Below are 57,671 nucleotides of genomic sequence, written 5' to 3' on the forward strand. Positions count from 1 at the left end.
GGGGTTCGGAAAATCGACTTTTTCTTGTTCAGATTATCTAACCTTTTTGGATAATCCCCAACTTTTGCGCTTGATCCTATTTATCTTTAAAATAAAGATGTTGAGAAGAGGGAATTATACAAACTAAATTCCAGCAATACAAAAATCGTACAAATCATAAAATAAAAAAACCGTAAATACCTGTTTATAACTGGTTTTACGGTTATTAAAAGTGGTCCCACCTGTACCCCATATAATTTTATCGTATTTTATCAAAAAACACCCTATTTAATAGATTTAACGGGTGTTTTAAAGCTTTTTACAGCAAAGATAAATTAAGCAAAATAAGACGAAAACAAAAAAATTCGTCCCCCCATTCGTCCCCTATTGAAAATATGCTTAGATTTACATTATCTAAATTTAAGGAATGTCAAAAGCAAAATTTATACTAAAAGAACCAAATTCGAAAAGTGATACTTTGATTTATCTGCTATATAATTACCAATACAGCAGGTTTAAATATTCAACTAGTGAACAAATAAATCCTAAATTTTGGAATCCACTAACTCAACGAGTCAAAGAAACGAAACAATTTAAAGAATATCCCGAATTCAATACTAGACTTGATAAAATTGAAAACGGAATTAAAAATGTATTCAGAAGATTGCTCAATGATGGTATTCAACCAAATAACGCTATTTTAAAACAAGAACTTGAAAACGAATTAAGTGACTATATTTTAAAACCTAGAAAAAAATCATTTATGTCTTTTGTGGATAATTATATTACTGAAAGTAAATTAAACAAACGAGAAGGCACAATTAAGGTTTACAATACAACATATAAGTACCTAAAAGAATACTCTTCTAAATACAAAACAATTGATTTTGAGAATATCACTTTAGAATTTTACAATCATTATACTGCCTTTCTGTCGCAAGATCATAAACTTTCAGCCAATACCGTTGGAAAACATATTAAGACTATTAAATCATTTATGAACGAAGCAACCGAAAGAGGTATAAATGAGAATTTAGAGTTTCGAAAAAAGAAATTTAAAACCATTCGAGAAGAATCCGATACAGTTTATTTAAGCATTAAAGAGTTAGAGCAATTTGAAAAATTACAATTAGATGCAACCCCTCGATTAGATAAAGTAAGAGATTTGTTTTTGATTGGGTGTTATACTGGTTTAAGATTTTCCGATTTTACACAAATACAACCCGAAAATATAAACAACGACAATACAATGCTTTTTATCAGAACTCAAAAAACAAGTGAACGTGTTGCGATCCCATTGCATAAAACAGTAAGAACAATATTAAAAAAGTACAGTAACAAACTTCCTAAAGCATACACGAATCAAGTAACAAACCTTTATTTGAAAGAAGTCGCAAGTTTAGCCAACATAAAAGAACTAGTAGAAACTACCATAACTCGAGGTGGAAAAGTTGAAAAATCAGTATCACAAAAATTTAAATTAATTTCAACCCATACTGCCCGAAGAAGTTTTGCAACAAATTTATATATTGCAGATATTCCAGCAATTTCCATTATGAAAATAACAGGGCATAAGACTGAGCGCTCATTTATGGCTTACATAAGAATTAGTCAAGAAGAAAACGCTGATAAATTACTAACACATCCATTCTTTAACTAATGAGTATAATTACAAATTTAGAACTTCAAAACAAGTTCGATATAGCAACGGAATATAGTGAAAATCGAAATTTTTTAATAGAAAACGAGATTAGAGAGATTGACAATTATGTTAATAATATACCTATACAAATATCACCATTTAGTAAAGAAGCAAAACTTTTGACTATAAATAAATCTCTGAAAATTTACGATTTTGGCAACGCCTACATTGACAGAAAAATATTTAACGAATCATTTTATGGTTATTTAAACAATTACAAACAAATTACCATTGAACGTCTTTACAATGATAGTGATGAAATGTATAGACATAAACAAAATACTTCAGACCAAGCAATCGAAATTTTCAAATATTATGAATGGTTAAAAATACAGTTATCAACTCCACAAAAAGCAGAAAAAAAGAATTCGCTTAGTCACAAAGAAAAAATGCTAGCCTTATATTATTTAGGATTAGATATGAGAAAATTTAGTAACAACAAACAATCCGCAACTATCTTATCTAAAATTCTTGGATTGGACGAATCAAATACAAAAGATTACCTCACCTATTTTGATGGAAACAAAGGAAAAGTTAAAACAGAAGCTAACATCAACAAAATGCTAGATTTATTTGAAAATCAAGACTTTAAAGAAATTCAAAAGAAAATTAAAAAAGACCTTGAGAAATAATTAGTAAATTATAGGTTACCTCAGTGCATACCTCAGGCACTGCTTAGATTCATCTTTGCCATTATAAACTTAAATACAGTAAAATAATGGCAAATTTAACATTCAACACTTTCGAGTTATCAGACTTCGAAAACGCATTTAACAAAGCTTTTGAAAAAGCAATTAAACAATTTATAAATCCTCCCGTATCTCAAGACAAGGATTTAAAATCTAGAAAAGAAACCGCTAGGATTCTCAACATTTCATTACCTACACTTCATCTGTTTACCAAAGAAGGAATCATTCGAGCTTATCGAATTGGAAATCGAGTTCTATACAAACAAGAAGATATAGAAAACGCTTTGAACGTTATTGTTTCACCTAAACAAAAAGGACACAATAATGGAAACTAATAAAAATGATTACTCAGTTATTGTGTTTTTAGAAAATGAAACAAAGCCTAAAAAATGGAACTATGTTCATAAATTAAACGGCTTCTCTATGTTCCTAAATAATTCACACCCAACGTGGAAATATATGAATGTTTACGAACGTAGAACAAGTAAATTTCTTAAACAATTTCACAAAGGGAACTTTATCCCTCCATTTCTTTAGACCTTTTTTTTTAACCTTTAAAAATAAGCACCTTCAATAAAAACCTTTAATAAATAACCTTTTAATGGTTTTAATTAATGTGCAACGATTCAGATTATGATAGTCAAAAACACATACGGCACCAGCGTAGCTTTTTCGGTTCGAGAGTTCGGGATAATACCCAAAGATGAGTTTACAGGTTCTTCGCTTCAAAGAAAGAAGCAAGAACCTAAACCAAAAACAGAAAAGAAACCAAAGCCAATAGACAACATTAAAAAAATGCGGTCTTTATCTCGCAAGTCAAAACAAAAAATCAGAAAAAAATTAATCTGTTTTGCGAGATGCTACAAACGTTTAAGTTTTGTCACACTAACTTTTTTAAACAAAGTAACTGACGAACAAGCCGTAAATATTTTACGCAAGTTTGTAGATAACGTAAAAAAGAGAAGTGAAAACTTCCAATACATTTGGGTAGCCGAAAGGCAAACCAAAAATGATTTTTTCAAGGGGAACATTCATTTCCATATGATAACCAATAAATATTGGAAAATAGAAAAGTGGTGGAATTATTGGCTTGACCTACAAAAGAAAAACGGAATAGTACCGAGAGACGAGAACTACAAACCCTCCTCTGCTTTTGATGTAAGACAACTAAACTCCAATAACATTAGGTCGATAGCTTCCTATGTGACAAAATATGTTACTAAAAACAGTGATAAATTTGATTGTCAGGTTTGGAACTGCTCCAGACAAGTATCAGAGCTCTACACAGATTTTTATACCGATTCTAGTTTTGTAGATGAATTTAAAAAACTAGATGCTGTACTCAAAGAATTTGAAGTGAAAGACCATAGCAATCGACTTATCATAAACGTAAAAATGATAAACTTAAACAGACAAACATTACCACTCTACAAAAGACTCGACGAAAAAAATAAAGCAATAAAATAATACATATTACAATGGAAAAGAATAAAAAAAAACTATTAGAAAATTTTATTATAGAATTTTTACCTCCAACGGGAAACAAAAGGAAATATAGTGGAAACGAACTAGATTACATCACTAGAACATTAGACAAAGTATTTATTCAAAACTTTGGATTTAACTTATCAAAAGAAGAAATTGCTGATTGTTTTTCAAGACTAAACTATGAAATTTTTGATAAAATAGGAATACTCGATTACGAGAAAAAAAGAATTAAGCCCGCTTTTATCGATGAATCAAATACTTCACTTCCCATTCAATTTATATATTTTGAGATAAGCCCCAAAACTATGCGTCAATTAATGTTGACTACTTCACAGCTCTCTGAAATTACAAATTCAAAAAAAACTGATGATACTGAAAAGATGAAAATCAAACTTGAATTATTTAAAAATAAAATCACACATAACTAATAGTTTAGCCCCTAATAAGTTTTACAAAATTAAATCGTCAAACATTAACGCTCTATGAAAAATAAGGTTTGTTAAGAAAAACTTATTTTAAAATATTCTTTTAAATAATTCCTTACAAAGACACTTCTTCAATAATTTTCCTATTTTTACAAAACAGTTCTAAAAACTATCTAATCGATTAGGCACTTAGCTAATGCAGAAAACTAGAATGACCAAAATAAACCTTATCTAAATGGAAATATTATCAAAAACGAAAGAAGAGAGACTAATAAAATTATCCAAAGCTTTTTCTCCATCCTCTCCAATAAAAAAAACAGATTTCTTTTTTGGAAGAATAGAACAGCTATCTAATGTATGTGATGCTATTAACGAACAAGGTCAACATGCCATTTTATTTGGAGAGAGAGGTGTTGGAAAAACTTCTTTAGCAAATAAAATGACGGAATCATTTACAAATTTATTTCCAGTAATAGTGACTTGTAATAGAAAAGATACATTTAACAATATTTGGACACAAGCACTAGGGAAAGTGCAACATTCAAAAACTATAAAAGGTATCGGATTTAAACCAACAGACATTGAACAATTTGTCAACTTAGGCACCTATATAAATCCTAAATCTGAAAATTTCCAATCAGACATAATAAGTCTTCTAAATAATTACAAAAAGTACACATTTCTATTTATATTCGATGAATTTGATAATATTATCAATGACCGAACAAGAGAAGATTTTGCTGATTTAATAAAATCATTTTCCGACAACGTAACCAACTCAACAATCGTATTGGTAGGGATAGCCGATGACATTGAAACTTTAATCGGTAACCATCAAAGCCTAGAAAGATGTTTGAAGCAAGTAAAAATGCCAAGAATGTCTAAAAAAGAATGCGAAGAAATCATTGACAATGGATTAGCACTTCTAGACATAAAAATATCACCAAAAGTCAAAGAAAAAATCATAGAATTTGCATCAGGATTCCCCCATTATGTGCATTTACTATGTAAATACGGAGCACAGGAAATAATTGAAAATAACAAATATGAATTTTCACAAGGTTACCTGAACATCGCAATCAAAAAAGGAATAGACAACACGAATGAGCAATTAAAGGCATCATATAGAAAGGCAATTGTTGGAACTAAAAAATGGCAAGATATAATTTTTGCCTGCACACAATCACCTATTGACACCTACAACTGCATTAATAAAATGGATATAATCAAAAATTACAACATAATATCAAGCTCAAATGTTTCGGGAGGAACAATTTCTTACAATTTAAAACAATTTTGTAGTGCAGATAGAGGTAATGTTTTAACAAAAATAGGTAGTGGCATCAATACTAGATATAGATTTACAAACCCGATGATGCGTGCTTTTGTTAAACTCAAAATTAACTCAAATTAAAATATCTAAAAAAATTAACACTGTTTTTAAATTTCGTTTTATATATTTGCAACATTATGAAAGTTACAAAACTTACAATATCGACTCAAACTCCAAAAGGAGTAAGACTACAATGGAAGCCTTTGAATGAGGTAAAACCTGTAAAGCTGTCATCTTCTTTGACGATGGGTAAATTTGTTAGCGAAAAAGAACTAACCAACCGAAATAACAACTCAAATTCAAAATTTGTAATTTTACCTTGACTTTTGACTATCCTGGTTATAACTTAAATTTTATACAAAAAACAAAATGTAATGACCCCAGTGCTCATTTATTTTCTATTGTATATAAATTTCATTCTCCTGTAACTAAATATAATTATATAATTAACGCTGAATATCACGAAGAAGATATTTTTGCTATAAAATTCTATTGCGTTAAAGATAAAAGAAGCAAATACAAATACAATAAAATAGTTAATAAAGGCGATATAGGCAATATTATGATTACATGTGCAAAAGTAATCCCTTTGCTAATTAACGACTATCCAGCTGCTTCTTTTGGATTTTGCGGAGCGAGAACCGTAGATTTAAAATCTAGAAAAGCAGAAAACTATTCTAACAATCAAAGATTTAGAGTATATAAAAAAATTGTTTCGTTAAAATTCGGTATCAAAACATTTACCCATTATGAATATGACGAAATTAGCTCATATCTATTAGTAAACAATCTCACTAATGTAATTCTAAGCGAAAAAAAAATCAAAAATATGTTTCGTCAAACATATTATAATCTCCCTGATTTATAATCATTAGTAAACACAATAAGCTAGAATTTTTTCCCATTAGTCTCGCCTAAAAAGCACTAACTAACAATATTTGTTTGGCAAAATACAGATGAAAGAATATTTTGTAAACTTTATTCGCATAAAAAAAACTTTATTCGTCCCCTCATTCGTCCCCTGAAAATAAAAAAGCCTTATAAACGCAATGTTTATAAGGCTTTTTAAACTTAAAATGTGGTCCCACCTGGGCTCGAACCAGGGACCACCTGATTATGAGTCAGGTGCTCTAACCAGCTGAGCTATAGGACCGGTTAAGAGTTTGCAATATTACTACTATTTTTCGTTTACTCCAAATATTTTTACCTTAGATTTTCACTAAACAGCAATATTAAAATACTTGAAATCGAAAACAACTGATTATTAGATTTATAAATTTTTATTGACAAACAAAATTAATTTATTTCTTGACATAATTCTATCAAAACTCCATTTGTACTTTTAGGATGTAGAAAAGCAACTAATTTGTTATCCGCACCTTTTTTAGGAACTTCATTCAAAACAACGAAGCCTTCTTTCTTCAAACGCGCAATTTCTGATACAATATCTTCTACAGCAAATGCGATATGGTGAATCCCCTCCCCCTTTTTATCTATAAACTTAGCGATAGGACTATCAGGACTTGTGGCTGCTAAAAGTTCGATTTTATTAGGTCCGCTTTTAAAAAACGAAGTTGCTACCCCTTCACTTTCTACTTCTTCAGATTTATAAGCCGGCGCACCAAACAATTTTTCGAAAATTAAATTCGAAACGGCTAAGTCTTTAACGGCGATTCCGATATGTTCTATTTTTTCCATTTTCTTACTATTCTATATTTTGTTAAACTCAGTTATAATTCTAGTCTAAATACCCCCTTGTAATGGTATTGTTTAATTCATTTTAACCATTTTCTATTGCAATAAATGAATTACGCAACAGTATTAACTGTAAAACCGAAAGCTTAACTACAAATTATTTATAACTACACTCTTGTGCCGTACGTAAAATTAAACATTAAAAACTAAAAAGCCTCGAAAGAGCAACAAAAGTACACCTCATTGAACACCCATAATAATTTTATAAAAAACTTCTATTCCAGTAATTATAATTGTTATTTTGTAACCTCTAATACTAATTTGATATGTTGAAAAATAATTTAAGATATATTTCCATACTATTGCTTGTCCTTATAGTAAGTTGCGCAAAAAGAGGAACGATTACCGGTGGTCTAAAAGACACTATTGCGCCAACCTTAAAGGCAAGTTTTCCTAAAAATTATAGTACTAATTTTAAAGGTGATGAAATCAAATTAGTTTTTGACGAATACATCAAATTAAAAAACTTGAATAAGCAGTTAATTATTTCGCCTCCTATGAAACAGGAGCCATTAATTTTACCCACTTCTGCGAGTAGATATTTGACCATTAAAATCAAAGACACATTACAAGCTAACACAACTTACAGCTTCAATTTCGGTCAAAGTATTGCTGACAATAACGAGGGTAATGCATACAATCAATTTAAGTATATTTTTTCAACAGGGGATTATATCGACTCGCTGGCCATAGGTGGAAGAATAAAAGACGCCCACGACATCGAAGCAGAATCTTTTGTTTCTGTAATGCTTTATGAGGTAAATAAAAGCTATAACGACTCTATCGTTTTTAATGATTCGCCACGATACATCACGAATACTTTAGACAGTTTAAAAACATTTAGACTAGAGAATTTAAAAGCCGGAAAGTACTTATTAGTCGCTATGAAAGACCAAAATAGCAATAATAAATTTAATCCTAAAGAAGACAAAATAGGTTTCAGAAAAGAATTTATTACAATTCCGAATGACACTGTTTACGAAATAGAATTATTTAAAGAGACATTAGATTTCAAGTCGTTCAAACCAACTCAAGCTTCTGGAAACAGATTGTTTCTAGGGTATAATGGCGCGCAAAACCTAAAAGAAAAGCAACCTAAAATAGTAGTAAAAAGCAACTCACAAGTTCTTGAAACGATCATTACACAAATACCAAAGAAAGATTCGCTCCAAATTTGGTACAAACCTTTAAAAATAGATTCATTAGCGGTTAGCGTATCTAAAGACAAATATTTACAAGATTTTATCGTAAAAATTAAAGACCAAAAAAAGGACACTTTAAACATCTCTACTTCCATAAACGGAACATTGAACTTTAGAGATCGTTTTTCATTAGACGCATCTACTCCTTTAGTAAAGTTTGATGATTCAAAAATAAAATTAATAGTAAACGACAGTACTGAGCTTCCTTTTAAAAGAGAGTACGATGTTTTTAATCAAAAGTTATATTTAGACTTTGATAAAGAACCCAATAAAAAGTACAACTTTAAATTATTACCAGGAGCATTAACTGATTTTTATGAAAAATCCAATGACACTCTAAGTTATAAATTAGAGACAAAAGCAGCTGCCGACTATGGTAACCTGCGCATTCAATTGCAAAATGTAAAATACTTCCCTGTAATTGTAGAACTGACAGATGCAAAAGGTGATGTATTAGCATCAGAATACACCGATTTTAAAACTATTGTTGACTTCAACTTACTTAATCCAGCAGTTTATAATCTTCGTATTATTTATGATGAGAACAAAAACAAAATATATGATTCCGGTAACTTTTTAGAGAAAAGATATTCTGAAGAGGTTATTTATTTTTCTAAAGAAATTGACGTTCGCGCGAACTGGGATGTGGACCAAGCATTTGATGTTAGCCTACCCTACTCTCCTGAACCAAAGAAAAAAGAGAAAGGAAAATCTCAAGGTGGAAAACCCGAAAATAGACCTTAATTAATTTACCCTTTATTGATTTCAAAAGAATCTTTATCGTTCAAAAAATTCAATTTTTCACGAACTTCTGTCAAATACGATTTATTAAGAGTAGTGATAAAAACCCCTTCAGATTCTTCTGGAGGGAGCACACAATCTCCCAAGCAATCTAACACTTGTGAATGACCAATGTATCCATAACCGTTAGAGTCTCGACCTATTCTATTGACACCAATAGTATAACTCATATTCTCAATGGCACGTGCTGCAAGTAAAGTATCCCAAGCTTTAATTCTTGTTTTAGGCCAACTCGCCACATAAATCAACAAGTCATAATTCTCAACATTACGAGAGAAAACCGGAAATCGCAAGTCATAACATACAAACGGACAAATCTTCCAGCCTAAGTACTCTACAATCAATTTTTGAGTGCCTCTGGAGTAGACTTTATCTTCCCCTGCGAGTGTAAACAAATGCCTTTTGTCATAACACTGAACTTCTCCTGAAGGAAAAACAAATAACATGCGGTTATAAAAATTGAAGTTTTCTTCAATTACTACGCTTCCTGTTATTGCAGTGTTTTTGGTTTTCGCCAAAGCTTGCAACCACAACACCGTTTTGCCGTTCATCTTCTCAGCAACTTTAGCTGGCTGCATGGTAAAACCCGTTGTAAACATTTCGGGAAGTACAATTAGATTTATTTCCTCTGTAATCGTATTGATTTTTTCTTCGAAATACGTTCTGTTTGCTTCTGGGTTTTCCCAAACTAAGGCGGACTGAATTAAAGCTACTTTCATTTTATAAAATTACTAAAAAATGGAATACAGATGATGGTGTTTTAGTGTGAATATTATGCGTGAAATAAGAACGCGGATGACGCGGATTGAGCAGATTTAAAAATATTAGAAAATTACTCTGTGGATACGGATTTCAAATCCGCGCTATCTGGTCTTACACTATTACCAAAATTCCCACCATGATTTAACTTTATCAGGAATAATATTTAAAATATGATTATAACCCGCAATGTTTATTACAGGAATCTCAAAACACTCTTCTATTATAGATAATTTTTTTTCACTCCCTCCAAAATCAAAAAGAAACGTTTCATTATTACTATTCACAACATTTACGTTGTCATATTCTTCGTCATTTGACGATACATAAATTTTCACAAAACCTTTTGTCAGAAATAAAGAACCATCCGATTCATTTAAATAATAACCAAAAACTAATGGCAATTTATTATTTGGTGTTTTTATGTAACGGATAAAGTTAACCGCAAAGCAGAAATGATCAAAACTAGGAATATTTGAAAAGAGAACTAAAAACTTATTTCTTTCTTTTTCTTTGTACAATATTATGTCGTTTACAAAATCCTTACCTGAATATTGATTAGCAAAATCCATAATACCATTCATAAATACAGATTCCGATATATCCGATACGACAATAAAAGATTGTTTCATTTTAATGAGGCTTTAATTTGGTCATTGAATGACTTGTATAGAAGCGAAACAACTCCCTAAGGTATAAACCAAAATGTGGTAGTATAAACATAGGCTCGCTTCTCCTTTAACAACATTATCCATATCAAATATAATAAATTACCACAAGCAACTCCTGTAAATTCCTATCCGGCTGCTCGTTTCTCCCGTTGTCATCTCTGTTCCTTACTCTTTTTTCTTTCTTCTTTTCTCTTTTCTATTTTCTATTTTCTATTTTCTCTCTATTCTATACTATCACAACTCTTTCTTCGGGTGAGGGATAGCAGTGAAAATCCTTTTATGCAATGCAATGGAATAAAAGATTGCAACGCATAGCCCGACCGTAGGGCACCCCAAAAACAAAAAACGCATCCAAATAAATGAATGCGTTTTTTAAACTATTTAATTTTGCCTTTTAGCTACTAAGGTATTATCCTTTCATACTTGCTGACATATACTCTCTGTTCATACGAGCGATGTTCTCTAAAGAAATTCCTTTAGGACATTCTACTTCACATGCACCAGTGTTAGTACAGTTACCAAAACCTTCAGCATCCATTTGATGCACCATGTTTAATACACGATCTACCGCTTCAATTTTTCCTTGTGGTAACAAGGCATATTGAGAAACTTTGGCTGCTACAAATAACATAGCAGATGAGTTTTTACAAGAAGCCACACAAGCACCACAACCAATACAAGTAGCTGCATCAAAAGCATCATCAGCATCTTGCTTGTTAATTGGAATTGTATTGGCATCGATAGTGTTTCCTGAAGTATTTACTGAAATAAATCCTCCTGCATGTTGGATTCTATCAAAAGCACTTCTATCAACTACTAAATCTTTTACTACTGGAAAAGCAGCTGCACGAAAAGGCTCGATTGTAATAGTATCCCCATCCTTGAACATACGCATGTGCAATTGGCAAGTAGTTACTTTTCTATCTGGACCGTGTGCTTCACCATTAATATATAAAGAACACATTCCGCAAATTCCTTCGCGACAATCGTGGTCAAATGCTACTGGCTCTCCACCTTTATTCATCAAGTCTTGATTAAACACGTCTAGCATTTCAAGGAATGACATATCTGGCTCAATTCCGTCGATTTGATAATCGACCATTGCTCCTTTATCTTGGGCGTTTTTCTGACGCCATATTTTTAATGTAAGTTTCATCTTTTTAAGTTTGAAAGTCTTAAAGTCGCAAGTCAAAAGTCCAATTTTATTGTGACTCTTAACTTTAAACTTTCGACAAATTACTATTTATAACTACGAGTTACCAATTTAACATTATCGAAAATTAATTCCTCTTTATGCAATACAGCATCACTTGGCTTGCCTTTGTATTCCCATGCAGCTACGTAAGCAAAATTCTCGTCATCACGTTGTGCTTCACCATCAGCAGATTGATATTCCTCACGGAAGTGACCTCCACAAGATTCATTACGATGCAATGCATCTTTAGCGAACAATTCTCCCAATTCTAAGAAATCCGCAACACGAGTTGCTTTTTCTAATTCTTGGTTGAATCCTTTATCTGTTCCTGGAACCCTAACATCTTTATAAAACTCTTCGCGCAAAGCAGCAATTTCTGTGATAGCCTCATTAAGACCTTTAGCATTTCTGGCCATTCCAACTTTGTCCCACATAATTTTACCCAATCTTCTATGAAAGTGATCAACAGAATGTGTTCCGTTATTGTTCATGAATTTTTCGATCTGATCCTTTACTCCTTTTTCTGCAGCAGCAAATTCTGGTAAATCAGTAGAGATTGATCCCATTTTAATATCTGGTGACAAATAATCTCCGATAGTATAAGGCAATACAAAATATCCATCAGCCAATCCTTGCATTAAAGCAGAGGCACCTAAACGATTTGCACCATGATCCGAGAAGTTTGATTCCCCAATAGAGAAACATCCTGGAATAGTCGTTTGTAAGTTATAATCAACCCAAGTACCTCCCATTGTGTAATGTACCGCAGGATAAATCATCATAGGAGTAGCATATGGATTCTCATCTACAATTTTCTCATACATCTGAAATAAGTTACCATATTTATTAGCGACTACATCAGTACCTAATTTGATAATTAATTCCGCATCTTTTTCATCTAAACCTTTTATGTGTGCTTGTTCTTTTCCGTAACGTTGAATCGCCGCAGCAAAATCTAAATATACAGCTTCACCTGTTTTATTAACTCCAAAACCAGCATCACATCTTTCTTTAGACGCACGAGAAGCTACATCACGAGGAACAAGGTTTCCAAATGCCGGATATCTTCTTTCCAAATAATAATCGCGATCTGCTTCAACAATCTGCGTTGGTTTTAATTTTCCTTCACGAATCGCTTTCGCATCTTCTAATTTTGCAGGAACCCAAATACGTCCATCATTACGAAGAGACTCCGACATCAACGTTAATTTGGCCTGATGATCTCCAGATACTGGGATACAAGTTGGGTGAATCTGTGTGTAACAAGGATTAGCAAAAAAGGCTCCTTTTTTATGTATTTTCCAAGCTGCAGTAGCATTAGATCCCATTGCATTGGTAGACAAAAAGAAAACGTTTCCATATCCTCCAGAAGCTATTACAACCGCATGCGCTGAATGTCTTTCGATATCACCTGTGATTAAGTTACGGGCAATAATTCCTCTTGCTTTCCCATCTACTATTACTAAATCTAGCATTTCGTGACGGTTGTGCATTGTTATTTTACCACGTCCTATTTGGCGATTCATTGCTGAATAAGCACCTAGCAGCAATTGTTGTCCTGTTTGTCCTTTAGCATAAAAAGTACGCGATACTAAGGTTCCTCCAAAAGAACGGTTGTCAAGTAACCCGCCGTACTCACGCGCAAAAGGCACACCTTGAGCTACGCACTGGTCAATAATATTAGTAGAGACTTCAGCCAAACGATGAACGTTTGCTTCGCGAGAGCGGTAATCTCCACCTTTTACGGTGTCATAAAATAATCTAAAAACAGAATCTCCGTCTCCCTGATAGTTTTTTGCCGCATTGATTCCTCCTTGTGCTGCAATAGAGTGCGCACGACGAGGTGAATCTTGAAAACAAAATGCTTTTACGTTATATCCTAATTCTGCTAATGTTGCAGCAGCGGAACCTCCAGCTAATCCTGTCCCAACAACGATAATATCTAAATTACGCTTGTTAGCAGGGTTCACTAAATTAATATGATCTTTATAATCTGTCCATTTATCCGAAATTGGACCATTTGGAATTTTTGAATCTAATGCCATTATAATTGAATATTAATGTTGAATGAAATAATGAAATAATGCAATAAAAATGAATCCGAAAGGAACAACGAAAGCAAATGCTAATCCGAAATTTTTTAATCCTTTAGAATATTTATTATTGAAACCAACCGATTGGAAAGAAGAACTAAATCCGTGTTTCAAGTGTAAAGACAACAATACAAATGACAAGCAGTACAATGCAGTACGAACTGGACTTTCAAATTTCTCCGCTAATTCGTGGTAATATCTTGTAGCTTCCAAAGGATTTACTTCAACATATTTGTAGACCATTTCTGGCACCCAGAAGTCATAAAAGTGTAGACCTAAAAAAGCCAAGATAACTAATCCTGAATAAATCATGTTTCTAGATGCCCAAGAAGAATTTGCACCACCGTTGTTTTTTACATAAGCAATTGGTCTTGCGCTTCTATTTTTAATTTCTAAAACAAAACCCATAATAAAGTGAAAAACCACCCCGACGATTAAAATTGGTTGGATGACAAACTGAACTAAAGCGTTGTTACCCATAAAATGTGATAGTGAATTAAAAGTGTCAGGACTAAAAACCGAAGTCATATTAATAAAAAAATGCTGTGCTAAGAACAGCATTAAAAAAATTCCTGAAAGCGCCATAGCCACTTTTTTTGCTATCGACGACTTCAATAATGCAGATTGTGCCATAAGATTTAATAATTTGTTTTAAGAATAACACAAAAATAGAGCAAATTGGCCTCAACTACAACCTTTTCGTTCTTATTTATAATGATTTTAAAGTGTCTTTTTCCTATAGATTATACCTTGAAAACAAACCATTAAAGACTATGATACAACTAGTTAACAAAACTATTGTTTCTGTTAAATTATTTTGCAAATATCAGAATATAACAAAAATATAATTATTATACCTTTTAGTTAATTACTCACACTCTAATTTACCCAAAACCAAAACTTATTTGATCATCTATAATCGAAATAATAGCTACTAAAAACTGGATATAAACTACCTTCTCAAGACGCAATCAACTAAATTTAGCCATGTATTTTTGAACAATCAAATCTGTATTTTCATTCCGAGTTTTGAGCTCTAATTGAGTGGGAGCCGAAGCCCTTACTTCACAGTTTTTCACAGCACAGGTTTCACAAGTTACTCCGACGACTTGTTTTTTGATAGACTTATTGTCCATAAATTTGATTTTTTTCTTCATACTTGCCGTAATCAAAATACCCACCGATATACTTCTTAAACAGTCCTTTTTAAAAGGATCTTCCGTTGCAGATGAGAAAACAAAAAACTCATTTCCACTGTTTTCATAACGCGAAATTTGTGCGTCAAAATAGTGACTACTATTCTGTACTATTGCTTGTTCGATCGTTTTTACAGAAATCCACCTGCGACAATAATGCTCATTCATTTCATTAGCGTGCGGCTCCTGCTGATTAGTGATATGCAGCTCTTTTTTAATCTGATACGTATTTGCTCCTCTTTTATGAGACAATCGAAGGAAAAATATGTTTTTTAACTGGAAATCTTTTGGTAAAATATTAGTTAATCGCTGGTAAAATGATTCTGGAGACACATTAAATTTGCCCATCAACTCAATCATTTCCTGCGGCTTAGGATCTGTCTTAGCTAAGAACAAATTCAACTCATTTACCAATTGTTTTCTAGGTATCAACAAAGCTCCGGCAAAGTAGGACGCATAGAAATTATTAAGAACCTCGTCAAAATTCTTGAATTTAATCCAACTGAACGTAAACAACCTTTCTGTTATTTCTAAATAATTATAAGCAATCTCTTTAGCCAAAATAAACGCCTTTTGCTGTTCATCGATATCTAATGAAAGCAAAAACGTTTTACTTTTTGGAACATATATAGATCGTAAATCCCCCAATTCCTCTTGTTCTGAAAAGACAATTTCTTGAATCGTATAGCCATACTCTTCAGTCAATACTGCAGTCAGATCTTCTATAGCTATTTTATTATCTATATTTATTTGAAATGCTTTGGAGAAGTCCAACACTTTTTGTTCTAAATCCTCAAAATAATTATTATGCGCTTCTTGATAGGAACGCAAAGCGGCCAAGAAGAAACTTTCGCGCGTTAAATTATAGTGCTGTGCAATCTCAATAATCGTACTAATAAACGCATTTACTTTTGCTGGAGCATTTGCAATGATATCAATAAGGTCATTTTCTTGGATTCCGAAAATATCTAGCGGGATTTCTTTTAGAATCCCAGACTTCAATATTTCGCCGATGGGAGCCAGATTATTATCCAGTTTCAAAGAGACCATATTATCATACGAAACATCTAGTTTTTCTGATAAAAGAATAATCTTATCAGTCTTTGGGTATTTTTTACCTTTTTCAATTTCGTTCAAATACGACTTTGAAAGATCGGTGATTTTGGCCAAGCCAAATAACGACAAATTCTTATTCGTACGGGCTTGTTTGAGTTTCAACCCAAAAATTAACTTTATATATTCTTTTTCTACAACCATATTGAGATACTATTTATCTTCGCAAAGAAGCCATTAATTCAAAAAAAATTATCTAAAACCACATCACTATTACCTTAAGCGACTTTCATTTTTTTCAAAGATACGCTAAAAAACAAAAACGACTTAAAAAAGGCTTTTTCATCTTTCTCGAACGTTCGCTTGTTTTAAACAAAATAGTATCATGCCATTGTACTGTAAAAGGGCGATAAATACACTTAATCATTAATGTTTACCACAAACATCCTATTTTACCACCTGAACATAATCTATAACCCAAATTAAAGACGCTACAGAAGCAACAAAGTTCTAAATAAAATTATTCTTTATTAAACCCATAACACATTACTTTAAAAAGTATAATTTTTAGCCAATCTGTTTTTGTGTTGTTTTTTCCATAAAATTATTGAATTCATAACCAGAAACAATTTAATCTTAGTATTTTTGAGTAATTATAAAGATTAAATAGAAAGAACATGAAATACCATCAAATTGACCGTGACTTATTTATAAAAAACCGCTCCAAATTTATGGCTCAAATGAAGCCTAATAGCGTTGCCGTTTTTAACTCTAATGATATTTACCCAATAAGTGCTGACAGCACCATGCCATTTGCACAACACCGCGACATCTTTTATTTAAGCGGCGTGGATCAGGAAGAAAGCATCTTACTATTATTTCCAGACGCCCCTTACGAGCATCAAAGAGAAATGTTATTCTTAAAAGAAACTAACGACCATATCGCTGTTTGGGAAGGTGAAAAACTGACTAAAGAACGTGCAACAGCAGTTTCAGGAATAAAAACGGTGTATTGGCTACAAGAATTCGAAAAAATATTGTTCGAATTAATGACACATTCAGATACGATTTACATCAATACTAATGAGCATTACAGAGCAACTGTAGAAACAGAAACACGTGAAGCCCGTTTTGTAAAATGGTGGAAAGATAAATATCCCGCACATGCGGTTGCAAAAAGCAACCCGATTTTACAACGCATTCGTTCCGTAAAAGAAAGTGAAGAAATTGACTTGATTCAACAAGCTTGTAACATCACCGAAAAAGGATTCCGAAGAGTGCTGTCTTTCGTGAAACCAAATGTAATGGAATACGAAATCGAAGCTGAATTTATTCATGAATTCGTTCGCAATCGCTCCAAAGGTTTTGCTTACACGCCAATTATTGGTTCAGGTAACAATGCTAATGTATTGCATTACATTGAAAACAACCAACAATGTAAAGCCGGTGATTTAATCTTAATTGATGCTGGCGCAGAATACGCAAATTACTCCAGTGACATGACCCGAACCATTCCGGTTTCAGGAAAATACAACGACCGACAAAAAGCAGTTTACAACGCCGTTTTACGCGTTAAAAATGAAGCGACTAAAATGCTGCTTCCAGGAACTCTCTGGAAACAATACCATCTTGAAGTGGGTAAATTAATGACTTCTGAATTACTTGGCCTAGGACTTATTGACAAAGCCGATGTACAAAACGAAAACCCAGATTGGCCAGCTTACAAAAAATATTTCATGCATGGGACATCGCACCACATGGGACTAGACACACATGATTACGGAATCCTAACCGAACCAATGCAAGCCAATATGGTTTTCACAGTAGAGCCAGGGATTTATATCCCTGCCGAAGGTTTCGGAATCCGTCTTGAGGATGATGTCGTGATTCAAGAAACGGGAGAACCGTTTAACCTGATGCGTAACATTCCTATTGAAGTGGATGAAATTGAGAGTTTGATGAACAACTAAAATTCGTTTCAAGTTTCAAGTTTCAAGTTTAAAGCAAACAGTCTAGAGCAATCTAGGCTGTTTTTTTTATGCCAAAACTAGCTTAACTAAATCAACAATTAAACGATTAAACGATTCTTTGGGCACATCCCCGCTTCCGTAAACTCCAGCGCGGTCGGGCTATTCACTACAAGTCCTCGTCCCGAAAAATCGGGACTGTGGGCTTTCCGCTACTATCCCTTGCGCACATAGAACAACGTTAATTCTTCCAAAACAACATTCCCAAAACAATCCTAATTCTGTAACTTTATAATTCCATTTACGTCTTATAAAAAGAGTTGCATTGATAGTAGTATTGAACAAGTTTTAAAATTACTGAATACCCCCATTAAAAAGTAGCAAGCTAAACGCAAGACTCACAAAACAATGTGTTTTAACAAAAAGTAAAATGACTTTTTAGTCTCATAAAAACTACGATTCTGTGTGGCAAAAAAAAACGACCCAATTAAAAAAATCATCTTTTAAAAATCAATAAAATCAAAATTATGACAGCACACGAAATAGATTACCAGATATTTGGCGAAGAAATGCAATATGTAGAGATCGAACTAGATCCGCAAGAAATCGTCATTGCTGAGGCAGGAAGTTTTATGATGATGGACAACAACATCCAGATGGAAACCATTTTTGGAGATGGCTCAGAACAAAAATCAGGAATCTTTGGCCAACTTTTAAATGCTGGAAAAAGAGTTCTTACTGGGGAAAGCTTATTTATGACCGCTTTTATTAATCAAGCCAGTTCGAAAGGAAAAGTATCTTTTGCCTCGCCCTATCCTGGAAAAATCCTCCCTATCGATTTAACTGAATTCCAAGGGAAGTTCATCTGCCAAAAAAGCTCCTTTCTTTGCGCTGCCAAAGGTGTATCTGTTGGCATTGAATTCTCTAAAAAATTAGGCCGCGGATTCTTTGGCGGTGAAGGTTTCATCATGCAAAAAATTGAAGGAGACGGAATGGCATTTGTACATTCAGGAGGAACATTAGCCAAAAAAGAACTAAGAGCAGGCGAAGTCCTAAAAGTAGACACGGGCTGCATTGTAGGATTCACAAAAGAGGTTGATTATGATATCGAATTCATCGGCGGAATCAAGAATTCCATTTTTGGAGGAGAAGGTTTGTTCTATGCAACCCTTCGTGGTCCTGGAACCGTGTATGTACAATCTTTACCTTTCAGCCGCCTAGCCGATCGAATCATTGCATCAGCACCAAAAGCAGGTGGAAATAGCCGCGAAGAAGGCAGTGTATTAGGAGGTTTAGGGAATTTATTGGATGGCGATAATCGATTCTAACAAACAAACCTTTTACACATACTTGTCATCCCGACGAAGGAGGACCCGAGGCGCAGCCGAATAGGCGAAGCAATCTCACTAGTTTTTCAGATTGTATGATTTCTCCTGCCTCGAAATGACAAAATAACGACAGCTCCCGGATATGGGAGCTGTCGTTATTTTAGAAACCATCCAAGCTTATATCAAAAAACTCATATGACTTATATGTTTTAAAAATCATACCCGTACTATCCTAAAAAATTACATGACTTATATGTTTAAAAAAGTCTCCACCTCCAACTATCCTAAAAACTTATATCAACTTATATTACTTATATGTTTAAAAAAAAAAATCCTTAATTTTGCATTTGCTAAAAACTGAAACAAAAAAGTGAATCACATACAATTTAAAAATACAAGCATTGCCTACACGGACACAGGTAAAGGAACTGCAATAGTTTTACTCCACGGTTTTCTCGAAAACCAAAAAATGTGGGACAACTATATTGTACCTTTTTCTAAAAAAAACCGCGTCATCACCATCGACTTACTAGGTCATGGCGAAACGGAATGTTTGGGCTATGTTCACTCCATGGAAGACAATGCTGATGCGGTTCACGCCGTACTAGCTGAATTGCGCATCCGTAAAGCGATTTTCGTTGGCCATTCTATGGGTGGTTATGTAGCACTAGCTTTCGCCGAATTATACCCTGAAAATGTAAAAGGAGTGGTTTTATTGAATTCAACGGCAAGAGCAGATAGCGAAGAAAGAAAACTAAACCGCGATCGAGCTATTAGAGCTGTAAAACAAAGTTATATTGGTTTTGTTAGTTTGGCCGTAGCCAATTTATTCAGCGAAAACAACCGAGAAAGACTGGCGGCAGAAATTGAGTACACAAAAAAAGAAGCTTTAAAAACACCACTGCAAGCAATTGTAGCTTCACTCGAAGGAATGAAAATCAGAAATGATCGTGAAGTATTACTGCATTTAACGAATTTCCCAAAATTACTAGTTCTTGGAGAAAAAGATCCCATTTTACCATTCGAAGAAACAAAAGAACAAATTGAAAATACCGAAGTAGAGTTAGTCACTTTCCCTGATGGTCATATGTCTTATATAGAGAATCAAGAAGAATTGACAAAAGTCTTATTACATTTTTTTAAGAAGATCTAAAAAGTTCCTGTTCTTAAATATCCTTTTTCAATCAATTCGTTTTTATTAGTTAAATGGTGTGCATTTCCTTCTTTAATCAATATTAACTTAGTAGAAATAGCAATCACATTTTCATAATTATGATCTGTAATAATGATCCCTTTTTGTTTTGAATTTTCTTTTATTAACTCATTTACTTTTTCAATCATCAATGGAGAAAGACCATTATATGGTTCATCTAAAAGAACAAACAGAGAAGCATTGCAGAGAATCAATTTAATTTCCAGATAACGTAATTCTCCGCCCGATAAATGACTAATTCTTTTACCTATTAAAGATTGAATTATTTCGTCATTAGAAAACTCATCTCTTTCACTTTCACCTATTGTAAGTGAAATTGCTTTGGCAACAGTAAAATGATTTGGAATAAAATTATCTTGGGAGAGATAACTAACTTCTTTAAACAAATCACTGGTTTTACTTTTTACCACACCATCAACTCCGACAAACTTAAAATCAGCATTCTCCGTTCCGAAGATAATTTTCAATAAGGTCGATTTTCCAGAACCGTTTCTGCCCAATAATCCGATGACATCGCCAGTCTCACATTTTAAATACACATCAGAAAGAATGGATTTATTGTCAAAATTCTTCTGAACGCTATCTACTTCTAGTACATGCTTTTTCAAAATAGTTTACTGACAATATTAAAAGCGAGACTTAGAAAAACAAGTGCTACAAAGTTAAAACACCATGCATACGACCAAAGTTCTGTTTTGGAAATATTGTTGTTGTAATAGAATAAATATTCGTTTTTTGAATTCACTTCTTTAACCAATAAGCTAAATCCAAAACCAATAGTTAAAAAAGCGTATTTGAAAGTGAAAAAACCTAAAAAAAGAATAGGCAACACACACACTGCAAAGTTAATTACTAAGGTACTTTTGAAAAATTCAAATATATTAAGCACTTTTTTGATCGTTTTCCTTTTTAGTAAAGAAAATAAATTCTCTGTTAAACCTTTTCACAATTTATTCAGCAATTTAGTCTGATGATCAAATGTAAAATATTAAAATCAAAAAGAACTAATAACTTTGCGCTCTTTGCAAAAATTCCTCTGCGTACTTTGCGGATAAAAATTTTATACTTTCTCTTCAAACGGAACACTAACATCCAAAATCTCATTTAAAAGCAAAACAATTTGCTCGAGATAATTAGTCATTACCTCCTCATTAATAATCATGTTTGCTTCTTTCTCTTCTTTAAAATTAAAGGGCAAGAACCCCGATTTTAAGTTTTTGAAAGAAATAATTCCAGCTTCAATGGGCTTTGATTTTGCGTTTTCTTCGTACATGAAAGCATAAGCCAAAACCTGAATAATTTTATCATTCTTGATCTCTTCTATCAGTCCTTTCCAGGTTTTCAAAGTCACACTTGCTTTCTCTACCTTACCCGTTTTATAATCGATAATTCGGATGGTTCCGTTGCGTTCTTCGATTCTATCGACATTTCCTTTTATCAATACCGGAAACGGTAAAGTTGGGTGATTTAAAACACGTTCAAATGTTTGCTCTAATGCAATAATTTTGATTGCATCGCCTCCTTTTATACTTTCTAACTCTACCTTTAAGAAGTTTGATACATTTCGTTTGGCTACTTCAAACGCCAATAAATTACGACCTTTCTTAATTTCGCCTTCTTTATACACCACTTTGAACTGTTTGAGAACTTCATCATCGATTTGCTTAAAGCAGTTCTGAATGTCGGATTCTGAAATAAATCTTTCAACAAATGGGTCATACAGAGATTTCAAGGTCTCATGAATAATCGTTCCCAAAGTGTTCAACGCGATATTCTCTTCTACCTCTTCCACTTCCCTGATTCGTAATATCTTTTGAAAATAAAATTGAATTGGATTGCGAATATAACTTGGGAATGCGGAAGGAGAAAAACCTTTTTCGGCAATTTCCTTTAATCTACTCATCACCGATTCCGATTTTGGAATCACAATCGGTTGGTAAGCCGTTTTATGGTAATAATCGTAAATGGCCGTTTGAATATAGGTTTTTAAATCTTCGGGCGTATCAATTTTACTAGGCGATTAGTGCACCAAATAGGTTGTTTGGCAATTTCTAATAAGTGTTTATAGTTGCTAATTCCTAAAAGTGAAAGCTTTACACGTTGGTTTTCTAGCGTTGAATCAATTGGATAAAAAATGGAGGACTTCTGTTTTAGTCTCAGGACTAATAACATTTATTGCTGCACTTCATTATTTCTACATGAGAGATTATTGGGCTGCTAATATGGAATCACCTACATTTTTTAGATATGTAGATTGGATTTTAACAGTGCCATTAATGTGTGTAGAGTTTTATCTTATTCTAAAAGTTGCTATTGCTAAATCCTCCTTAATGTGGCGATTAATCGGATTATCAGTGGTGATGTTGGTAAATGGTTACTTTGGTGAAGCCTTATTTACAGACCAAGCAGCGTTATGGGGACCAATTTCAAGTGCTGCTTATTTTGTAATAGTTTATGATATTTGGTTGGGAAGTGCCAAAAAGTTACGATACAAAACATTTAATTTAGGTATTTATAGCATTTTAATAATTTTATTTTTGAGCACTAATTCATCAGAATTAACCACCCAAAGACGGCCTAAGGTAAGTGGCGAAGAACTTCTTGTAATTATATGCTCTTCGGTAGTAAAACCTAAAGTAACCCCATTTTGCCTAGCAGCTATAAGAGTTTCATTATTATAGTCGCCATGAGGATATGCTATAGTATTAATATCAGAATGGTTAATATTTGAGAGATATTGTTTAGATCCATAAATTTCATCTAACTGAAATTCAAATGAATGGTTTGCCAAGGCAGGATGTGTTTTAGTGTGTATTCCTAAACTGAATAATTTATTATTTGACAAATCTTCTAAATGTTTGGAACTCATTAGTAAATTTTCAACCGATTTATTTGAAGTAAAATCGCTCCATTTTTTTATATAATTCAAGGCAGTAACTATTTTTTCATAGGGTAGTGGTTTTAAAAGTTCAGATATATTAAGGTATAATTTGCAACGATTTGTTGGTGGTTCTAATTGGTAATTCCATGATTCATGCTTTTTTTGAATTCCATCGGTTAATTTTTCTATTTCAAACTCAAAATGATGAATAGTATCATTGATGTTCATTGTAAGTTTTCCAGGTAAAATTCTAGAATAAAGGATGATGCTTTCTAATTCATCCCACCAAAATAATTCTTGTTTGTCTATAAAATGCGAGGGCACAAAGAAAGTTGCTGGACAATTATATTTTTCTAATATAGGCTTAGCATATAAGAAATTATCATAGTAGGCATCATCAAATGTTACATAAACACTATTATCCTCAATTTTACCTTGACCTAATTGTCTCTCTAAGTCGGTAAGTGATAAAACTTTGAAGTTTTTGGTAATCATTTTGATATGTTCTTCAAAATTATTTGGACTAACAGCCATTTGCCAGGGATCTGTTTTAATATTACAAATCCTATGATACATTAAAACAATAGCTTTAGGTTCTGATTGACTAAAATATTTTTTTATCCGATTTAACATCATTCTATATTTATTTTATGGCCTTAACCGTTATGATTACTTGATAATGTGGGTCATGATGATCTATTTGTTCTTTTTTTAGTTCTGGCAAACCCATTCCGTATAAAAAAGCACTTGCAACAAGTACATTTCCATAAGTTTTGATGGTAATATTCTCTTCGGAAAAATGTTCTTGCATTATTCTCTGCATGGATGCATCGGTAAAAGACCACAACCAATATTTACTCCATTGATCTTGTGCAATATGACTGATTCCAGGAACTGTTAATAATAAAGTTCCACCAGGTTTTAAAACCCTATAACATGTTTCAATAGCTGCTTTATAATCGTAAATTAGATGTAGTGTTTGCGTTAGTATTATGCAATCAAAACTCTCTGATGGTAGGTGAGGTGCATTGCTTAAGTCTCCTATATATGTTGCTTGTTTATTAGATTCATCAATATGTAAAATATCACTTTGTGCAAGTTTATCACCGCCATATTTTAATGTGTATTCGTTATCACCTATCTCTAGCGCTCTTCCTTTAACTTTAAAGGAATTTTCATCTAGAAAATTTTCTATATAATACCGGTCTAATGGTCCTCCACGATCATAACCAAATTGAGTACTAAATGGAGTAGTTCTGTCTAAATCACCTAAATCTATTTTTTTAAAAAAAGAATTTCCTGAAGCAAAATTAGATATTTTTTGAAATGATCTAAACAGCTTTCCGGGAAGTACTTTTTTAGCTATGTTTTTAGTTTTATTAATTATTTTTGACATGAGATATTTTGTTTTTTTTATTTTGAAATTTAGATACAGTTTGGGAGCGTTAAGCTTCAAAGTCTTAACTTCTATCTCGTTAAATTTAGATTTTTTTGAGTGCAACTGATATTGTAGATGATCAAAAATTTTAAATGAATAGTAATTTCTCCAAATTGCTATTCCTCGTTTTTTTGATTCTTTTTCTTCACAAGTTTTAAGATGCTTTTCATTATTAGATAAAACCATCAATACATGCTTCAACATATTTGAGTAATTGGCAGACATATTGTTACCATGCATTCTGTAAACAGCAACTAATCCTGTATGATGAAAAACTGGATGCTTTCTTGTGATTTTAAGATATAAGTCATAATCTTCACAATATGGGAGCGATGTATCGAACATAAATTCGTCAAAAACCCAACGTTGATACATTACTGTTGCGTGCATTCCTATATAATTCCCTTCTAGTAGTCTACAATAATGATTCTCATTAATTTCTTCTCGAACAATTTGAGTATGATTATTATCCTCGTAAAAAACTAGATGAGCACCAGATACAAATGCAATTTTTTGGTCCAACAATAAAAAATCTAAATTTAACTTAATACCGTTTTCAAATAACCAGTCATCAGCATCTAAAAAAACCAAATATTCACCTATTGCTTGTTTTATGCCAGTATTTCTTGCAGCAGATAATCCAGAATTTGATTGATAAACATATTTAACTTTAGGATATTCAAAACAAACAGCTTTTGTATCATCAACAGAGCCGTCGTCAACTACTATAACTTCAACAAATGGATATGTTTGTGAATAAACACTTTGTATAGATTGTGCTAAATATCTTCCATGATTATAGCAAGGAATGATTACGGAAACCATCGGATTTATTATATTCACGGGTTTAACCATATTGTTATAAAGTTAACCTAGGTTTGTTTTTGTTTTTATTATAAAATCTTATGCCAGAAATTAATCCTTTTATTTCGCTCCAAATTGTTTGATGGCGAAAATTATAATTTGGAAAGCCTACTACAATTAAAAAAAAGTAATAACGTGGTATATCAAAATACAAGTATTTTTTATATCCTATTTTTTTGTTTTGATGATGTTGTATTAAAACAGATGCAGAATGTCCGCGCATATAACCAAAAAGCTGTTTGTGTAGTTGTTTGATATCCTTTCTGTGTTCATGATATACATAGGCCCTTGGATTATAATGTATGTTCATATTGTTGGCCAGAATTCTAAACCAAATTTCAGAGTCGCCGCTACAACCAGCAGCGCCCACATCTAATCTATCATCAAAGTAATTAACTTTCTCAATGGCACTTTTCCTAAAAGCCATATTTGCGCCAGCACCAATATCCCAAACTTTAGGTGCAGTTACAGACTTAGAAATAAAATCATTGTTAAAATAAATATCTTGGGCCCCCTTGTTAAATCCCCAATTTTTTTCAAAGATTTGCTGACTTTCAGTCTCTAGAGAAGATGCTAATACCAGGCCTGTCATTGCATCTATGTTTTCTTGTAAAAAAGTTTCCCAGATGCGATAAGACCATAAGGAATCTACACTTACATCATCATCGGTGTAAGCCACTATAGGGTATTTTGCCATTCGTGCTCCAGTGTTTCTGGCAATATCTAATCCCGGACGTGGTTCTTTACAGTAAGTTACATTTTTATATAATTCTGAAACTAACTTTGTACGATTGTCTGAAGGAGCATTATCTACAACAATAATCTCGCGAGCTTTACAGATTTGATTGTTTAAACTATCAAGGCAATTTTTTAAACTTTCGCTACGATTCCGAGTACAAACTACAACAGAAATATCAACCTCTTTGGGTATTTCCATTACTAAATAAGGAGCTAGAATATTTTCAATTAGTGTTGCGAATTTTAGATTATCTAAGCTTTTATAGGCATCGATAATATTATTTATTTGCTCATCTTTGTCATTATAATTTCTTAGAGTGGGTATAATAGAGTCAAGTAATTTATTTGAAAAATCAGCATGATCCACTTCGTCAATGTATAAATTTCCAAGAGGTATCTTTAACCACCAAAAAACAAAATAATATTTTTTTCCTGATTCCAACTCAGGAATTGCTGAGAAATTATAAGTATCTAATTGAATATGACTAATTATATAAGGGACTGTTTCAGGCATAAATGTTAGTTTTTCTTAATATTTTCTTTAAACTTTTTCTGTACGATTCACTATGTACATAAAGCAATATAACAGCGACTCTGGATATTACATGTCTATCTATGTATAAACCCAAAATATTATAAATTTGATTGTAAACCATTTTTTTGTTCTTAATAATGAACCAGTTCGTTAAAGTTTCATCCAGCATCCAATAAACAAAATTCTTTTTAGCAACCTTAAGCATTTTCCGCTGATCTTCATTTGGTAGATAACAAATTATAGTCGTTATAACTTTTTCAAAATCTTTAATATTTTGCCCAGTTTGATAACTTTGCCAAGTAATAGAATTTTTATGCTCTCTATACTCAGCTAAGAACTCAGGTACATAAGCTGTGTCATAATCTTTGGCTATACGAGCCCACATTTCCCAATCCTCACCATAATGTGCCAAATAAAAACTGCCCAACTTTTCATAGACCTCTCGTTTTACAGTAATTGCAGCATATTGTAGACGTTGAAGTTCTGCTAATTTATATAACCAATTATCTAATATGCAAGGTTCGTTAGCTTCCAAAGTAGATTGACGAGAAAGTATTCCATTACTTTTAATGTGATCCCATGAAGTAAATGCGGCACCAGCTTCAGGAAATTTTTCGAAAACTTCTTTTATTGCAGAATAATATCCCTTTTTAACTCTATCATCTCCATGTAATAAATGAATATATTTTCCTCTAGATCTATTAATGCAGGTTTCAAAATTTCTAAGACTACCCACGTTTTGTTTTTGCCTAAAATAACTTACACGCCCTTTACCTATTTTGTTAACTAATTCTTCAACGTTACTATCTGTACTACAATCATCTACAACTTCTATTTGCATTAGTTCTATACCCATATCTTGTTGTAAAACGCTTTGTATGGTCTCTAATAAATATTGAGAACAATTATATGCAGGAATCATCACAGACCACAAAGGACGATGTAACCCATCTGTAATGGGAAGGATTTTTGGCGGTGATAGTGGTATTCGTTCCAATTTTTAATTTGTATGGTTTAGCTATGTTATTTTATAATTTTTTTCAATTTATTAATAACCCTATTTTTTAAATTAAAAAACATGGGAGAATTCAATTCTGTTAAAGCCTGTTTTACAATGAGATCAATTTGTGAGTTATGTATATTATTTTTATTCAAAAAGGATTTAAACCAATTAAGATAATGTTTTCTTACCTTATTGTAAAGTCCAGCGGTTTTAACTGTTTTTACAATAGAATTTGGATGTTGTCTATACATGTTATTGCATTCCGATGAAACGAAAACATCTTCTCTTAAATACATTTTACATAAAAATGCTTGATCTTCGTATAAAGCATATTCTTTTGTGAATGATTCCTCAAAATACCCTGACTTTTCTATGGCCATCTTTTTAACCATTATGGCCGATGGGCAAGGAGCAGCACCTGCTCCTAAAGGGTATAAATGAGTTGCTAGAAAAGGAGGTTTATAAATTTTATTGCCTTCGGCTCCAACGGTTATTAAAATATTTTCCTCTTTGCTATCATTCCAATCAGACCAATACATAGATGCTTCAAGCAATAACCCGATAGATGGATTTGCTTTAAAGATAGAAACCTGTTGAGATAATTTGCTAGGTAGCCATAAATCATCTGCATCAAGAAAAGCTATTAAATCACCTTTTGCTTTTTTTATTCCAGTATTTCTACTAGCACTTAAACCTTTATTAATATGATTGTTATGATCTAAATAGTGAATGTTTTCAATGAATCTTTTTTCAAAACTCAAAGCCATGGAAGTGCTTTGGTCTGTAGATCCATCATCAATTAAAATAAGTTCCCAATTTTGATAGTCTTGGTTAAGCACACTCATAATTGCCTCTTCTAAGAATTTTTCTTCGTTTAAAAAGCAAATAATAACTGAAACTAATGGGTCTGTATTGTTATTCATAATTTTCTATCTTTATAACTCAAATTGTATTAGTTCCTATTTTTCATTTCTTGTGTTTATAACATGATTCTATACCATATTAATGAATTTCAAATTGTTTTAGTTTAACCGGGAATTTTGGACGTACATACCCCATCCATTGCCCATACCAATTCATGTTTTCTCTAAAATCTTCAACTTCAAACGACAAACATTCTTCGTAATAATACAGTTGTTTTGAAGAATTTTCAACAAAAATTATTGATATATAGTAGGACCCATTATTAAGAAAATTACCTGGAATTTCGCATGTGCCCTCAACAATACCTTTTTTACAAAGAATTGGATCATCAGACACATCAAAAATACATTCTCCTGAAATTGTAAAAAGATGCACTCCCGCAGCGAGCATAATATCATTACACTCATTATAAAAACGAAACTTTATAGTTAACGAGGTTCTAATATCTATTACAGCATTAGTGTCTTTAAATTGGGTAATTAATTCTACATAAAGTACTCGAATAAAATCGTTACCTGGTGCTTCATTTATTGTTGAAAATTGCTTTATCCAGTTTTTATTATGTAGCGTATTTAAATAATCATTTATAACCAATTTGGTATTTCCACGAGACCGAATACTTCCTTTATCTAGCCATAAGGCTTTTGAGCAAAGGTTATTTACTGCCTGTAAATTATGGCTTACAAATATTACTGTTCGACCACTTTGACTAGAGGCATCATTCATTTTACCAAGGCATTTTTTTTGAAAATCAGCATCTCCAACAGCTAAAACTTCATCAATAATTAGAATGTCGGGCTCTAAATGTGCAGCAACTGCAAAAGCTAATCGTACATACATTCCCGATGAATATCTCTTTACAGGAGTATCAATAAATGCTGAAATTCCAGAAAAATCAACAATTTCATCAAATTTTTGTTGAATTTCTGCTTTTTTCATGCCTAGAATGTGACCACTTATAAAAATATTTTCTCTACCAGTGAGATCTGCATGAAATCCCGTTCCTACTTCAAGTAAACTACTTATTCGACCTCTACCTCGAACAATACCTTCGGTAGGTTTTATAATGCGAGATAATATTTTTAATAATGTAGATTTTCCCGCACCATTGTGGCCAATTATTCCAAGGGCTTCACCTTGTTTTAACTCAAAATCAATATTTTTAAGGGCCCAAACAAATTCATTGTTATCAATCTTTTCACCACCCATAATATATTGGTTGGGGTCTTGTTTATTGAATATTTTGCGATCCCACCAATGTTGCATATCACGACGTAATGATCCTGAACCTATGGTGCCTAGATGATACATTTTTGAAATATTTTCAGCCTGAATTATTATTTCTGACATAATTTTTATAATATATCGATTAATTTATCACTCATTTTATTAAAGAGCATTACCCCAAAGCAGACTACTACTATCATAAAAATAGTACTATACAAGAGCTGAAGGTTATCTACACTTCCCGTTCCTAAAAATGCATATCTAAAATATTCAAAAAGAGAGGATAGTGGATTTATCATAACCAGCCATTTTAATTTTTCTGGAACCATACTTAATGTAAAAAAAATAGGACATACAAACATAAGTAGTCTTATGATAAGGTTCATGAAAGACATAAGATCTCGATATTTTGCAGTTAAAACTGAAAAAATTAATCCTCCTCCAAAACCAATCCCAGTAGTAATAACAATTACAGGAAAAATTAGAAATGCCGGACCAAAATTAAAATCCACTTTACCTATAATGAGACAAAAAATATAGACAACAAAAAGCAAAAGTAAATTAACACTAAATAATTTTAATTGAAGCCACAGTGAAGAAATTGCAACTATAATTCTTGGGAAATATACTTTATTAAAGATATCAGCGTTTTGAGAAAATGCTTTTGAGGTCTGCAGAAATGTTTCTGAAAAAAGGCTCCACAATGTAATTCCAATAAGGTTAAATAAAAAGGGTGGCACGCTCCCCGTGGAAATACCAATAACATTGTTAAACACAAATACATAAACAAGTACAGTAAGCAGAGGTTGTAATAAAACCCAAAATGGACCCAAAAGCGTTTGTTGATATAGTCCTAAAAATTCTTTTCTTGTTAATTGCAATATTAAATCCTTATAGGAATAAAGTTCACTTAAGCTTATATTCCACCAAGATGTCTCGGGCTTAATTTCCCATTCCCAATTTAATAGTTCATGATCAATTTCTTTTTTACTCATTATCAAAAATTATTTAATTTTATCTTAGATGCATTCTTTTTAGTGCTGTACCATAAATTTTCAATTTGCTTATATCTTAAAATGTACATAGAATAAAATCGAACTATCAAAAAAAGCGTTTTATAATCCTTACTTAGACTCCAAGCTCCCCTAATTTGCCTAAATGCAGCATCTTTGTTATCAAGTAATAAACTATTAGCAACTTTAGCACAATATATTGCATAATATTCTAAGGATGCTTTTTTTATTTTGGATTGTTTATTAACTGGTATATAATTTTGTATGATGTTGATAACCTTTTTCATATCCAAAACATTTTGGCCAGTAATAAAACTGTTATGGCTTATTCCTATACCGTGACATACTCTATAAAAAGCTAGATATTTAGGTGAGTAAGCTATTGGAAATTTTGATGCTATTCTAGTCCACATTTCCCAATCTTCACCAAAATGAACGGCAAAAAAACTGCCTAAAGTCTCGTATGTAGTGCGCTTCACAACAATTGCTGGTGGTTGTATTAATTGTTGTACAGCAATCATATCAATAAAATTAAGTATCTCACCTGGAGAATCAAGAATTTTTTTGTTTTCAATGCCAACTAAATTATTCTTGCTATCAATATATTTAAAATTAGTAAAAGCAGCCCCAGCTTGTGGGAAATTGTGAAATAAAATTTCTATTTCATTATAGAACCCAAAATCTATTTTATCGTCCCCATGTAAAAGGTGTATATATTTTCCTTTGGAACGATTTATACACGTTTCAAAATTCCTTAAACTCCCAACATTTTTTTGTTGCCTGTAATATGTAACTCGACCTTTTCCAACCTCATTAACTAGTTTTTCAACGTCACCATCTGTACTGCAATCATCAACTACTTCGATTTGCATTAATTCGCTACTAGGAGCTTGTTGAAGAACGCTGTTCAATGTGATTTCAATGTAATTAAAACAATTGTAAACGGGTATCATTACTGACCATGAAATAAAGTCGTTACCATTGTAAGGTTTTATTTTCGGAGGGTTGTCAGGTGTTTTGTTTAACATTAAACAGTAGAGATTAGAATTAAACAATTTTAAATAGTTTAACTTTACAATCAAATATAAATAATATTATGTTTAAAATTAAACATTTTACTAATAAAGTGTAATTTATATATATATATATATATATATATATATCCTTAAATCTTTCGGAAATTGATGACACCATAAAAATGTATTTTTAAATTTAAAATAATTTAGATTATATGTAAGTGAGCGGCATCTATAATAACATCAAGGGAAACCAAACTCACACAACTTTTAAATATAAAGCACCCAATTATTTAAGCACCCATGTTTTTAGTATCGAATACCGCCATGGTAAAGGAAGGTATGAAAAGTGGTATTGCAGCTTGTATTCCTGCTTTGAATTACGCATCCGAAAAGCGGTTTTCGTCGGGCATTCCATGGGCGGTTATGTGGCTTTGGCTTTCGACGAATTGTATTCTGAAAATGTGAGAACTTTGGTTTTGATGAATTCAACTTCCAAAGCTGACAGCGAAGAACGAAAACACAATCGGGATCGCGCCATCAAAGCCGTGAAGAAAGATTACACTACTTTTATTCGACTTTCTATTGGCAATCTTTTTAGTCCAGACAATCGCCAACGATTAATAGACGAAATCGAAAAAGTGAAAATCGAAGCGTTGAAAACTCCCTTGCAAGGCGTTGTCGCTTCACTAGAAGGAATGAAAATCAGAAATGATCGTGAAGTATTACTGCATTTAACGGATTTCCTAAAATTACTAGTTCTTGGAGAAAAAGATCCCATTTTACCATTCGAAGAAACAAAAGAACAAATTTAAAACACATAAGTGCAGTTAGTTACGTTTCCTGAAGGTCATATGAGTCATATTGAAAATCAAGAAGCATTGACTAAAATATTATTACAGTTTTTTAAGAAGGTTTAATTAAATTACTTTGCGCTCTTTGCGAAAATTCCTCTGCGTACTTTGCGGATAAAAATTTCATACTTTCTCTTCAAACGGAACACTAACATCCAAAATCTCATTTAAAAGCAAAACAATTTGCTCGAGATAATTAGTCATTACCTCCTCATTAATAATCATGTTTGCTTCTTTCTCTTCTTTAAAATTAAAGGGCAAGAACCCCGATTTTAAGTTTTTGAAAGAAATAATTCCAGCTTCAATGGGCTTTGATTTTGCGTTTTCTTCGTACATGAAAGCATAAGCCAAAACCTGAATAATTTTATCATTCTTGATCTCTTCTATCAGTCCTTTCCAGGTTTTCAAAGTCACACTTGCTTTCTCTACCTTACCCGTTTTATAATCGATAATTCGGATGGTTCCGTTGCGTTCTTCGATTCTATCGACATTTCCTTTTATCAATACCGGAAACGGTAAAGTTGGGTGATTTAAAACACGTTCAAATGTTTGCTCTAATGCAATAATTTTGATTGCATCGCCTTCTTTTATACTTTCTAACTCTACCTTTAAGAAGTTTGATACATTTCGTTTAGCGACTTCAAACGCCAATAAATTACGACCTTTCTTAATTTCGCCTTCTTTATAAACCACTTTAAACTGTTTCAGAACCTCATCATCGATTTGCTTAAAGCAGTTTTGAATGTCGGATTCTGAAATAAATCTTCCAACAAATGGGTCATACAGAGATTTCAAGGTCTCATGAATAATCGTTCCCAAAGTGTTCAACGCGATATTCTCTTCCACCTCTTCCACTTCCCTGATTCGTAATATCTTTTGAAAATAAAATTGAATTGGATTGCGAATATAACTCGTCAACGCCGAGGGTGAAAAACCTTTTTCGGCAATTTCCTTTAATCTACTCATCACCGATTCCGATTTCTCAATAACCATTGGTGTATATGCTGTTTCCGGTAAGACGGCATTATAAATCTCATGCGTCAAAGTATGCTTTGGCTGTTTTTCGACTTCTAATTGAGTGATAAACCTACTTTTTTCACCAGCGTCTAGTCCATCACTTTCTGTATTATAAAGCAAATAGATATTTTTTGCACGTTGTAATAAATGATAAAAATGATAGGTATAAATAGCATCTTTCTCTTTAAATGTAGGTAAACCTAATTCTCGCTTCACATCATAGGGAATGAATGAATTCTGCGATTTTCCAGCAGGAAACTTCCCTTCATTCATCGAAGTCACAATAACGGTATCAAAATCAAGTACGCGACTTTCTAAAACACCCATAATTTGTAATCCATTAAGCGGCTCTCCTTCAAAAGAAACGGCAGCAAGATCAATCACTTGTTTGTATATGGCATAAAGCGTCTCTATCTTATCAATGTGTTGGTGTTGGGAGTAATAGTTAATCAACTTATTGATCACTTTAAAAATAGAAAAAACAAAAGCTTTTGTGATTTTTTCCTCTTCACTGTCATTGCTTAAATTATTTTTAATGGTAAGCAACAACTTGGACACGGTTTCCAAAACGACAATCGAACCGTTTTCCCATTTTTGGAACAACAGCAGAAATAAATCAGTAGGATTCGCATTCAATTCCATCAATTTATGATGGGTAATAAAAGTGTAATTATTTTTATTGATAAGATTAACTAATGGACCTGTTTGTGCATAAGGCTCGACCAACGGATGTGTTAAAATATCTAGTACATCTTTATAATAGATCACATAATTTTTAGCATTTCTGGCCAATGCATTGGTATGCATCTTGAACAACTTGGCGATCAAAATTTGGGCAGGATTATTTTTACTAGGATACCCCATTGTGATATTTAAAGCGCCAACAGTGCTGGGCAACGAATATAAAAGCGGCACTAAAAGGTTTTCTTCACCAAGAACTACAGCAACTTTATCTAATGTTGTATTGGGATTTTCTTTAATTATATTTACAATAATTCCTCCGGCAATTTTCGCCTGACCAATTGTCTTTGGAGTACCTATAACTTGAATGTTTTTTGTTTGCGAAAAATCATCTACAATCCATTCAAAAGGATCTGACTTGTACTCCTTCCATCCTTTTTTAAACCGCCTTACAAACAAGCCTGCGTCATGATAGGGATCGTTGAGAAAAGTTTGGTCAGCATCCCAGTATATTTTGGCCTTATCAGAAGCTATGAGGTGTTGGATGATTTTTTCTTCGGAGGCATTTAAAGCATTAAAACCTGCAAAAAGATACTTCTTATCAGTAATTGACTTCGAAAACTGATTCAGATTCCCTACCGCTTCCCGGTAAATTAATCCTTGGTAACCAATCCCTTTTTTAAGTAGATGTGCATATAATGTTTGGTAGTAATTAGGCAATAATTTCCAAAAGTCGATGTAATTTTCGAGCAGTTGTGTTTTATTTTCGACTTCGATTCCCCATTTCTTAATATCTTCAATGTCCTTTAAGTAAGACAAAACATAAGAAGGGTCTAACAGATAACGATCAATTTCATTAAAATCTTGCAAGAGCGTTTTAGCCCAATTTGCAAACAATTCAAATGACTGTTGGTTTGTTTTTTCAGTAACTGATAAATACACATCATAAAATTCAAATAACAATTCGATGGGATCCACAGTACGAATTCCGGCAATATCTTGGATAAAATCCTCGATACTAATTATTTCAGGAGAAAGTATGTTACCTTCGACTTGCTTTTTCAGGGCTTCAATAAGGAAAATCTTAGCTCTCTTATTTGGCAAAACCACTATTGTATTAGGTAGTTTATCCGAGTAATTTTCTATTAAAACTTGTGCAATTTTATCTAAAAAAGAAGTGTTTATCATTTCATAAAAATAAAAAAAACGCCCCGATAAATCGAGGCGTTTTCAATAAATATTTTAGAAAAATTTATTCTTTGATTAAAGAAATTTCAACTCTTCTGTTGTGTGCTTTTCCTGCAGCAGTTTTGTTAGTATCCATTGGTTTAGTTTCACCGAAACCAGTAGAGTTCAATCTATCTGCTTTGATACCATTTTCGATTAAGTAATTTTTAACCGCTGCAGATCTGTTTTCAGATAAAGTTTGGTTCATTTCGTTACTTCCATCGCTATCAGTATGACCTTCAACTAAGAATCTTGAATAAGGATATTCTTTTAAGATTTCAGTGATTGATACTAAAGTTGGGTAAGTTTGTTTTTTGAAAGACGCTTTTCCAGAATCAAACAAGATAGTTCTACTATACTCATTCAATTTCATCATAACAGCTTCTGATACTTCAGGACAACCTTTGTTAGCAACAGTACCTTTTACTTCTGGACATTTGTCATCTTTGTCTAAAACTCCGTCTCCGTCAGTATCAGGCCAAGGACAACCAGCATTTTCTTTTGGTCCTGCAACAGTAGGACATTTGTCATCTTTATCAGCTACTCCATCTCCATCAGCATCAGGACAACCTTTCAATGCAGCTAAACCAAATACATCTGGACAAGCATCATCTTTATCAGCAATACCATCTCCATCAGTATCAGGACAACCGTTTAATGCAGCTAAACCAAATACATCTGGACAAGCATCAGCACTATCTTGGATTCCATCTCCATCAGTATCAGGACAACCATTAAATTCTTTTAAACCTGCAACATCTGGACACGCATCATCTTTATCATAGATTCCGTCTCCGTCAGTATCTTTTCCTCCAAATTTGAAAGTAAGACCAGCAGTATGTTGGAAATGAGATGGAGCATCAGGAGTTCCTGAAGCATCTTCTCTATCTCCAAAAGATTTTTTGTAAGAAGTCTCAAGAGAGAAACCAACTTGATCAGTAAACCAAAATGTCAATCCTGCACCTGGGTTTAATGTACCATAACTACTATCTCCAAAGAAAGTATAACCACCACCAACATGTAATGAAGGATCAATTACTTTTGAATTAATAAGAGTCATGAAGCTATATTTTACACTAGCATCAATACCGTAATACATCAAGTCTCCAGGGTTAGAAACTACCATTCCTCTTGAATCATGTCCAGTTGCTGTTGGAGCAAATTTTACATAATTATCGATTTTGTTTACAGAACCTTGCACTCCAAAAGAGAAATTATCTCCTAAATATTTAGATACACTGATGTAAGATACAGAAGGAAGAATATTCCAATTATCTTTTACAGCGAATGGTTGAGAAAAATGTTGGTCTAACCAACCATTTCCACCATCTGCACTAGTTCTAGTGTCTACGGCATTAACTCCAAAAGAGATAGCCCATGGATTATTACTGTCTTGTGCGTGAGAGGTTAACCCCATCACCATCATCGCAGCAACAAAAATTTTGTTAAGATGTTTCATACTTATTTTTTTTAATTACAATTTAGTTAATTACAAACAAAAGTAACACGTAAATCTCGAACCACAAAAGGAAATGTTAAAAAAAACCTATTAAAATCAGAAAAAATGGCAATTATATAACTTTAGATTATAATTACACAACTTTTAAAGCCTTACCAACCTCAATAAATGCTGAAATTGCTTTATCTAAATGCTCTTTTGTATGCGCTGCAGAGAGTTGAACCCTTATTCTCGCCTTATCTTTTGGTACAACTGGGAAGAAAAAACCTATTACATAAATGCCTTTTTTTAACAATTCATCCGCCATAGTTTGTGATAATTTGGCATCATATAGCATTACTGGTACAATAGCCGAATCTCCATCAACGATATCAAATCCCGCTTTTTTCATTCCTGCTTTGAAATAATTAGTATTCCATTCCAGTTTATCTCTTAACGTAGTGTCTTTTTCTAATAGTTCAAAAACTTTAATCGATGCTCCCACAATTGCAGGCGCTAAAGAGTTAGAAAACAAATAGGGTCTTGAACGCTGACGTAGCAATTCAATAATTTCTTTTTTGGCAGTTGTATATCCACCCATAGCTCCACCCAAGGCTTTCCCAAGAGTTCCAGTAATGATATCCACTCTCCCCATTACTCCTTTAGCCTCAAGCGTACCTTTTCCTGTTGCCCCTATAAAACCAGCTGCGTGGCATTCGTCTACCATTACCATAGCGTCATATTTATCAGCTAGGTCACATATTTTATCTAAAGGCGCTACAACGCCGTCCATAGAGAAAACGCCATCCGTCACAATAATTTTAAAACGACTGCCCGCTTCATTTGCTTTGATTAATTGTTGTTCTAAATCGGCCATGTCGCTATTTGCATAACGGTAACGTGCTGCTTTACACAAACGAACCCCATCAATAATAGAAGCATGATTCAAACTATCTGAAATTATAGCATCTCCTTCTCCAAATAAAGGTTCGAAAACACCTCCGTTAGCATCAAAAGCCGCAGCATATAAAATAGTATCTTCTGTTCCGTAAAACTCAGAAATTTTTCTTTCTAATGTTTTGTGAATATCTTGCGTCCCACAAATAAAACGCACTGATGACATTCCGAAACCATGTGTATCCATTGTGTCTTTTGCCGCTTGAATAACCTCTGGGTGCGATGACAATCCCAAATAATTATTAGCACAAAAATTCAAAACTGTTTCTCCTGTCGAAATCGTAATTTCAGCATCTTGTGGCGAAGTGATGATTCTTTCTTTTTTAAAAATTCCGTTATCTTCTATTGTTTGCAATTCGTTTTGAAGATGTTCTTTTATTTTTCCGTACATAATTTATGGTGTATTTTGTTTAAAGTTTAAATTGTTTCAAGTTATTCTGAATAAAATAACAGCATTAAAATAAGCATTCGTTTATCATTAAACTCAATTTAGTTCTAGAACTCAATTTTGCGAATAATTCATTTTTACGCTACAAATTTACTACATCGATTTCTTTTCCGATATAAATCAGCGCTTTTTTTACGACTTTATAACCCATTAATTCAATTGCAGATTGATAATTCTCTAATTGCTTCTGATATTTAGCATTGTGAACTCCTGTTTTATAATCCAATAAATAAACTTCTTTGCTTTTTGTCACAACCATTCTATCTGGCTTTATTGTTTTCCCTTCCTTTTGAATTATGGTCTGTTCATTCAGCACTTCATGCTCTTCAGAAAAAAAGAATTCCAACTCTTCATGATTTACAATATCTTGAATTGTCTTGTGTACCAATTCCTTTTGATTGAAAGTAATCAATCCGCTTTCAATAGACTTAGTGACCGCTAAATCAATGTCATTTTTTGTCTTTACAAAAGATAAAATTTCGTGTACCACATTCCCATACTCTATAGACTCTTGCTGATGCGTTCCCCACATTAAAGCTTCTCGCTGGGCTATTTTAATATTCTTTGGATTTAAAACTTCAGCAACTACGCGGATTGCTTTTGAAGTATCAATATGCTTTGCCTTGTTTGATAGTTTTGTAGCACTCCCAAATTCATACTCCAATATATTTTCGTCAAAAACTCCTTTGCTCGTTAAATAATTAATAAAAAAAGTACACATATTGTTTTTAGGAACTTCTCCTTTACTAGACAAATTCATATTCGAAATAACATACAGTTGTTCCTCGGCTCGAGTTAATGCCACATATAAAACATTTACATTATCTAATAACTCTTCTTGCTTCTTTTGATCATAGACTAATTTTGCTTCAACACCAAAACCTTCTACCGCACTACTGTTATCCACTAACACCTTTGGCAGACCAAAACCCATCTCTTCGCCGTCAAGCCATAATTTATCTTTTGGCTTCCTATTGTAATCTTCTTCGGCGAAAGGCATGATTACCACAGGAAATTCCAATCCTTTGGACTTGTGAATAGTCATAATACGAACCGCATTATTTCCTTCTGGTGACGGAATACTAAACTTCTCTGCATTTTTATCCCAAAAATTCAAGAAGTCGGATATTCCTGCTTGATTTCGCACATCCCGTTCGAGAACAATATCAAGAAAATATTGAACGTACGCATTCCCCACCCCAGCCCTCCCCGAGAGGGAGGGAGACTTACTGGCTACATTGTCTTTTGATTCATTAGCCGAATTAAATAATTTGTCATTATTTAATTCTAACATTTGTTCTTGATTTTTCAATGCATCTTTGATCGCATTTAAAACTTGCGAAATCGAACCTACTACCTCTTCATTTCGAAAGCGAATTACTTTATAACCTAATTCGGTTAAAACTTTAGTTCGTTCTTCATCTAATGCAATTTGCTCCGGCGTAAAATGGTAGCCACCATCCACCTCAACAATAAGTTTTTTTGACAAAGAAACAAAATCAACAATGTAATTATCGATTAAATGTTGTTGCCTAAATTTACTCCCCAAAGATTGAGTTTTAAGTTCATCCCAAAGTATTTTTTCGGCAACAGTAGGTTGTTTTCGATGTCCTATTGCTTTTTCTAATAACAGATGAGAATAATTACCACCAGTCTTGTAACCCTTTTTATTTGACTCAAGAACCGCATCTTTTCTACCCAAACTTTCAACAGTCAGCATATCAACACCGTCTCCCCCTCTTTTGGAGGGGGCTGGGGGGAGGATAAATTTCGACACTATCACTTCAACCGCCTCATACAATGATTTTTTCCTAATATTTTGAAAAGACAGCGAAATATCATAACTCATTAGCCATTTCTCAAAATCGGCTTCTAGTTTTTGTTCCATTCCTTTTGCAATGAAATCATGAACCGACAACTGATCCTGAATATTTTCGGCGATATAGTGGAGAAAATGAGCTTTCGCCTCTAAATCGGCATTGTTTTTTAGGTATTTTAGAAGGTGAATAATCAGTCTGACTTCGGTTGCGTTCTGAATCATCAACGTTTCTGAAGACAAAAGTGGAATATTTTGTTCTGTCAAATAATTAGCAATCGCAATTCCTTGACTTCTTTTACGCGTTAAAATAACGATGTCTTTGTATTCAAATCCTTCTTGAAGTACTTTTTGAATCGTACTCAAAGTTGCTAAAACAAACAACTCGCTTTTATCAAGAGCGTCTTCGTCCTCTTCTGTGCTTTCCACCTTTGGAATAAAGGAAATATTAACGTAACCACCCGTTTTATCATTTGATTTCTGGTGGCTGTGATTTTCATATAAATCTTTGTAATCAGGCTGCTCAAACTCTGATGACAACAGCTTGAAAAATTCATTATTAAACTCAATTACCTGCGAATAAGAACGGTAATTTTTATCCAGATGCTCTAACTTCTTGTCTGGATTAGCAAAAGGATTATTGTCTTTACTGAGCTCTATAAACTGCTCTGCCTTTCCTCCACGCCAGCGGTAAATGGATTGTTTGGGATCGCCCACAATCATTAAAGTTCCTTTCTCTCCATAATCATCCTGACCGGAAAGCGCATTGTCAATCAACGGAATTAAGTTTTGCCATTGCATCTCTGATGTATCCTGAAATTCATCAATAAAGAAATGACGGTAGCGTTCTCCTAATCGCTCATATATAAAAGGCGCTGGTTGATTTTGGATTTCGCGATGAATAAGCGAGTTGAATTCGGTTATCGAAAGCACATTTTGCTCTTCTTGAATCTTAGCTAATTCATTGCTGACCGTATTTAGTAAAGATAGCGGCGTTATATTTTTAAGGAAGGCTTTATAAAAATCTCTTTTTTCGAAATTTTTATAAATCGTTGCCAAAATCTGAATTAACTCCGGAATCAGATTTTCTATTAAAGCACGGTCTTTGGCGGTTTTATTGATGGCAATATCATCAAACTCGTGAAAGGTTTTGTTTTTCGGATTAAATTTTCCGTCTCGAATGCTGATTAAATGATTCGGAAACGTTCCTCTAGAAAACGATTTCAGGTCTATTCCGTTATTTTCTATCAGTGTCAAAGCCGCTTGCGCAAATTCGGCGTTGTCTTTTTCTAAGACTTTACAGGACTCAATTAATTTCTTTTTGATTTCGACAAAATCGGCAATGGACTTATCATGAAAATGGGTGATTTCATTCCGGTGATTTTCATTGAGAACCAAGCGACCCGTATCCAGAATTTCACGCGAGATGTCCCAAGATTTATCATCATCGGTTTTTTCCATAGTGAAATCGATCAATAACTTAGTCAGCGTTTCATCCTCCCCAGCTTGCGCGATGATGGCGTCTACCGCCTCTATTAATAAATTTTCTGTATCCAAGGTCACCTCAAAAGTCATAGGCAACTTTAAATCGTGGGCAAAGGCACGAATTACTTTATGGGTAAACTTATCAATGGTCGAAATATCGAAAGCGGCATAGTTATGAATAATATGCTTGATAATTTGTTGCGATTTACTTTTGATTGCGATAATCGAAAGTCCCGTATCCGTGGCTAAATCCTGCATCAAATCGAATGCTTTTTTAGAAGGCTCGTCTTTGGCAAATTCAGACAAACTTCCTACGATTCGGCTTTTCATTTCGTGCACCGCTTTATTGGTAAACGTAATGGCCAGAATATTTCTATAGGCATCATTTTTATGCGCTGTAAGAATAATTTTTAAGTATTCTTTGACAAGCGCGTAGGTTTTTCCAGAACCTGCAGAAGCGTCGTATATGGAGAAGGAAGGGCGCCCCACCCCAACCCTCCCCGAAGGGAAGGGAGCCGAAACTGGATTTACTGTATGTTTTGAATTGCTATTATTTTCCATGGTGATCTTGTGTCTGAAAAGCTTTTTTTAGCAAAAATGCTTTTCATTATCGTAGCTACTATTTTTTTTATGTTGAATACTAAAATCCTCTTTTCTTGAAAGTGAACCTAAGTTCAAATATAATTATTGAATTTATGGCTTTATAAATTTTATTTTATCAGATTTTTTTGGTCTTACTGGTAAAGGTAATTCTAAAGTATCCTTATTCATTGTGTAATTTACAAACGCTTTTCTTTTGTCGACAACATTTTTAATTTCCTTTGTGGTATTATCATGACTTTTACTCTTTCGTAATAATTCATTGGATAAATACTTTGATGATTTAAATTTTTCAGAAAGAGTATTTTCGTCAAAATTAAAAGAGAGCGACCGTCCGTTCTCATAATCAATTTTAATTCTAATTACAGGGTAGTCGCATACACACATTTTTACGGAATCTGGATTTTTTTGATATGTTTCTACCGAAGGATTTTTTGTGTCATCTTCAATATTCTTTAAGTACTCTTTTTCTATACTAAAATTATAATATGTGAGTTTGTTACTATTTTTTTCCATTTGAACATTGCCGAATTTATCAACATTAGCATACAGTAGAGGATAAATTTGTAATCCATAATTCTCATATGATGAAATATACCTGTAAGACATAATTTCAATTGACCTTACCCCACTACCACTTGGCGAACAACTTAAAAAAAATAGCAGAAGAAAAATCAACACTCTATTCATAAAATTGGATTTAGATTCTTGATTTAAACGTAACATTCTTAGGTAAAAAAATCCCTAGCCCTGATGGAAACGGCATCCTTTCTTGCCAGGGTTTGACAGGAAAGATATAGTGTACAGCAGGAAAAAGCTTCTAAAAAACAGCTTTAATAATAGGTTGCTTTTAAAAATTGTTTGTTTAATGTTTAAAAGTAGTATTTTTGCACTATGGAAACAAATAGACAGAAAAAAATAGGTGGGGTGATCCAAAAAGATTTGGTTGATATCCTACAAGGTGAAGTGAGAAAAAACGGAGTAAGTAATTTAATTATTTCGGTATCCAAGGTTGTTGTAACTTCAGATTTATCTGTGGCGACGGTTCATTTAAGTGTTTTTCCTCAGGATAAAGCAAAAGAGATTTTAGAGGCTGTTAAGTCGAATGCTAAAACAATAAAACATGATTTATCACAAAGAGTACGTTTGCAATTGAGAAAAGTACCTAATTTGGTTTTCTTTATTGATGACTCTTTAGACTACATTGAAAAAATTGACAATGCTTTAGCCAGTAAAGATAATCCTATTGAAAACAGAGATCTTCTAGAGAAACGCAAGCTGATATAATTTGAATTTCCCCCTTTACATAGCCAAACGTTACATTTTAAGTAACAGTAAAAACAATGCCATAAATATCATCAATCGCATTGCGAGTATGGGAATCATTGTTGGCGCCATGGCTTTATTTGTGGTATTATCTGTTTTTAGCGGATTGAAAGTTTTTAGCCTTTCATTCACGAACGATATTGATCCCGACATAAAAATAAGCAGCACTTTAGGAAAATCATTTCTCGTTTCTCCATCGCAAGAACAACAAATAAAGAAAATTGACGGCGTGGCTTCCTACAGCAAAATTATAGAGGAACGCGTTTTATTTGTTTTTGATGATAAGCAGGTCGTTACGTATTTGAAAGGAGTTGACACCAACTTCAGTAAAGTGAACGACATTAAGAAAACATTGTACAACGGACAGTGGATTGAACCTGACACCTATCAGGTTGTTGTGGGCTATGGAATTGCTCAGAAATTCTCAATGGGATTACTGGATTTTACTAAACAGCTGGAAGTTCTAGTTCCTAAACCTGGAAGAGGAGCAATTACAAACCCCGAACAAGCTTTTAACAAAACCGATGTTTTCCCCGTAGGTATTTATGCCATCAGCGAAGACCTTGACTCTAAATACGTTTTTGCAGATTTAGGTCTGGCCCAACAATTATTGGAATATAAAACCAATCAGATTTCAGGAATTGAAATCAAAGAAAAAAAGGACGCTGATGAAGCTGCAATCATCCAGAAACTGCAAACCATTTTCAAAAACAAAATCACTGTAAAAAACAGGGCTCAGCTCAATGAAGCACTATACAAAATGCTGAACACGGAGAATATTGCCGTGTATTTAATATTTACCTTGGTGATAGTCGTGGCCCTTTTCAACCTCATCGGGGCATTGATTATGATGATTCTGGACAAAAAAGGAAACTTAAAAACACTTTTTAATCTGGGAACAGAAATCAAGGATTTACGTAAAATATTTTTACTTCAAGGAACGCTACTGAGTATCTTTGGCGGAATTATTGGACTTCTTTTAGGAATTGCAATTGTGTTACTGCAACAGCATTTTCAACTGGTAATGATTACCCCAACACTTGCCTATCCAGTGGTTTTCACACTTGAAAACGTATTGATTGTTATGGGAACGATTGTTACTTTAGGTTTCATCGCTTCATTGATAGCGAGTAGCCGAGTAAGTAAGAAGTTATTAGATTAAATTTCTAAAAATAAAACACAAAACCCACTAATTAATATTTCTAAATTAGTGGGGTTTGTGTTTTACGACTTATCTATACTACCTCATAACCTGCGTATGCTTGTTCTATTTCGTTTAAAATAGCAAACAATTCAACAGGATTATCTTGGGTAACTAATTTTTGTTTGAACGGTTTAAAAGAATGAATTCCTTTAAAATAATTAGTATAATGAGGACGAGTTTCCACAATTCCTAATCGCTCTCCTTTCCATTCCATTGCCCATGCTAAGTGATTGCGCACCGCTTCTACTCTATCGACAACTGTAGGTTTAGCTAAATGCTCACCCGTTTCAAAGAAATGTTTGATTTCGTTAAAAATCCAAGGATAACCAATTGCGGCACGACCAATCATGATTCCGTCGATACCATATTCATTTTTATATTGTAACGCTTTTTCAGGACTGTCGATATCTCCGTTACCGAAAATAGGCATCGTAATTCTTGGGTTATTTTTCACTCTGGCAATGTGTGACCAATCTGAATGACCTTTGTACATTTGCGCACGAGTTCTAGCGTGAATACTTAAGGCAGCAACTCCAATATCTTGAAGACGCTCTGCAACCTCATCAATATTAATGGAACCATCATCCCATCCCAAACGGGTTTTTACCGTTACAGGTAAATGGGTACTATCAATAACAGCTTGCGTTAAGCGAATCATTAAGTCAACATCTTTTAATACTCCAGCACCCGCACCTTTACAAACTACTTTTTTTACAGGACAACCAAAGTTAATATCAATGATATCTGGATTTACTGTAGAAACGATTTTAGAAGACAAGGCCATTGCCTCTTCGTCACCTCCAAAAATCTGAATGCCAACAGGTCTTTCATAATCGAAAATATCTAATTTCATTCGGCTTTTTATGGCGTCACGAATTAGTCCTTCAGAAGAAATAAATTCTGAGTACATCATATCGGCTCCGTGCATCTTACACAACCTGCGAAAAGGTGGGTCGCTCACGTCCTCCATAGGAGCAAGAAGTAAAGGAAAATCCGGTAATTCTATGTTGCCAATCTTAATCATCTGCTTAAATTTTGTGCAAAATTACGCTTTTTTGATCAAAGGATGAAATAGCGACGATGAAAGACTTATTACTTAACTCATTAGTTTGCGATTTGGGACTTTGAAACTGTTGAATTTAAACTATATTTGCAGATTAATGGTCGCACTTTAGCAGATTGCGTCAGGGGTTGCAGCAAAAACACTTGTGGTTGTGAGATTGCAGTGATAAGATTACAATAAAAAGCCCGTTCGTCGCGGCGAACAAGCCCTTAATAAAATTGACACAAACAGAATATGAAACATATAAGGAATTTTTGCATTATTGCACATATTGATCACGGTAAAAGCACACTTGCCGACCGTTTACTTGCCGCTACCCAAACCGTTACGGCACGTGAAGAGAAAGCACAATTACTTGACAGCATGGACTTGGAACGAGAACGTGGTATCACGATAAAAAGTCATGCGATCCAGATGGAGTATACGTATAAAGGCGAAGAATACATCTTGAATCTGATTGATACTCCTGGGCACGTAGATTTTTCTTATGAAGTTTCCCGATCTATTGCTGCCTGTGAAGGGGCGCTTTTGATTGTGGATGCAGCGCAAAGTATACAAGCTCAAACCATTTCAAATCTATACTTAGCTTTAGAAAATGACTTGGAAATTATTCCTATTCTGAATAAAGTAGATTTACCAAGTGCCAATCCCGAAGAAGTAAGTGATGATATTGTTGATTTATTGGGCTGTAGACTCGAAGAAATTATTCACGCCTCTGGGAAAACCGGTTTAGGAGTAGAAAACATCTTGGCTGCTATTATCGAAAGAATTCCACCTCCAAAAGGAAATGTTGATGAGCCGTTACAAGCTTTGATTTTTGACTCTCATTACAACCCATTTCGAGGAATTGAAGTTATTTTCCGTGTTATAAATGGAGAAATTAAAAAGGGTCAGAAGATTAAATTCATGGCTACTGGAAATGAATATTTCGCAGACGAAATTGGAACATTAAAACTGAACCAAGTTCCGAAAAAAGTTATTTCCACTGGTGATGTTGGTTATTTAATTTCAGGAATTAAAGAGGCCAAAGAAGTAAAAGTTGGAGATACAGTTACAGACGCAAAAACACCAACGACCAAGATGGTTAAAGGTTTTGAAGATGTTAAACCAATGGTATTTGCAGGGATATATCCTGTTGACACCGAAGATTATGAAGACCTTAGAAACTCTATGGAAAAACTACAATTGAACGATGCTTCACTTGTCTTTTTACCTGAAAGTTCCGCCGCTTTAGGATTTGGTTTCCGTTGTGGATTCTTAGGAATGTTACACATGGAAATTATCCAGGAACGTTTAGAACGTGAGTTCAACATGACTGTAATTACTACAGTTCCCAACGTTTCGTATTTTGCTTACACCAAAAAAAATCCTGAAACTGCATTAGTAGTAAACAATCCAACTGATTTACCGGAGCCTTCTAAATTGGATCACGTAGAAGAACCTTTCATAAAAGCAACCATTATTACGAAATCTGATTTTGTGGGTAACGTAATGTCATTATGTATCGAAAAAAGAGGCTTGATTACGAATCAAACCTATTTAACTACGGATCGTGTTGAATTGACTTTTGATATGCCACTCGCTGAGATTGTATTTGATTTTTATGACCGTTTAAAAACCGTTTCTAAAGGATATGCTTCTTTTGATTATGCTCCTATTGGAATGCGAACTTCAAACTTAGTGAAAGTTGACATATTATTAAATGCAACTATCGTAGATGCCTTATCCTTATTAATTCACGTAGACAATGCTTACCACATTGGTAAAAAAATGTGTGAAAAATTAAAAGAATTAATTCCGCGTCAGCAGTTTGATATTCCGATTCAGGCCGCTATTGGTGTGAAAGTGATTTCCCGTGAAACCATTAAAGCGTTACGTAAGGACGTTACCGCAAAATGTTATGGTGGTGATATTTCCCGTAAACGTAAATTATTGGAAAAACAGAAAAAAGGAAAGAAACGTATGAGACAAGTTGGAAATGTAGAGATCCCTCAAGAAGCTTTTATGGCTGTTTTGAAGTTGAATGACTAAAGCCCCCTAACCCCCGAAGGAGGAACTACAATATTAAGAACCCTGATGATGTAAAAATCATCAGGGTTTTTTATGCTTTTCAAGCTTGCTTTTACTTCGTCGGTTCGCTTACTCTCGTGTGGCGAATCTTATTTATCCTTCAACCATTCGAAAAGTCTTTTAGCATCTTCCAATTTAAATAATTGCGTTCCTTCATTCATCGTTGCTGCCGATCCACAAGCCACTCCCCAACGGATTACTTCTTTCAGAGTTTTATTTTGTGAAAGAGCCCAAACCATTCCTCCTACCATGCTATCTCCAGCACCTACGGTACTTTTTTTAGCGACATTTGGTGCAGGAACATAGTCATAGGAATCTTCAGTAACTAACACTGCACCTTGAGGCCCAAGAGAAACAACCACAATTTTAGCTCCACCCTTTGCAATGATTTGCTTAGCAGCAGCATTTACCTCTTCCATTTCCAGACGCTCGACACCAATCAGTTTGGCCAATTCACCTACATTAGGTTTAATTAAATACACTCCCGTTTCCAATACTTTTTTCAAAGGCTCTCCCGAAGTGTCAACAATCACTTTTGAATTTGATTTTTTTGCTATTTCGGCAATCTCCTGATAAAAATGTACAGGCAATCCTTCCCTTAAACTCCCGCTTACAACGATAAATTTCGAATCAATACTTTCAACAGTTTTAATAATTTCGTTTTTTTCAGCATCCGTAACTGAAGTTCCTGGAAAATTGAAACGGTATTGCGAATTGGTATTGTCATCAACAGCTACAAAACTTTCTCGAGTCCAGTTTTTAGTTTCAATACTCTGAAATGAAATTGATTCCTTATTTAAAATTTCTTTTATCATTTCGCCTGATGGCCCGCCAGAAGCCATCACCGCTAATGATGTTCCTTCAAGGCGAGATATTGCTTTAGAGACGTTAATTCCTCCTCCGCCCGCATCATACAAGGGAGCTTCACATCTAATCTTCTGCTCTGGCACTAGTCCAGAAAAATGAGCACTTTTATCAAGTGCAGGATTTACAGTTAGGGTTATGATTTCGTGTTTTTTCATTCTATAAATTTAATGATAAATGAAATAAGTTCTCCTACTTACTTCTGATATTTAAAAATTCTAAAAAATAAAAAGGCGAAGATTTAAATCTTCGCCTTTGGGTTAATTTAATAAATTACAATTTCTTTCGGTTATCATCTGAATTCGCATCAATTAATTTATTGTAGGGATCAACTCCTACTTCCGAGGGTTTTTCATTAACAACTATGGTTATTTTATTATCAATTTTATCGATTTTATATTTCTTTAAATGCAATTCCTTTTCGGCACTTTTACCTTTAACCTGCTCTTCGTTAAAAACACCAATCTCAATATAATCCTTTAGAGGAAAGGATGTTGTTGCGATTCTATCTCCCTTTTTCTTGTAAGATAAAGTTTTTCCCTTTGCATCTTTAAAAATTCGCTTCCCTTGATCATCAGCTCGGTATTTTACAACTTCAAACTCAATATCTACTTGGTATTTTCCATTGGCTAATTTTTTCGAAGTCGCTTTTTTAATTCTGTTGTCATATAAGGTAATTGTTTCAAACATGTCATTAATTACATATTTTAAAGAATCTGGAGTGGCTTGTTTTAAAAGCTCGACAAGTTCCACAGAATTGGTATATGGAGCCTCTTGATAACCTACTTTTTGAATGTATGATTTCAAAACTCCATTTAATTTTTCTTCTCCTATAAAATCACTTAAAGCATAAAACACATGAGAACCTTTTTCATAATGAATGTATTGTTGATTTTCATTATACATCAATGGTTTCTCCTTTTTCTTCTCCATCGTTCTTCCCCTTAAATAATTGTCTAGAGATACTTTCAAGAATTTTCGCATTTGCGATTTACCATATTTATGTTCTAAAACCTTTAGAGAACTGTATTCAGATAAACTTTCGGATAACATAGTAGCACCTTGAACATTTGCCCCAATAACCTGGTGTGCCCACCATTGATGCGCTACTTCGTGAGAGGTTACTGCAAATGGATAATCTACCGCAGCTTTATCATCATCATTCACAGCTGCTATAAAACCTATAGCTTCAGAAAAAGGAATTGTATTAGCATAAGACTGCGCAAAAGTTCCTACCGTCCTAGGATATTCCATAATTCGAACTTGCTTGTGCTGGTATGGACTAAAATTAGCAGTATAATAGTCAAAGGATTTTTTTATCCCAGAAACCATTCTGTCCAAATTGTATTCATGTCCTTTATGGTAATAAATTTCAATATTTACATTTTTCCACTTATCACGTTTAACTTCATATTTAGCCGAATTATAAGCATAGAAATTAAGCGTTTTTTGGTCCATTTTGTAATGAAAATAATTCCTTCCGTCCTTGTTCCATTGCTTTTGCAAATAACCTGGAGCAATTGCCGTCTGGTCGCCAGAAGTACTTACAGTAGTTTCAAAAGTAACCCAGTCAGCATCACTGCTGATGTAGTTGTTTTTCCTTGCAATTGAATCCATTGGACTAGCCATTCTTTCTTTTGCCTTCAAACCGTGTTTCTTTCTAACATCATCGTCACTCAATTCTCCGTTTTCACTATAACCAATAGACGGAAAAGAACTGTTGTTAATAAAGGTTCCGTTATAAATCACTGGCGAATTATTCTTAAATAAATTATTGGCTTTATTTTTTACTTCAAAAGACATCTCAATAGAATCTCCGGGAGCTATGGCTTTAACCAACTTATAGATGTTGAAATTAAAAACAGTGTCTTTAGAAACCAGCTCTACCCGTTTTGAAAACGTAATCTGCGTTTCATAGTCGTTATAATTCACAAAAACAGAATCGATGTTTTCTTTGCTTTTATTCTTCAACAAATAAGTTCCTTTAGCTGTAAAATTTCTCTCTTCCGGAAATAAATCCAGATTAACTTTGATATCGGTGATTCTAGGCTGTGCGTAATTTTGATACTTTTTATACTTCTTTTCCCAAGCGACCGCCAAATTTTCAGACTCTTGGTTTGTCCTGTATTCGTTTACAATGTTATCCTGATAGTAAATTGAACTACCAAGAGCAAAAAACCCAATTAATGGAAGAACTACTAAAATTGCGGTATTTCTATTCCATCTTGCTTTAGCATCCGAAAACCTTGCCTTTGCCGACTGTCCTATTCCTCTTGTCCAGAACAGAAGTGTCATCCCAAAAAGAACTAGCCCCAGCAGCAACCAATATCCTTTGTACAAATAATACAATGCTAAATTGCTTCCATATCCATTCATGTCAGAATATTGAAACCCTGTGTCGCTATTGAATCGGTAAATCCTTTGTTCTACTCCAATTTTCGGAAGAAAAACCAAACCTATGACAAGAATAAGCAGCACAAAAAACCCAAGCAGGTAATTTTTGAACAATGTTTGAATAAAAAGCGCCAAAAAAGCCCAAATCACAAAGTCTACTAGTTTCACCGCATACAGTTCAAATAGATAGTGTCCGATTTCAAAATTAAAATACCCCTTATAACATTGAATTGCTATTCCGCCAATCATTATGACCGCCAAAAGCACCATTTGCATTTTAAATAATGCCAGAAATTTGGAAAATAACAAAACCCAGTTCGGAATTGGAGTTACGTCAATCAAATGGTTCATTCTGGCAGCTACACCACGATGAATTAAAATTCCAGCAAAAAGAAAAGTCAAAACATTTATAAAAAGACTAAATGTACTTCCAGGGATCAATAGCATTTGCCAGGTCACAGGATAGGTTTGTGTCCCAAAAATTTCACCCGCAGTCAATGATACAATTAAAATAAACATTAATCCAACTAGTACAATGCTAATAAAAATCCAGTTTTTCACAATGAATTTAAAATCCACTTTGGATAAATTCCAGGCGGTTTTTAAATTTTGTTTAGTCGAAAAATTGAGCTTTACCTGGGGTAAATTGATTCTTGTAATTCCTCCAAAATTATTTTTTGTAATTCGCTCTTCTTTTTTACTTCTTCCAATGGTTAAGGCATTTTGGGTAAACGAAAAATAACGATACAAAAAACCAAAAATCAGAAGTGAAACCCCCAGCCAAATCATTCTATTATATATGACTACTCCTTCAAAAGGAAGTAAGTTTACGTTTTTTTCTGAAACGGTCCAATACTGAGTATAGTATCGCAATGCATCACCACCAAAAGGATTTAGAAGTCCTGCAATAAAACGATTGTCAGCATCATTTGTAAAACTACTAACTATACTTTGAACAAACAATAATAAAATCACAGTTATAAACCCAACGGAAATATTTCTGGTGATAGTTACAACTGCAAAGACAATTACACCGTAAAAAAATAAATTCGGAATTACGAAAATAAAATAAATTTGTAAATAAGCAATAATATTAACTGGCCCTAACAAATCTTGATTTACATATGGTAGAAAACTTGCACAAAAAGCACCCAAACCGATAGCCAAAACGATTAATATTACTATTGTCAACGAACTCAAAAACTTCCCTAATAAATAATCCGTTTTTGTAAATGGATAAGAAAACAGAATCGTATGCATGTTATACTTAAAATCCCTGTATACCGATGCCCCAATTATCGAAGGCAACAGGAAATAAGTAAACACAGAGAGTACGTTGATAATTTCGTTCAATGCTATTGGCGAATTAGCTAAAGCATTGGAGGATGTTGTGACAGTAACATTGTCAAAAACACCCAAACTACTCGCCATCATCAACATCGAAAGAATAAAGAAAATAGCAATATATATGTAGAAAGATGGATTTTTGAACCACCTTTTTAACTCAAAAGTAAATATAGTTCCTAACATCATATTGAATCATTTTTTAGTGCAACAAAATATACATCTTCAAGTTGAGGGAGAGAAGAAACAAAACTTTCATTTGGTTTATTTGAACTGTGAACTCTAATGTTTAGAGTATTATCCTCGTTGTAATTAGAAGAAATAACATTGAACTCATTTTCATTTTCTTCTAATGTCTCCCGTTCTATAATTTTGGTCCAAATTGTACCACTTAGCGCATCTGTAACCGCTTTTGGCGTTCCCTGAGTTAAAATTTTTCCCCCATTTAAAATTGCCATTTCATTGCAAAGTTCTTTTACATCATCTACAATGTGTGTGGAAAAAATTACAGTGTGATTTGTTCCTATTTCACGTAATACATTTAAAAAACGATGTCTTTCGGCAGGGTCTAAACCAGCCGTTGGTTCATCGACAATAATTAATTTCGGATTATTTAACAACAATTGCGCAATTCCAAAACGTTGCTTCATCCCTCCAGAATACCCATTTACATCTTTCATTCGAACTTCATATAAATTGGTAACTTCCAAGACTTGCTTTACAATTGCAGCTCTATCTACTTTTGAAGCAATTCCTTTTAACTGAGCAAAATAGTCTAACAATTTTTCGGCAGACATATTAGGATAGACTCCAAATTCTTGAGGCAAATAACCTAAGACCTTGCGTAAACCCATTTGATCTTCCAATACATTAATACCCTCAAACTCAATTGTACCAGAATCCGGTTTTTGTAACGTAGATATTGTACGCATTAAAGATGATTTCCCAGCCCCGTTAGGACCCAAAAGCCCAAACATCCCAGTTCCTATTTCGAGATTCAAATTATCCAAGGCTTTTACACCGTTTTTATACGTCTTACTAAGATTAGTTATTTTAAGCTTCATTCTAAAAGGTTTTTATGGTTTATATAATAAGTATCATCTTGTTAAAAACGTTACAATAATAAATTATAAAACTTTATAAAGATCAAAATTTACAACCTAATTATCTTCGTACCTTTGTCTTTTAAAATAAACATGATGATTGAAGATAAAACCCCACAACGTACAAGTATTGCTCAATTAGGAGAATTTGCATTAATTGATCACTTAACAAAAAACTTTGAAATCATCCAGCCTTCGACTTTAAAAGGAATTGGTGATGATGCAGCAGTACTGGACTTTAAGGACAAGAAAGTCGTTATTTCTACAGATATATTAGTTGAAGGAGTCCATTTTGATTTGGCTTACATGCCCTTAAAACATTTAGGCTATAAAGCGGTGACTACAAATATTTCTGATATTTGCGCAATGAATGCAAAGGCTACGCAAATAACAGTTTCTATTGCAGTTTCTAATCGTTTCCCTCTAGAAGCATTAGACGAATTATTTGCAGGAATCACACATGCTTCAAATGAATATAAAGTTGACGTTATTGGTGGAGATACTACTTCGTCACAAAAAGGATTAATCATCAGCATAACCGTAATTGGCGAAGCAGATGAAGAAGAGATTGTCTATAGAAATGGCGCTAAACAAACCGACTTATTAGTAGTTACAGGTGACATTGGAGCTGCTTATATGGGACTACAAGTTTTAGAGCGTGAGAAGCAAGTTTTTCAAGTAAATCCAAACTCACAACCTGATTTAGATGCTTATACTTATTTGATTGAGCGCCAACTAAAACCAGAAGCTAGAAAAGACGTTCGTACCTTATTGCATGCCTTGGAAATAAAACCAACATCAATGATTGACATTTCAGATGGATTATCCTCGGAAATCATGCATTTATGCAAGCAGTCAAATGTAGGCTGTAATTTATACGAAGATAAACTACCACTTGACCCGCAGTTGATAAATGTATGTGAGGAATTTGATATTGATTCTACTACAGTAGCCATAAACGGTGGTGAAGATTATGAATTGCTTTTCACCATTGCCATGGAAGATTTTGAAAAAATTAAAGGAAACCCTAATTTCTCTATCATTGGCCACATGACCCAAGAAAGCGAAGGAATACATTTAATCACCAGAGCGGATACTAAAATTCCTCTAAAAGCACGTGGCTGGGACGCTATGACTGAATAAAAAACCAAAAACGGCATTTATAAATTTATAAATGCCGTTTTTTTTATACTTGTTAGATCGTTAAAATAACAATCCAATATTTCTTGCTTCACGAACTAGATCGACGTCACTTCCATCAATTACATTCAACAATTCTTTAAGATTTAACTTTCTAACTTCGATTGCATTTAAAGATATTGGTATGTATTGCGGCATCTCTTTGGCTTTTGTTCCTTTAGACAAATGAAATAAAATCTGCTTATCAAACAAATCAATTTCAATACTATGATTTTGTGACTCTAACATTTTAATAACCGATTGGCTGTAATATGTTTCGTTCTTTATCACTTTATCAAAGGCAAATAGTAGCTCATCAAATGTTAAATCATTTTTTATAACCAATCCATTCGGATTTATATTTTTTATGATTGTTTTTATCTTTAAAAACTCCGTGAACATTGTAAGTAAAATGATTTTGCAATTCGGCATATGTTCCAAAATCAATTTGGCCACATCTTCACCTGAATAAATACCCTTATCTTCATAAGGCGGCATACTTATGTCTAAAAAAGCAATATCAAAAGCTTGAGATTTTGGGTTTGTGATAACATTATATGCTGATTCACAATCCTTTGCTTCTGTTATAAAAAACTCATGATGCGTTGGATTATATCTTGTAATTGCATTCTTATATCCTTGTATAATAAACGGATGATCATCCACAATTAGTATATTACTTTTTGCAGTTGTTGGGGCAGCTGAATCGATTGTCATTTCTATGTAGGTATTTGTTTTTGTTCGATTGGAATTATAATGGTAATAATTGTACCTTCTCCTTTTTTTGATTTTATATGAAATTCTCCGTGACATTCTTTTGTTCGAGAAAGCATATTTTGAATACCTATACCTTTCTTTTTCACTGTTGCATTAAATCCTATTCCGTTATCGCTGATTATTAACGATAAATTATTATCCTTCTTTTTCAATTCAATTTTAATAGTATTGGCATTGGCATACTTATTAATATTTTGAAGCGACTCTTGCATGATACGGTACAAATTAATCTTTACCGAGTTCACTAATAACTCCCATTTTATAGTGCTATCAATATTTGAAATCAGTTTAGACGGATATGTTTTTCTTTGTTCTTCAAACAGATTGTCGACAATGGCAACGAAGTTATTAATTAATTCTGATTTTTCCCTATTTAAATCATGTGAAATTTCACGAATATCTTGTTCTATATTCTTTAACTCGGATAAGTAACCACTTCTTTGGCTGACCGCCACCTCATCTTGGAATCCATTTAGACCATCTAAATTCATACGAACACCAAACATTCTCCCTAATACACCATCATGTAGTTCCTGGGCAACTCTTCTTTTCTCTTCAACTCTATTCGTTTCTATTGTATTTTGCTGAGATATCATTAAATTATAAATATCCTCATTAGCTTTCTGTTGTTGTTGCTTATACAAAAGCACCCTATTTTTTGTTTTCTGGTCCTTAATAATATAGGTAAGCAACCCTAAAATCGCCATAAAACTAAAAGTATATACTAAATTTCTGTTTTGAATTGTTAAATCTGAATTCTCCCCTTTTATTACATCTGTTTCATACTCGATACGAGAGAATTTCTCCCCCATTCTACGCTCAGCGTTTTGTAATTCCTCATTGATATGAATATATTCCCTATTATAAACTGCTGCTTTTTTTGGCTCAATAATCGACAATTGCTTTAAAGCTACTAAAACATCCCGAGAAACATTCATTGATTTAGCTAACATTAAAGCTTCATTTGAATATTTTAATGCATTCACAGTATCCTTTTTTGACGCAAAATACTCCGACAAATGAATTTTATTGATAAATACTCCATTAGTAAATTTCAAACTATCCTTAAGTTTTAGAGATCGATAAAACAAATCTGGAAGACCCGTTGATTCATTTAGCTTAAATTTAGCATAGGCTAAATTATCCAACAGCAAAGCAAAAACATAAGGTTTTTGGATACTCAGTTTTTCTTCCTCTAAGCCTTTTTGAAAATAGCTTTTGGCTAACGCATACTTTTTAGCATTTAAATATAGAAACCCAATGTTATTATAAGAAGTAGCTCTAGATTGAAACTCAATAGGTATTACATTATCATCGATAACAGATAATGCTTTAT

The 57,671-nt window shown here is 33.3% G+C and carries 45 protein-coding genes, 1 tRNA gene and 2 pseudogenes (1 of these 48 running past the window's edge); 19 read left to right on the forward strand and 29 right to left on the reverse strand.

What is annotated here, in order from left to right; all coding sequences use genetic code 11:
- Positions 1-406: 406 nt before the first annotated feature.
- The 9 genes from QO200_RS05480 to QO200_RS05520 all read left to right on the forward strand — a co-directional run bounded on the left by QO200_RS05480 (position 407) and on the right by QO200_RS05520 (position 6,484).
- A complete protein-coding gene (locus tag QO200_RS05480; protein WP_371537396.1) occupies positions 407-1,639 on the forward strand; it encodes a site-specific integrase in 1,233 nt (410 codons plus the stop codon).
- Positions 1,639-2,313 carry a hypothetical protein gene (locus QO200_RS05485; RefSeq protein WP_371537399.1) on the forward strand — a complete coding sequence of 225 codons (675 nt, stop codon included), beginning with the start codon at positions 1,639-1,641 and terminating at the stop codon, positions 2,311-2,313. Before QO200_RS05480 ends, QO200_RS05485 begins: the two co-directional genes overlap by 1 nt.
- Positions 2,314-2,399: 86 nt before the next feature.
- Complete coding sequence (locus QO200_RS05490; protein ID WP_371537401.1) at positions 2,400-2,705, forward strand: helix-turn-helix domain-containing protein; 306 nt, start codon at positions 2,400-2,402, stop codon at positions 2,703-2,705.
- Positions 2,695-2,907, forward strand: a complete 213-nt coding sequence (locus QO200_RS05495; RefSeq protein ID WP_371537404.1) for a hypothetical protein — start codon at positions 2,695-2,697, stop codon at positions 2,905-2,907. Before QO200_RS05490 ends, QO200_RS05495 begins: the two co-directional genes overlap by 11 nt.
- A gap of 96 nt (positions 2,908-3,003) precedes the next feature.
- A complete protein-coding gene (locus tag QO200_RS05500; protein ID WP_371537407.1) occupies positions 3,004-3,837 on the forward strand; it encodes a hypothetical protein in 834 nt (277 codons plus the stop codon).
- An 11-nt stretch (positions 3,838-3,848) separates the two neighbouring features.
- Positions 3,849-4,286 carry a hypothetical protein gene (locus QO200_RS05505; protein ID WP_371537410.1) on the forward strand — a complete coding sequence of 146 codons (438 nt, stop codon included), beginning with the start codon at positions 3,849-3,851 and terminating at the stop codon, positions 4,284-4,286.
- A gap of 232 nt (positions 4,287-4,518) precedes the next feature.
- On the forward strand, positions 4,519-5,697 hold the full coding sequence (locus tag QO200_RS05510) for an AAA family ATPase (protein ID WP_371537412.1): 1,179 nt from the start codon (positions 4,519-4,521) through the stop codon (positions 5,695-5,697).
- A 56-nt stretch (positions 5,698-5,753) separates the two neighbouring features.
- Positions 5,754-5,939, forward strand: a complete 186-nt coding sequence (locus QO200_RS05515; RefSeq protein WP_371537415.1) for a hypothetical protein — start codon at positions 5,754-5,756, stop codon at positions 5,937-5,939.
- Positions 5,936-6,484 (forward strand): hypothetical protein, encoded by a 549-nt coding sequence (locus tag QO200_RS05520; protein WP_371537418.1) that lies wholly within the window; start codon positions 5,936-5,938, stop codon positions 6,482-6,484. Before QO200_RS05515 ends, QO200_RS05520 begins: the two co-directional genes overlap by 4 nt.
- Before the next feature lie 211 nt (positions 6,485-6,695).
- Here the strand turns inward: QO200_RS05520 and QO200_RS05525 are convergent.
- Together QO200_RS05525 and mce are read right to left on the reverse strand one after the other, a co-directional pair.
- Positions 6,696-6,769: transfer RNA gene (locus QO200_RS05525), tRNA-Ile, on the reverse strand.
- A gap of 143 nt (positions 6,770-6,912) precedes the next feature.
- Positions 6,913-7,314 carry a methylmalonyl-CoA epimerase gene (gene mce, locus QO200_RS05530; protein ID WP_371537421.1) on the reverse strand — a complete coding sequence of 134 codons (402 nt, stop codon included), beginning with the start codon at positions 7,312-7,314 and terminating at the stop codon, positions 6,913-6,915.
- Positions 7,315-7,637: 323 nt separating this feature from the next.
- Between mce and QO200_RS05535 the strand changes: the two genes are divergently transcribed.
- On the forward strand, positions 7,638-9,317 hold the full coding sequence (locus QO200_RS05535; RefSeq protein WP_371537423.1) for an Ig-like domain-containing protein: 1,680 nt from the start codon (positions 7,638-7,640) through the stop codon (positions 9,315-9,317).
- A gap of 5 nt (positions 9,318-9,322) precedes the next feature.
- Here the strand turns inward: QO200_RS05535 and QO200_RS05540 are convergent, their stop codons facing one another.
- The 6 genes from QO200_RS05540 to QO200_RS05565 form a co-directional block, all read right to left on the reverse strand.
- Positions 9,323-10,093 carry an amidohydrolase gene (locus QO200_RS05540; RefSeq protein ID WP_371537426.1) on the reverse strand — a complete coding sequence of 257 codons (771 nt, stop codon included), beginning with the start codon at positions 10,091-10,093 and terminating at the stop codon, positions 9,323-9,325.
- A gap of 162 nt (positions 10,094-10,255) precedes the next feature.
- Positions 10,256-10,765 (reverse strand): hypothetical protein, encoded by a 510-nt coding sequence (locus tag QO200_RS05545; protein WP_371537429.1) that lies wholly within the window; start codon positions 10,763-10,765, stop codon positions 10,256-10,258.
- 448 nt (positions 10,766-11,213) lie between these two features.
- Complete coding sequence (locus QO200_RS05550; RefSeq protein WP_371537432.1) at positions 11,214-11,960, reverse strand: succinate dehydrogenase/fumarate reductase iron-sulfur subunit; 747 nt, start codon at positions 11,958-11,960, stop codon at positions 11,214-11,216.
- A gap of 83 nt (positions 11,961-12,043) precedes the next feature.
- The gene (locus QO200_RS05555) at positions 12,044-14,044 is read right to left on the reverse strand and encodes a fumarate reductase/succinate dehydrogenase flavoprotein subunit (RefSeq protein WP_371537435.1); all 2,001 of its coding nucleotides are present in this window, start codon (positions 14,042-14,044) and stop codon (positions 12,044-12,046) included.
- A gap of 12 nt (positions 14,045-14,056) precedes the next feature.
- Positions 14,057-14,725 (reverse strand): succinate dehydrogenase cytochrome b subunit, encoded by a 669-nt coding sequence (locus QO200_RS05560; protein WP_371537438.1) that lies wholly within the window; start codon positions 14,723-14,725, stop codon positions 14,057-14,059.
- Positions 14,726-15,063: 338 nt separating this feature from the next.
- Positions 15,064-16,545, reverse strand: coding sequence for a helix-turn-helix domain-containing protein (locus QO200_RS05565; protein ID WP_371537440.1), 1,482 nt, complete (start codon positions 16,543-16,545; stop codon positions 15,064-15,066).
- A gap of 473 nt (positions 16,546-17,018) precedes the next feature.
- On the opposite strand from QO200_RS05565, the gene QO200_RS05570 reads away from it, so the two are divergent.
- The 3 genes from QO200_RS05570 (at position 17,019) to QO200_RS05580 (ending at position 20,789) form a co-directional block, all read left to right on the forward strand.
- The gene (locus tag QO200_RS05570) at positions 17,019-18,311 is read left to right on the forward strand and encodes an aminopeptidase P family protein (RefSeq protein WP_371537444.1); all 1,293 of its coding nucleotides are present in this window, start codon (positions 17,019-17,021) and stop codon (positions 18,309-18,311) included.
- Positions 18,312-18,835: 524 nt separating this feature from the next.
- A complete protein-coding gene (locus tag QO200_RS05575; RefSeq protein WP_371537447.1) occupies positions 18,836-19,636 on the forward strand; it encodes a TIGR00266 family protein in 801 nt (266 codons plus the stop codon).
- A gap of 370 nt (positions 19,637-20,006) precedes the next feature.
- Entirely contained in the window at positions 20,007-20,789 is a 783-nt protein-coding gene (locus QO200_RS05580) for an alpha/beta fold hydrolase (RefSeq protein ID WP_371537450.1), read from the forward strand.
- Here QO200_RS05580 and QO200_RS05585 read toward each other — a convergent pair.
- The gene (locus QO200_RS05585; protein ID WP_371537452.1) at positions 20,786-21,457 is read right to left on the reverse strand and encodes an ATP-binding cassette domain-containing protein; all 672 of its coding nucleotides are present in this window, start codon (positions 21,455-21,457) and stop codon (positions 20,786-20,788) included. The two genes, QO200_RS05580 and QO200_RS05585, sit on opposite strands and share 4 nt — an antisense overlap.
- Positions 21,458-21,909: 452 nt before the next feature.
- Positions 21,910-22,794: pseudogene (locus tag QO200_RS05590) on the reverse strand (RecB family exonuclease); the annotation flags it as partial.
- A 178-nt stretch (positions 22,795-22,972) separates the two neighbouring features.
- Here QO200_RS05590 and QO200_RS05595 point away from each other — a divergent pair.
- A pseudogene (locus QO200_RS05595) lies at positions 22,973-23,335 on the forward strand (bacteriorhodopsin); the annotation flags it as partial.
- A gap of 26 nt (positions 23,336-23,361) precedes the next feature.
- Here the strand turns inward: QO200_RS05595 and QO200_RS05600 are convergent.
- From QO200_RS05600 to QO200_RS05635, 8 genes are all read right to left on the reverse strand, one after another.
- Positions 23,362-24,366 (reverse strand): polysaccharide deacetylase family protein, encoded by a 1,005-nt coding sequence (locus QO200_RS05600; protein WP_371537455.1) that lies wholly within the window; start codon positions 24,364-24,366, stop codon positions 23,362-23,364.
- A gap of 7 nt (positions 24,367-24,373) precedes the next feature.
- Positions 24,374-26,011 carry a glycosyltransferase gene (locus tag QO200_RS05605; RefSeq protein ID WP_371537457.1) on the reverse strand — a complete coding sequence of 546 codons (1,638 nt, stop codon included), beginning with the start codon at positions 26,009-26,011 and terminating at the stop codon, positions 24,374-24,376.
- Positions 26,012-26,027: 16 nt separating this feature from the next.
- The gene (locus QO200_RS05610) at positions 26,028-27,284 is read right to left on the reverse strand and encodes a glycosyltransferase family 2 protein (RefSeq protein WP_371537458.1); all 1,257 of its coding nucleotides are present in this window, start codon (positions 27,282-27,284) and stop codon (positions 26,028-26,030) included.
- Positions 27,277-28,302, reverse strand: coding sequence for a glycosyltransferase family 2 protein (locus QO200_RS05615; RefSeq protein ID WP_371537460.1), 1,026 nt, complete (start codon positions 28,300-28,302; stop codon positions 27,277-27,279). Before QO200_RS05615 ends, QO200_RS05610 begins: the two co-directional genes overlap by 8 nt.
- 26 nt (positions 28,303-28,328) lie before the next feature.
- Positions 28,329-29,231 carry a glycosyltransferase family 2 protein gene (locus tag QO200_RS05620; RefSeq protein WP_371537463.1) on the reverse strand — a complete coding sequence of 301 codons (903 nt, stop codon included), beginning with the start codon at positions 29,229-29,231 and terminating at the stop codon, positions 28,329-28,331.
- A 79-nt stretch (positions 29,232-29,310) separates the two neighbouring features.
- Positions 29,311-30,582: an ABC transporter ATP-binding protein gene (locus QO200_RS05625; RefSeq protein WP_371537465.1), complete on the reverse strand. Its 1,272-nt coding sequence runs from the start codon at positions 30,580-30,582 to the stop codon at positions 29,311-29,313.
- Between the two features lie 5 nt (positions 30,583-30,587).
- Positions 30,588-31,454, reverse strand: coding sequence for an ABC transporter permease (locus QO200_RS05630; protein ID WP_371537468.1), 867 nt, complete (start codon positions 31,452-31,454; stop codon positions 30,588-30,590).
- Positions 31,455-31,456: 2 nt separating this feature from the next.
- Complete coding sequence (locus QO200_RS05635) at positions 31,457-32,500, reverse strand: glycosyltransferase family 2 protein (protein ID WP_371537470.1); 1,044 nt, start codon at positions 32,498-32,500, stop codon at positions 31,457-31,459.
- Positions 32,501-32,904: 404 nt separating this feature from the next.
- Between QO200_RS05635 and QO200_RS05640 the strand changes: the two genes are divergently transcribed.
- Complete coding sequence (locus QO200_RS05640) at positions 32,905-33,303, forward strand: hypothetical protein (RefSeq protein WP_371537472.1); 399 nt, start codon at positions 32,905-32,907, stop codon at positions 33,301-33,303.
- Positions 33,304-33,465: 162 nt separating this feature from the next.
- Here the strand turns inward: QO200_RS05640 and QO200_RS05645 are convergent, their stop codons facing one another.
- The 5 genes from QO200_RS05645 to QO200_RS05665 all read right to left on the reverse strand — a co-directional run bounded on the left by QO200_RS05645 (position 33,466) and on the right by QO200_RS05665 (position 43,701).
- A complete protein-coding gene (locus QO200_RS05645; protein WP_371537474.1) occupies positions 33,466-36,228 on the reverse strand; it encodes a PD-(D/E)XK nuclease family protein in 2,763 nt (920 codons plus the stop codon).
- Between the two features lie 64 nt (positions 36,229-36,292).
- Positions 36,293-37,726, reverse strand: coding sequence for an OmpA family protein (locus tag QO200_RS05650; RefSeq protein ID WP_371537477.1), 1,434 nt, complete (start codon positions 37,724-37,726; stop codon positions 36,293-36,295).
- Positions 37,727-37,859: 133 nt separating this feature from the next.
- Positions 37,860-39,053 (reverse strand): glycine C-acetyltransferase, encoded by a 1,194-nt coding sequence (gene kbl / locus QO200_RS05655; RefSeq protein WP_371537480.1) that lies wholly within the window; start codon positions 39,051-39,053, stop codon positions 37,860-37,862.
- A gap of 139 nt (positions 39,054-39,192) precedes the next feature.
- Positions 39,193-42,900: a UvrD-helicase domain-containing protein gene (locus tag QO200_RS05660; RefSeq protein WP_371537803.1), complete on the reverse strand. Its 3,708-nt coding sequence runs from the start codon at positions 42,898-42,900 to the stop codon at positions 39,193-39,195.
- A gap of 204 nt (positions 42,901-43,104) precedes the next feature.
- Complete coding sequence (locus QO200_RS05665) at positions 43,105-43,701, reverse strand: hypothetical protein (protein ID WP_371537483.1); 597 nt, start codon at positions 43,699-43,701, stop codon at positions 43,105-43,107.
- A 204-nt stretch (positions 43,702-43,905) separates the two neighbouring features.
- Here QO200_RS05665 and rbfA point away from each other — a divergent pair, with 204 nt between their 5' ends.
- Positions 43,906-44,298 (forward strand): 30S ribosome-binding factor RbfA, encoded by a 393-nt coding sequence (rbfA, locus tag QO200_RS05670; RefSeq protein ID WP_371537486.1) that lies wholly within the window; start codon positions 43,906-43,908, stop codon positions 44,296-44,298.
- A 1-nt stretch (position 44,299) separates the two neighbouring features.
- Positions 44,300-45,499: an ABC transporter permease gene (locus QO200_RS05675; RefSeq protein WP_371537488.1), complete on the forward strand. Its 1,200-nt coding sequence runs from the start codon at positions 44,300-44,302 to the stop codon at positions 45,497-45,499.
- A 73-nt stretch (positions 45,500-45,572) separates the two neighbouring features.
- On the opposite strand, the gene dusB is transcribed toward QO200_RS05675, so the two are convergent.
- Positions 45,573-46,565, reverse strand: a complete 993-nt coding sequence (gene dusB, locus QO200_RS05680; RefSeq protein WP_371537490.1) for a tRNA dihydrouridine synthase DusB — start codon at positions 46,563-46,565, stop codon at positions 45,573-45,575.
- Between the two features lie 273 nt (positions 46,566-46,838).
- Here dusB and lepA point away from each other — a divergent pair, with 273 nt between their 5' ends.
- Positions 46,839-48,635, forward strand: coding sequence for a translation elongation factor 4 (gene lepA / locus QO200_RS05685; RefSeq protein WP_371537492.1), 1,797 nt, complete (start codon positions 46,839-46,841; stop codon positions 48,633-48,635).
- 128 nt (positions 48,636-48,763) lie between these two features.
- On the opposite strand, the gene QO200_RS05690 is transcribed toward lepA, so the two are convergent.
- The 3 genes from QO200_RS05690 to QO200_RS05700 form a co-directional block, all read right to left on the reverse strand.
- Positions 48,764-49,696 carry a 1-phosphofructokinase family hexose kinase gene (locus QO200_RS05690; RefSeq protein ID WP_371537494.1) on the reverse strand — a complete coding sequence of 311 codons (933 nt, stop codon included), beginning with the start codon at positions 49,694-49,696 and terminating at the stop codon, positions 48,764-48,766.
- 115 nt (positions 49,697-49,811) lie between these two features.
- The gene (locus tag QO200_RS05695) at positions 49,812-53,462 is read right to left on the reverse strand and encodes a M1 family aminopeptidase (RefSeq protein WP_371537805.1); all 3,651 of its coding nucleotides are present in this window, start codon (positions 53,460-53,462) and stop codon (positions 49,812-49,814) included.
- Positions 53,462-54,340, reverse strand: coding sequence for an ABC transporter ATP-binding protein (locus QO200_RS05700; RefSeq protein ID WP_371537497.1), 879 nt, complete (start codon positions 54,338-54,340; stop codon positions 53,462-53,464). Before QO200_RS05700 ends, QO200_RS05695 begins: the two co-directional genes overlap by 1 nt.
- A 135-nt stretch (positions 54,341-54,475) precedes the next feature.
- On the opposite strand from QO200_RS05700, the gene thiL reads away from it, so the two are divergent.
- On the forward strand, positions 54,476-55,522 hold the full coding sequence (gene thiL, locus QO200_RS05705; RefSeq protein ID WP_371537807.1) for a thiamine-phosphate kinase: 1,047 nt from the start codon (positions 54,476-54,478) through the stop codon (positions 55,520-55,522).
- Positions 55,523-55,582: 60 nt separating this feature from the next.
- Here the strand turns inward: thiL and QO200_RS05710 are convergent, their stop codons facing one another.
- Both QO200_RS05710 and QO200_RS05715 read right to left on the reverse strand, forming a co-directional pair.
- Positions 55,583-56,275, reverse strand: a complete 693-nt coding sequence (locus QO200_RS05710; protein ID WP_371537500.1) for a response regulator — start codon at positions 56,273-56,275, stop codon at positions 55,583-55,585.
- Between the two features lie 2 nt (positions 56,276-56,277).
- Positions 56,278-57,671 carry the 3' portion of an ATP-binding protein gene (locus QO200_RS05715; protein ID WP_371537503.1) on the reverse strand. It continues 571 nt past the right edge of the window, so the window shows 1,394 of its 1,965 coding nt (coding positions 572-1,965); its start codon lies off the right edge, out of view; its stop codon occupies positions 56,278-56,280.

This window comes from Flavobacterium sp. Arc3 (genome assembly GCF_041431375.1).
Lineage (GTDB): Bacteria > Bacteroidota > Bacteroidia > Flavobacteriales > Flavobacteriaceae > Flavobacterium.

Excerpts from the sequence above, each read along its gene's own strand:
- mce (WP_371537421.1), bottom strand. The coding sequence starts at position 7,314 with ATGGAAAAAATAGAACATATCGGAATCGCCGTTAAAGACTTAGCCGTT.
- lepA (WP_371537492.1), top strand. The coding sequence starts at position 46,839 with ATGAAACATATAAGGAATTTTTGCATTATTGCACATATTGATCACGGT.
- QO200_RS05500 (WP_371537407.1), top strand. The coding sequence starts at position 3,004 with ATGATAGTCAAAAACACATACGGCACCAGCGTAGCTTTTTCGGTTCGA.
- QO200_RS05635 (WP_371537470.1), bottom strand. The coding sequence starts at position 32,500 with ATGTTAAACAAAACACCTGACAACCCTCCGAAAATAAAACCTTACAAT.
- QO200_RS05620 (WP_371537463.1), bottom strand. The coding sequence starts at position 29,231 with ATGAATAACAATACAGACCCATTAGTTTCAGTTATTATTTGCTTTTTA.
- kbl (WP_371537480.1), bottom strand. The coding sequence starts at position 39,053 with ATGTACGGAAAAATAAAAGAACATCTTCAAAACGAATTGCAAACAATA.
- QO200_RS05515 (WP_371537415.1), top strand. The coding sequence starts at position 5,754 with ATGAAAGTTACAAAACTTACAATATCGACTCAAACTCCAAAAGGAGTA.
- QO200_RS05695 (WP_371537805.1), bottom strand. The coding sequence starts at position 53,462 with ATGTTAGGAACTATATTTACTTTTGAGTTAAAAAGGTGGTTCAAAAAT.
- QO200_RS05560 (WP_371537438.1), bottom strand. The coding sequence starts at position 14,725 with ATGGCACAATCTGCATTATTGAAGTCGTCGATAGCAAAAAAAGTGGCT.
- dusB (WP_371537490.1), bottom strand. The coding sequence starts at position 46,565 with ATGATTAAGATTGGCAACATAGAATTACCGGATTTTCCTTTACTTCTT.
- QO200_RS05575 (WP_371537447.1), top strand. The coding sequence starts at position 18,836 with ATGACAGCACACGAAATAGATTACCAGATATTTGGCGAAGAAATGCAA.
- QO200_RS05540 (WP_371537426.1), bottom strand. The coding sequence starts at position 10,093 with ATGAAAGTAGCTTTAATTCAGTCCGCCTTAGTTTGGGAAAACCCAGAA.
- rbfA (WP_371537486.1), top strand. The coding sequence starts at position 43,906 with ATGGAAACAAATAGACAGAAAAAAATAGGTGGGGTGATCCAAAAAGAT.
- QO200_RS05550 (WP_371537432.1), bottom strand. The coding sequence starts at position 11,960 with ATGAAACTTACATTAAAAATATGGCGTCAGAAAAACGCCCAAGATAAA.
- QO200_RS05535 (WP_371537423.1), top strand. The coding sequence starts at position 7,638 with ATGTTGAAAAATAATTTAAGATATATTTCCATACTATTGCTTGTCCTT.
- QO200_RS05710 (WP_371537500.1), bottom strand. The coding sequence starts at position 56,275 with ATGACAATCGATTCAGCTGCCCCAACAACTGCAAAAAGTAATATACTA.
- QO200_RS05570 (WP_371537444.1), top strand. The coding sequence starts at position 17,019 with ATGAAATACCATCAAATTGACCGTGACTTATTTATAAAAAACCGCTCC.
- QO200_RS05700 (WP_371537497.1), bottom strand. The coding sequence starts at position 54,340 with ATGAAGCTTAAAATAACTAATCTTAGTAAGACGTATAAAAACGGTGTA.
- QO200_RS05600 (WP_371537455.1), bottom strand. The coding sequence starts at position 24,366 with ATGATGTTAAATCGGATAAAAAAATATTTTAGTCAATCAGAACCTAAA.
- QO200_RS05505 (WP_371537410.1), top strand. The coding sequence starts at position 3,849 with ATGGAAAAGAATAAAAAAAAACTATTAGAAAATTTTATTATAGAATTT.
- QO200_RS05565 (WP_371537440.1), bottom strand. The coding sequence starts at position 16,545 with ATGGTTGTAGAAAAAGAATATATAAAGTTAATTTTTGGGTTGAAACTC.
- QO200_RS05510 (WP_371537412.1), top strand. The coding sequence starts at position 4,519 with ATGGAAATATTATCAAAAACGAAAGAAGAGAGACTAATAAAATTATCC.
- QO200_RS05625 (WP_371537465.1), bottom strand. The coding sequence starts at position 30,582 with ATGTCAGAAATAATAATTCAGGCTGAAAATATTTCAAAAATGTATCAT.
- QO200_RS05630 (WP_371537468.1), bottom strand. The coding sequence starts at position 31,454 with ATGAGTAAAAAAGAAATTGATCATGAACTATTAAATTGGGAATGGGAA.
- QO200_RS05485 (WP_371537399.1), top strand. The coding sequence starts at position 1,639 with ATGAGTATAATTACAAATTTAGAACTTCAAAACAAGTTCGATATAGCA.
- QO200_RS05640 (WP_371537472.1), top strand. The coding sequence starts at position 32,905 with ATGGGCGGTTATGTGGCTTTGGCTTTCGACGAATTGTATTCTGAAAAT.
- QO200_RS05610 (WP_371537458.1), bottom strand. The coding sequence starts at position 27,284 with ATGCCTGAAACAGTCCCTTATATAATTAGTCATATTCAATTAGATACT.
- QO200_RS05650 (WP_371537477.1), bottom strand. The coding sequence starts at position 37,726 with ATGAAACATCTTAACAAAATTTTTGTTGCTGCGATGATGGTGATGGGG.
- thiL (WP_371537807.1), top strand. The coding sequence starts at position 54,476 with ATGATTGAAGATAAAACCCCACAACGTACAAGTATTGCTCAATTAGGA.
- QO200_RS05490 (WP_371537401.1), top strand. The coding sequence starts at position 2,400 with ATGGCAAATTTAACATTCAACACTTTCGAGTTATCAGACTTCGAAAAC.
- QO200_RS05480 (WP_371537396.1), top strand. The coding sequence starts at position 407 with ATGTCAAAAGCAAAATTTATACTAAAAGAACCAAATTCGAAAAGTGAT.
- QO200_RS05495 (WP_371537404.1), top strand. The coding sequence starts at position 2,695 with ATGGAAACTAATAAAAATGATTACTCAGTTATTGTGTTTTTAGAAAAT.
- QO200_RS05690 (WP_371537494.1), bottom strand. The coding sequence starts at position 49,696 with ATGAAAAAACACGAAATCATAACCCTAACTGTAAATCCTGCACTTGAT.
- QO200_RS05665 (WP_371537483.1), bottom strand. The coding sequence starts at position 43,701 with ATGAATAGAGTGTTGATTTTTCTTCTGCTATTTTTTTTAAGTTGTTCG.
- QO200_RS05645 (WP_371537474.1), bottom strand. The coding sequence starts at position 36,228 with ATGATAAACACTTCTTTTTTAGATAAAATTGCACAAGTTTTAATAGAA.
- QO200_RS05555 (WP_371537435.1), bottom strand. The coding sequence starts at position 14,044 with ATGGCATTAGATTCAAAAATTCCAAATGGTCCAATTTCGGATAAATGG.
- QO200_RS05545 (WP_371537429.1), bottom strand. The coding sequence starts at position 10,765 with ATGAAACAATCTTTTATTGTCGTATCGGATATATCGGAATCTGTATTT.